The organism is Massilia sp. FBCC-B171 (assembly GCF_059134155.1).
Window position 1 is genome coordinate 1,877,091 of record NZ_CP101443.1, and the last position, 57,291, is coordinate 1,934,381.

Below are 57,291 nucleotides of genomic sequence, written 5' to 3' on the forward strand. Positions count from 1 at the left end.
CCGCCCATCCTAGGTCCCTCCGCTCAGCAGTACCTCGCAGCATCCTGCAGCGTCTCCACCAGGGCGTTTGTCAGGCTCACAAGCCTCTTGTGCCGTGCTTTCCTCGGCTCGGCGCAAGAAAGTTTGAGAAATTCCCTGTTTTTCCTTGCGATGCATCAATTTGAGCATTGAAAAAAGGTGCTAAAGCAGGGTAGAATACTGGTCTCCAGCCGACGTGGTGAAATTGGTAGACACGCTATCTTGAGGGGGTAGTGGCGCAAGCTGTGCGAGTTCGAGTCTCGCCGTCGGCACCAAGATATAAAGAAAAAGCCAGCAAGGGCAAACGAGCGATTGCTCTCATGCCCAAGCTGGCTTTTTTACGAGGATCAGTCGTACGGTCCTGGTGGTAGGTACGAAGCCAGGATTGCGCGATACGGCGCTGCAGGCATGCAGTGGTTTCATTAACGCGATCGTTCAATATAGGCTCCATCGTGAACCTCGAAAATTACTTCCCCGTTCTTCTCTTTATCCTGATTGGCGTCGGTGTCGGCGTAGCACCCCAGGTGCTCGGGTATCTGCTCGGACCGCAACGTCCCGATGCAGCAAAACTCTCCCCTTACGAATGCGGCTTCGAAGCTTTTGAAGACGCGCGCATGAAATTCGACGTCCGGTACTATCTGGTCGCGATTCTCTTTATTTTGTTTGATCTGGAAACGGCATTCTTCTTCCCATGGGGCGTCTCCATGCGTGAACTGGGCTGGGCCGGCTTCGTCACGATGATGGTGTTTATCGCCGAGTTCGTCGTTGGGTTCTGGTACATCTGGAAGAAAGGTGCCCTTGATTGGGAATAAGCCATGGCTATTCATGAAGGCGTCTTAAACGAAGGTTTCATTACCACCACAGCCGATAAGCTGATCAACTGGGCACGCACCGGGTCGATGTTCCCGATGACGTTCGGCCTTGCCTGTTGCGCGGTCGAGATGATGCATGTGGGCGCAGCCCGCTATGACCTCGACCGCTTCGGCATTGTGTTCCGTCCATCGCCACGCCAGTCCGACGTGATGATCGTCGCCGGCACGCTGTGCAACAAGATGGCGCCGGCACTGCGCAAGGTCTATGACCAGATGGCAGAGCCGCGCTGGGTCATCTCGATGGGCTCCTGCGCCAACGGCGGCGGCTACTACCACTACTCGTACTCGGTGGTGCGCGGCTGCGACCGTATCGTGCCGGTCGACGTGTACGTGCCGGGCTGCCCGCCGACGGCGGAAGCCCTGCTGTACGGCATCATGCAGCTGCAGAACAAGATCAAGCGCACCAACACCATCGCGCGTTAATACTGCCGGAAACACCATGACGACAAAACTCGAAGTCCTCCAACTCGCCCTGGAAAAAGCCCTGGGCGAGGGCGCTGTCATTTCGGCCGCGCTCGGCGAAGTGACCGTGGTGGTCAAGTCCGCCGATTACATCCAGGCGATGCAGACCCTGCGCGACGATCCTGCGCTCGCATTCGAAGAAATGATCGACCTGTGCGGCGTCGACTACTCGCAGTACGGCGAAGGCACCTGGGATGGCGCGCGTTACGCGGTCGTCGTCCACCTGCTGTCGCTGGCGAACAACTGGCGCGTGCGCGTGCGCACCTTCGCACCCGACGACGAGATGCCGATCGTGGAATCGATTACCCCGATCTGGCGCGCCGCCAACTGGTACGAGCGCGAAGCGTTCGACCTGTACGGCATCCTGTTCGACGGTCACGGCGACCTGCGCCGCATCCTGACCGACTACGGCTTCATCGGCCACCCGTTCCGCAAGGACTTCCCGATTTCGGGCTATGTCGAAATGCGCTACGACCCCGAGCAGAAGCGCGTGATCTACCAACCCGTGACGATCGAGCCGCGTGAAAACATTCCGCGCGTGATCCGCGAAGAAACCTACGGGATGAAATAATGGCTGAGCTTAAGAATTACACCCTGAACTTTGGTCCGCAGCACCCGGCAGCGCACGGCGTGCTGCGTTTGGTCCTTGAACTGGACGGTGAAGTGATCCAGCGCGCCGACCCGCATATCGGCCTGCTGCACCGCGGCACCGAGAAGCTGTGCGAAACGCGCACCTATCTGCAGTCGGTGCCTTACATGGACCGCCTCGACTACGTGTCGATGATGTGCAACGAGCACGGTTACGTGCTGGCCGTGGAAAAGCTGCTCGGCGTCGAAGCGCCGATCCGCGCGCAGTACATCCGCGTCATGTTCGACGAGATCACCCGTTTACTGAACCACCTGATGTGGCTGGGCGCGCACGCGCTCGACATCGGTGCGATGGGTCCTTTCCTGTATGCCTTCCGCGACCGCGAAGACCTGTTCGACGTCTATGAAGCCGTGTCGGGCGCGCGCATGCACGCAGCCTACTACCGCCCGGGCGGGGTCTACCGCGACCTGCCTGACCGCATGCCGCAGCACAAGGAATCGATCATCCGCTCGAAAAAAGCGATCGACGCCCTGAACGAAGACCGCCAGGGTTCGGTGCTGGACTTCATCGAGGCGTTTACCAAGCGTTTCGACGGCTATGTCGACGAATACGAAACCCTGCTGACCGATAACCGTATCTGGAAGCAGCGTACGGTCGGCATCGGCGTGGTGTCGCCAGAAGACGCAAAAGCCATGGGCTTCACCGGCGCCATGCTGCGCGGTTCGGGCGTGGCCTGGGATCTGCGCAAGACGCAGCCGTATGCCGTGTACGACAAGCTCGACTTCGACATCCCGGTCGGCAAGACTGGCGACTCCTACGACCGCTACCTGGTCCGCATGGAAGAAATGCGCCAGTCGAACCGCATCATCAAGCAGTGCATCACCTGGCTGCGCGTGAACCAGGGTCCGGTGATGATCGATAACCACAAGATCGTCCCGCCTGCGCGCGAAGAGATGAAGTCGAACATGGAATCGCTGATTCACCACTTCAAGCTGTTCACCGAAGGCTTCCACGTCCCGCCGGGCGAGGCGTATGCCGCGGTCGAACACCCGAAGGGCGAGTTCGGCATTTATATCGTTTCCGACGGCGCCAACAAGCCGTACCGCCTGAAAATCCGCACGCCCGACTATGCACACCTGCAGAGCCTGGACGAGATGGCACGTGGACACATGATCGCCGACGCCGTCACGATCATCGGTACGCAAGACATCGTTTTCGGCAGTATTGATCGATAAGTTCAAAGGCAGAAAGATTATGTTGTTATCCGAGCAGTGCTACAAAAAAATCGACCGCGAGTTGGCCAAGTATCCGGCCGACCAGCGTCAGTCGGCCGTGATGGCCGCGCTGGCCCACGCCCAGGTCGAACTGGGCTGGCTGTCGCCCGACACCATGCAGGACATCGCCGACTACATCGGCATGCCGGCGATCGCCGTGCAGGAAGTCGCGACCTTCTACAACATGTACAACACCCGCCCGGTCGGCACGCACAAGATCACCGTGTGCACCAACCTGCCGTGCGCGCTGTCGGGCGGCGAGCGCGCTGCGCACCATCTCAAGCAAAAGCTGGGCGTAGAATTCCGCGGCACCACCGAGGACGGCCAGTTCACCGTCATGGAAGGCGAGTGCATGGGCGCCTGCGGCGACGCGCCGGTCATGCTGGTGAATAACCACCGCATGTGCTCGTTCATGAGCAACGAGAAGATCGACGCCCTGGTGAGCGAATTGAAGGAAGCCAAGCAATGACCAGCCTGCACGACCGTCACATCAATCCGCTGATCCTGAAGGACTTGGACGGCGAAAACTGGCACCTCGAAGACTACGTGAAGCGCGGCGGCTATTCCGCACTGCGCCGTATTCTCGAAGGCGGCGTCACCCAGGAACAGGTCATTGCCGATCTGAAGGCCTCGGGCCTGCGCGGCCGCGGCGGCGCCGGTTTTCCGACCGGCCTGAAGTGGAGCTTCATGCCGCGCCAGTTCCCTGGCCAGAAATACCTCGTCTGCAACACCGACGAAGGCGAGCCGGGTACGTTCAAAGACCGCGACATCATTCGCTACAACCCGCATGCGCTGATCGAAGGCATGGCCATCGGCGCGTATGCGATGGGCATCACCGTGGGCTACAACTACATCCACGGCGAGATCTTCCAGGAATACCTGCGCTTTGAAGAAGCGCTGGAAGAGGCGCGTGCCGCCGGCTTCCTGGGCGATGGCATCATGGGTTCGACGTTCAACTTCCAGTTGCACGCGGCCCACGGCTACGGCGCCTATATCTGCGGCGAAGAAACCGCATTGCTGGAATCGCTCGAGGGTAAAAAGGGACAGCCGCGCTTCAAGCCGCCGTTCCCGGCCTCGTTCGGCCTGTACGGCAAGCCAACCACGATCAACAACACTGAGACCTTCGCAGCTGTCCCGTTCATCATGAACGTCGGCCCAGAGAACTACATGGGCATGGGCAAGCCAAACAACGGCGGCACCAAGATCTTCTCGATCTCGGGCGACGTCGAGCGTCCAGGCAACTACGAGATCCCGCTGGGCACGCCGTTCGCCAAGCTGCTCGAGCTGGCCGGCGGTATGCGCGGCGGCAAGAAGATCAAGGCCGTGATTCCTGGCGGCTCGTCGGCGCCGGTGATCCCGGGCGACATCATGATGCAGACCGACATGGACTACGACTCGATCGCGAAAGCGGGCTCGATGCTCGGTTCCGGCGCCGTCATCGTCATGGACGAGACGCGCTGCATGGTCAAGTCGCTGCTGCGCCTGTCCTACTTCTATTACGAAGAATCCTGCGGCCAGTGCACGCCTTGCCGTGAAGGCACCGGCTGGCTGTACCGCATGGTGCACCGTATCGAAAACGGCCAGGGCCGCCCGGAAGATATCGAACTGCTGAACAACGTGGCGTTCAATATCAAGGGCCGCACCATCTGCGCACTCGGCGAAGCCGCCGCGATGCCGGTGGAAGCCATGATCAAACATTTCCGTGATGAATTCATTCATCACATCGAGCACAAGCAGTGTGTTGTGCCCGCATACCTTTAAGCCAGGTCAGGTAACGATCAAATGGTTGAAATTGAATTAGACGGCAAAAAAGTCGAAGTCGCACCAGGTTCCATGGTGATGGACGCCGCAAACAAACTCGGAACTTACATTCCGCACTTCTGCTATCACAAGAAATTGTCGATCGCCGCGAACTGCCGCATGTGCCTGGTCGAAGTGGAGAAGGCGCCGAAGCCGATGCCTGCCTGCGCTACGCCAGTCTCGCCCGGCATGATCGTGCGCACCCACAGCGACAAGGCTGTGCAGGCGCAGAAGTCGGTGATGGAATTCCTCTTGATTAACCACCCGCTGGATTGCCCGATCTGCGACCAGGGCGGCGAATGCCAGCTGCAGGATCTGGCCGTCGGTTACGGCAAGAGCAATTCGCGCTACAACGAAGAAAAGCGTGTGGTCGCGCCGAAAGAAGCCGGCCCGCTGATCTCGATGGAAGAGATGAGCCGCTGCATCCAGTGCACCCGTTGCGTGCGTTTCGGCCAGGAAGTGGCCGGCGTCATGGAATTCGGCATGCTGGGCCGCGGCGAACACTCGGAAATCACGACTTTCGTCGGCAAGACGGTCGATTCGGAAGTCTCGGGCAACATGATCGACCTGTGCCCGGTTGGCGCCTTGACGAGCAAGCCTTTCCGCTACTCGGCACGTCCGTGGGAACTGTCGCGCCGCAAGTCGGTGTCGCCGCACGATTCGCTGGGCACCAACCTGATCGTCCAGGTCAAGGGCGGCAAGGTCATGCGCGTGCTGCCGCTGGAAAACGAAGCGATCAACGAATGCTGGCTCTCGGACAAGGACCGCTTCTCGTACGAAGCGCTGGACAATGCCGACCGCCTGATCAATCCAATGATCAAGCAGGGCGGTCAGTGGCAGGAAACCGACTGGCAGACGGCGCTGGAATACGTGGCCCATGGCCTGCGTAACATCCGCCACGAGCACGGCGCGGACAGCATTGCTGCCGTCGGCACCGCGCACTCGACGGTCGAAGAGCTGTTCCTGCTGAACAAGGCCATGCGTGGCTTCGGCGTGAACAGCATCGACTTCCGCCTCCGTCAGGGCGACTTTGCGCTCGATGGCGCCGTCACCCCATGGCTGGGCATGCCGATCGCCGAACTGTCGAACCTGAAGCGTGCCTTCGTCATCGGCTCCTTCCTGCGCAAGGATCATCCGCTGGTCGCAACGCGCCTGCGTACGGCAGTCAAGGGCGGCGCCAAGCTGTCGATCCTGCACGGCACGGACGAAGACAACCTGATTCCGACCGCGAATAAATTTATCGCTGCCCCAACCGACTGGCTCGCCGCCTTGTCGGAAATCGTTTCCGCAGTTGCCGGCGCCAAGAACGTCGCGGCACCAAGCGGCTTCGAGAACGTGCAGGCCGGCGACGTCGCCAAAGGCATCGCCGCATCGCTCATCGCCATCGACGGCGACCTGCCGGGCGCGGTGCTGCTGGGTAACTCGGTTGCGCACCATCCGCAAGCCTCGCAAATCCACGCTGCTGCGCAGTGGATCGCCGACGCGACCGGCGCCAAGTTCGGCTATTTCGTCGAAGCGGCGAACACGGTCGGCGGCCACATCGTCGGCGCGACCACGAACACCGATTTGTTCAGCGTACCGAAGAAGGCTTATGTCTTGCTTAACGCCGAGCCGGAACTGGACGCTGCGAATCCGCAGCAAGCCATGGCCGCACTGCAGGGCGCCGAAATGGTCGTCGCCATGTCGCCGTTCAAGCATGGCTTCGACTACGCCGACGTGCTGCTGCCGATCGCGCCGTTCACCGAAACGGCCGGTACCTTCGTTAACTGCGAAGGCCGTGCACAGAGCTTCAACGGCACCGTGAAACCGCTGGGCGAAACCCGTCCGGCCTGGAAAGTGCTGCGCGTGCTGGGCAACCTGCTCGGTTTGACCGGTTTCGACTACGACACCGCCGAATCGATCCGCGACGAAGCGCTGGGCAAGGGCGTGACCGATCTCTCCAGCAAGCTGAACAACATCAGCAAGCTGGCGCCGCAAGCAGCAAGCCGCTCGGAAGAGTCCGGCTCCCTGCAGCGTATCGCCGACGTGCCGATCTATTTCGCCGACGCGATCGCGCGCCGTTCGGAGCCACTGCTGCGTACGGCCGAAGGCCAGCAGCCGGCCGCGCGCCTGTCGAAGGCACTGGCCGAGCAGCTGGGCGTCAAGTCCGGCGACCTGGTCCGCGTCACGCAAGGCAATGGCAGCGCGATCCTGGCAGCCGAGGTCGACGTCCGCCTGCCGGCGAACGTTGTCCGCGTCGCCGCATCGCATCCGGCAACCGCAACTCTCGGCGCGATGTTTGGTGCCATCACCGTTGAAAAAGCAGGGGAGGGCAAGTAATGGCAACGCCCGGTTTTATCGATAATTTTTACGAGCTTGGCGCCACCAGCCCGATCGCTCCGGTCTGGCCGGTGATCTGGACCGTGATCAAGATCCTGTGCGTGCTGCTGCCGCTGATGGGCCTGGTCGCCTACGCTACCCTGTGGGAGCGCAAGCTGATCGGCTGGATCCAGATCCGCGTGGGTCCAAACCGCGTCGGTCCGATGGGCCTGCTGCAGCCGATCGCGGACGCGATCAAGCTGCTGCTCAAGGAAATCGTGATCCCGGCGAAAGCCACCACCAAGCTCTTCGTGCTCGGCCCGATCATGACGATCATGCCGGCGCTGGCCGCCTGGTCGGTCGTGCCTTTCGGTCCAGGCGCGGCGCTGGCCAACGTCAACGCCGGTTTGCTGCTGCTGCTGGCGATTACCTCGATCGAAGTCTACGGCATCATCATCGCCGGCTGGTCCTCGAACTCGAAGTACTCGTTCATGGGCGCCATGCGCGCCTCGGCCCAGATGATTTCCTACGAAATCCCGATGGGCTTCGTGATGGTCGTGGTGCTGATGGTGTCGGGCAGCCTGAACTTCTCGGACATCGTCGCCGGCCAGAACATCGGCATGGCAGCCTCGAATGGCCTGAACCTGTTCTCGTGGAACTGGCTGCCGCTGCTGCCGCTGTTCGTCATCTATTTCGTCTCCGGCCTGGCTGAATGCAACCGCCACCCGTTCGACGTGGTGGAAGGCGAGTCGGAGATCGTCGCCGGCCACATGGTCGAGTACTCGGGCATGTCCTATGCGATGTTCATGCTGGCCGAATACGCCAACATGATCCTGATCGCCACCCTGGCATCGATCATGTTCCTGGGCGGCTGGCACGCACCGTTCGCCTTCCTCGAATTCGGCGGCGCATTCGGCGGCTTCTTCTGGCTGTTCGCGAAGATGTTCCTGCTGGTCTCGCTGATGATCTGGGTCCGCGGCACCTTCCCGCGTTACCGCTATGACCAGATCATGCGCCTGGGCTGGAAAGTCTTCATTCCGATCACGCTGGTGTGGCTGGTGCTGGTCGCCGCCGTCATGCAGACGTCCTGGAATATCTGGAAGTAAGAAAGCATATTCACATGAACCGAATTAAAGAAATCCTCGGCAGCCTGATGCTGACCGAACTGTTCAAGGGTCTGGCCCTGACGGGCCGCTACGCCCTGTCGCGCAAGATCACCGTGCAGTATCCGGAAGAGAAGACGCCGATGTCGAACCGCTTCCGCGGCCTGCACGCGCTGCGCCGCTACCCGAACGGGGAAGAGCGCTGCATCGCCTGCAAACTGTGCGAAGCGGTGTGTCCGGCGATGGCCATCACGATCGAGTCGGCGCAGCGCGAGGACGGCACCCGCCGCACCACGCGTTACGACATCGACCTGACCAAGTGCATCTTCTGCGGCTTCTGCGAAGAGTCCTGCCCGGTCGACTCGATCGTCGAGACCCACGTGCTGGAATACCACGGCGAAAAGCGCGGCGATCTCTATTACACCAAAGAGATGCTGCTGGCCGTGGGCGACCGTTACGAAGCCGACATCGCTGCCGCCCGCTCGGCTGACGCGAAGTATCGTTAATAGAAAAGGTCCCGTCAGTCATGCAATTCACAACTGGTTTGTTCTACGTCTTCGCGGCCATCATGGTGCTGTCCGCGCTGCGCGTCATCACTGCGAAGAACCCGGTGCACGCCGCGCTCTTCCTCGTGCTCGCGTTCTTCAACGCGGCCGGCATCTGGCTGCTGCTGAAGGCCGAGTTCCTCGCCATCGTGCTGGTGCTGGTGTATGTCGGCGCCGTCATGGTGCTGTTCCTGTTCGTCGTGATGATGCTCGACATCAACGTCGACCGCATGCGCGAAGGCTTCTGGGGCTATCTCCCGATGGCCTCGATCATTGGTGCCGTGATCGTCATCGAAATGGGCCTGGTGCTGTGGAATGGCTATGGCAACTTCGTCCAGTCGCCCGAAGCTGCTGCGCTGAACATCGGCGGCACCAAGGAACTGGGCCTGCTGATCTACACCCAATATATTTACGGCTTCGAAATTGCCGCCGTGATCTTGCTGGTGGCAATCATCGCCGCCGTTGCCCTGACCCTGCGCAAGCGCAAGGACAGCAAGGCCATCGACCCTGGCGCCGCCGTGCGCGTCCAGCGTAACGACCGCCTGCGCATCGTCAAGATGGAATCGGTGAACCAGCGCGCCATCGACGAGGCCAACGTGGCCGCCGCGGCAGCTGCTACCGCAGCCGCGCAGAACAAGGAGCAGAACTCGTGACTTTATCGCTCGCACACTACCTGGTCCTGGGCGCGATCCTGTTCGCGATCTCGATCGTCGGCATTTTCCTGAACCGGAAGAACATCATCATTTTGCTGATGGCCATCGAATTGATGTTGCTCGCAGTGAACCTGAACTTCATCGCCTTCTCGCATTACCTCGGTGACGCGGCAGGGCAGATCTTCGTGTTCTTCATCCTGACCGTGGCCGCCGCCGAATCGGCGATTGGCCTGGCCATCCTGGTGGTCCTGTTCCGCAATCTGGACACGATCAACGTGGAAGACCTCGACAGCCTCAAAGGCTGACCCGGTCCCGGCTCGATAAACAATAACGATTAAGGTTCAACATGGCGGGGCAACTCTCTTCCTCACTCTTACTTGCGGTGCCGCTGGCGCCGCTGGCAGGATCGGCAATCGCCGGCCTGCTGGGTACCAAGTTCCTGGGTAACGTGGTCGGCCGCAAGGTCTCCCACACGGCAACCATCCTCGGTGTCCTGATCGCCCTGATTATCTCGGTGCAAACCCTGATGGCGGTGCTCGATGGCGCCTCCTTCAACCAGGACATCTACACCTGGATGCAGGTCGGTACCATCAAACTGGCGGTCGGCTTCCAGATCGACGCGCTGTCGGCAATGATGATGTGCGTCGTCACGTCCGTCTCGCTGATGGTCCACATCTACACGATCGGCTACATGGCCGAGGACGAAGGCTACAACCGCTTCTTCTCGTACATCTCGCTGTTCACGTTCGCGATGCTGATGCTGGTCATGTCGAACAACTTCCTGCAGCTGTTCTTCGGCTGGGAAGCGGTGGGCCTGGTGTCGTATCTCCTGATCGGCTTCTGGTACACCCGTCCGACCGCGATCTTCGCCAACATGAAGGCCTTCCTGGTCAACCGCGTCGGCGACTTCGGCTTCATCCTCGGTATCGGCCTGCTGCTGGCCGCCTCGGGCACGATGCACTACGGCGAAACCTTCGCGCAGGCCGACAAACTGGCCGGCATGACCGTGGCCGGCATCGGCTGGCCTCTGCTGACCGCCGCCTGTATCTGCCTCTTCATCGGCGCGATGGGCAAGTCGGCGCAGTTCCCGTTGCACGTCTGGCTGCCTGACTCGATGGAAGGCCCGACCCCGATCTCGGCACTGATCCACGCCGCAACGATGGTCACCGCCGGCATCTTCATGGTGGCGCGCATGTCGCCGCTGTTCGAGCTGTCGGATGGCGCGCTGTCCTTCGTCATCGTCATCGGTTCGATCACGGCGCTGTTCATGGGCTTCCTGGGCATCATCCAGAACGACATCAAGCGCGTCGTCGCTTACTCGACGCTGTCGCAGCTGGGCTACATGACGGTTGCACTGGGCGCGTCGGCCTATTCGGTCGCCGTGTTCCACCTGATGACCCACGCGTTCTTCAAGGCACTGCTGTTCCTGGGCGCCGGTTCCGTCATCATCGGCATGCACCACGACCAGGACATGCGCAACATGGGCGGCCTGCGCAAGTACATGCCGATCACCTGGATCACCTCGCTGCTCGGCTCGCTGGCCCTGATCGGTACGCCTTTGTTCTCGGGCTTCTACTCGAAGGACTCGATCATCGAAGCGGTGCACGCATCGAACATCCCGGGCGCCGGTTTCGCGAACTTCGCGGTGCTGGCCGGCGTGTTCGTCACCGCCTTCTACTCGTTCCGCATGTACTTCATGGTCTTCCATGGCGAGTCGCGCTGGAACCATCCTGTGAAGCACAGCGAAGGGCATGATTCGGACGCGCACCATGAGGAAGACGCGCACGACGACCATGGTCACGACGACCATGCTCACCATGGCCTGCAGCCTGGCGACAAGCCGCACGAGTCGCCATGGGTCGTGACCCTGCCGCTGATCCTGCTGGCGATCCCGTCGGTCATCATCGGCTACCTGACCATCGGCCCGATGCTGCACGGCGACTTCTTCAAGGACGTGATCTTCGTCGGTGAAAACCACACGGCGATGGAAACCCTGCGCGAAGAATTCCATGGCGCGTTCGCGATGGCGACCCACGGCCTGATGACGGCGCCGTTCTGGCTGGCATTGTCCGGTGTGGCACTGGCTTACTACTGCTACATGGTCAACCCCCGCGTTCCCGCCTGGTTCTATGCCAAGTTCAAGTTCCTGCACACGCTGCTGGACAACAAGTACTACATGGACAAGTTCAACCAGGCCGTGTTCGCCGGCGGCGCACGAGGCCTGGGCAACGGCTTGTGGAAGGCGGGCGACCGCGCGCTGATCGACGGCGTGCTGGTCAATGGCTCGGCCAAGATGATCGGCTGGTTCTCGACCATCACCCGCACCTTCCAGACCGGTTACATCTATCACTACGCGTTCGTGATGATCGTGGGCGTCATGGCGACCCTGCTGTACTTCTTCCCGTTCTGGCGCTAATCACAGGCAAAGAAAAAGACAAATGATGCAGTCTACGATCTCTACATTTCCTCCTTACCTGAGCCTGGCTATCTGGCTCCCGATCCTGTTCGGCGTGCTCGTGCTCGCCGTGGGACGCGACAAGAACCCAGGTTTCAGCCGCTGGCTGTCGCTGGCCGGCGCAGTCGTCAGCTTCCTCGTGACGATTCCGCTGATTACGAACTTCGACAATGCCGCCCACGGCATGCAGTTCTATGAAGTCACGCCGTGGATCGGCGCGTTCAACATCTTCTACCGTCTCGGTGTCGATGGCCTGTCGCTGTGGTTCATTCCGCTGACGGCCTTCATCAACATCATCGTGATCGTGGCGGCCTGGGAAGTGATCGAGGAACGCGTGTCGCAATACATGGGTTCCTTCATGCTGCTGTCGGGCCTGATGATCGGCGTGTTCGCGTCCCTGGACGGCTTGCTGTTCTACTTCTTCTTCGAAGCGACCCTGATCCCGATGTTCATCATCATCGGCGTCTTCGGTGGCCCGAACCGCGTGTACGCGGCATTCAAGTTCTTCCTGTACACGTTCTTCGGCTCGCTGCTGACCCTGATCGCGATCATCTACCTGTACAACGTCTCGGGCACCTTCGACATCCAGCAGTGGCACGTGCAGCCGCTGGGCATGAAAGAGCAGATCCTGATCTTCATCGCCTTCTTCATGGCCTTCGCCGTCAAGGTGCCGATGTGGCCGGTGCACACCTGGCTGCCGGACGCCCACGTCGAAGCGCCAACGGGCGGCTCCGTCGTGCTGGCCGCGATCATGCTGAAGCTCGGCGCCTACGGCTTCCTGCGTTTCTCGTTGCCGATCACCCCGGACGCCTCGCACTACCTGGCCCCGGTCGTCATCGTGCTGTCCTTGATCGCCGTGATCTACATCGGCCTCGTCGCCCTGGTCCAGAAGGACATGAAGAAACTGGTTGCCTACTCGTCGATCGCGCACATGGGTTTTGTCACCCTGGGCTTCTTCATCTTCAACGACATGGGCGTGCAGGGCGGCATCATGCAATCGATCTCGCACGGCTTCGTGTCGGGCGCGATGTTCCTGTGCATCGGCGTGCTGTACGACCGCATGCACTCGCGTGAAATCGCCGACTACGGCGGCGTCGTCAACACGATGCCGAAGTTCGCCGCCTTTGCCGTGCTGTTCTCGATGGCCAATGCCGGCCTGCCTGCCACCTCGGGCTTCATCGGCGAATTCATGGTCATCCTGGGCGCCGTGCAGTTCAACTTCTGGACGGGCCTGCTGGCTGCGACCGCGCTGATCCTGGGCGCTGCTTACTCGCTGTGGATGGTCAAGCGCGTTGTGTTTGGTCCAATCGGCAACAAGCACGTCGCCGAACTGGTCGACCTGAACAAGCGCGAATTCGCGATCCTGGCCGTGCTGGCAATCGCCACGCTGTACATGGGCCTGTATCCAGCGCCGATCGCCGAGACGCTCCAGACCTCGGTGGCCGACCTGCTGCAGCACGTGTCCGTGAGCAAGCTCCCGCAGCTGCCTCAATAAATCGAAATAGACGCCATGAACAACACTTTGCTAGCGGCAGTCGACACCAACCTGGTGCCGGTCTACGCCGAAATCTTCCTGCTGATCGCGGCTTCCGCGATCCTGCTGATCGACATGTACCTCAAGGGGTCGCGTCGTGACATCACGTATTACCTGTCGCTGCTGACCCTGGTCGGCTGCGCGGTGTTCAGCTGGGCCGACTACAACGCCGGCACCACGGTCTACACCTTCAGCGGCATGTATGTGTCGGACCCGATGGCGAACCTGCTCAAGCTGTTCACCTACCTCGCGGTTGGTGTGACGCTCGTGTATTCGCGCCAGTACGCCACGGACCGCGGCATGCTCTCGGGTAACCTGGGCGGCGAGTTCTACGTGCTCGCGCTGTTCTCGATGCTGGGCCAGATGATCATGATCTCCGGTAACAGCATGCTGTCGATCTACCTGGGCCTGGAACTGATGTCGCTCGCGCTGTACGCCCTGGTGGCACTGCGCCGCGACCACGCGACCTCGACCGAAGCGTCGATGAAATACTTCATCCTCGGTTCGCTTGCCTCGGGCTTCATGCTCTACGGTATCTCGATGATCTACGGCGCCACCGGTTCGCTGAACCTGCCTGAGATTGCCGCCGCTGCAGCGAATGGCGCGAACCGTACGATGCTGGTCTTCGGCCTGGTGTTCCTGGTGGCCGGCATGGCCTTCAAGCTGGGCGCGGTTCCGTTCCACATGTGGGTGCCGGACGTCTACCAGGGTTCGCCGACCGCGGTGACCCTGCTGCTGGGCGGTGCGCCGAAGCTGGCTTCGTTCGCGATGGTCATCCGCATCCTGGTCGAAGGCCTGGGCGAACTGGCCTACGACTGGCAGCAGATGCTGCTGGTGCTGGCCGTGCTGTCGCTGGCCATCGGCAACCTGACCGCGATCGCCCAGACCAACATCAAGCGCATGCTGGCCTATTCGACGATCGCCCAGATGGGCTTCGTGCTGCTCGGCATGCTGGCCGGCGTGGTCGGCGACGACCGCATCAACATGCCTGCCGCCTACAGCGCCGCGATGTACTACTCGATCACCTATGTGCTCACGACCCTGGGCAGCTTCGGCCTGATCATGATGCTGGCGCGTTCGGGCTTCGAAGCCGAGCAGATCGCCGACTTCAAGGGCCTCGGCCGCCGCTCGCCATGGTTCGCGGTCGTCATGACGATCCTGATGTTCTCGCTGGCCGGCGTGCCGCCGATGATGGGCTTCATGGCCAAGTGGGCAGTGCTGCAGGCGATCGCCAACACCGGCGCCGTCTGGCTGGCCGTGGTCGCGGTGATGTTCTCGCTGATCGGCGCCTTCTACTACCTGCGCGTCGTCAAGACGATCTGGTTCGACGAAGCGGCCGACACCAGCCCGATCGCCACCCCGACCGACATGCGCGTTGCGCTGTCGCTGAACGGCGTGATGGTTGTGGTGCTGGGCCTGATCCCGGGCACGCTGCTGGCAGTCTGCCTGCAGGCGATGCAGCTGACGCTCAAGTCGTAATCTCAGTCGTGGATATCTCGTTCGCCACCTGGATCGTTGTGCTTGCCGCCCTGGCGGCGGCCAACCTTCCGTTTGCGAACGAGCGCGTGTTCGGATTCATTTCCTTGAAGTCCACGCAAACCGGCCAGGCGCGCTCGAAACCCTTCCTTGCGCGCCTGCTCGAGCTCCTTGTTCTATACTTCCTCGTCGGCGCCGTCGCCTATCTGCTGGAATCCCGCATCGGCAACGTGTTTGCCCAGGGCTGGGAATTCTATGCGGTCACCGGCTGTCTCTTCATCGTGCTGGCGTTTCCAGGGTTTGTCTTGAGATACCTGAAGCGCCGCTGATTTTTCCGATCAACGCTGCACTCAGGAGTCCAATGGATTCGCATCTCAAAGAGGTTCGCCTCGACGGCGAACTTGCCTACGACGGCAAATTCCTCAAGGTCTCTCGCGACCGCATTCAACTGCCTGACGGCAAAATCTCCCAGCGCGAGTACATCCGCCATCCGGGTGCGGTGGTGATCCTGCCGCTGCTCGACGATGGCCGCGTGCTGCTCGAGCGCCAGTTCCGCTATCCGAACGACCGCGTCTTCGTCGAATTCCCTGCCGGAAAAATCGACCCGGGCGAGGAGCACCTGGCCTGCGCCAAGCGCGAATTGGAAGAAGAAACCGGCTACACCGCCAGCGACTGGCGCTACGTCTGCACCATCCACAACGCCATCGCCTATTCGGACGAGCACCTGGAATTATTCCTGGCGCGCGGCTTGACGGCCGGCGAGGCCAAGCTCGACGACGGCGAATTCCTGGAACTCTTCACCGCCACCGTGCCCGAGCTGCTCGAGATGGTCAAGGCGGGGCAGGTGACCGACGTGAAAACCATCATCGGCGCGTTCTGGCTCGAGAAAATCGTGAGCGGCACCTGGACGCCGGCTTGATGCGATGAAGCTGCTGCTTGCGCTGGCCTGGCTCTCTGTTGTGATGCCGGCCAGTGCCCGCACGGCGTTTCAGGCGCGCTGCGAGGACACAATCGGACAAAGCGTCTCGGTTCTGACCGGGCAGCAGAACGGCTACCGGGTCGACAACAGCTATTCCTTCCACGGCCTGTCGAGCATGAAGGGCGACCGGGCGCCGGGCAGCTATGTGCTGGGCCTGACGCGCACCGAGTCGCGCGTGGGCATCCGTGTTGAAGGGACCATGCTGAGCGACCCTTCCAGCGGCTACGAATGCGTGGCGCCGCGCATCGAGGTCACGCTGACCTATTTGCCGATCGTGGTGTATGTGGGGCGCGAATTCGCACCCGGCACCTGTGCCTACCGCGAAATCCTGACCCACGAACTTCGCCACCGCGACATTTACCTGGCCCACCTGCCGCGCGCCGAGAAAATCGTGCGCGAAGCACTGGCGCGCCGTTTCCAGGGCAAACCGCTGTATGCGCCGGCCGGCCAGGCACGCAGTTTGTTGCAGCGCGAAATCGACAGCGCCTGGCTGCCCTTCATCAAGCGCGAGATGGGAAAAGTCGAGCAACTGCAAGCGGCGATCGACACCCCGCAGGAGTATGCGCGTCTCGGCAAAGTTTGCGCAGGTGAGGTACAGTCTCTTATCAGACCGGCAAAAAGACAACAAAGAACATGAATTCCCAGGCACCACGCTATTTTGCGCTGATCCCCGCCGCCGGCGTCGGGGCGCGCATGGCCGCAAGCGGACCCAAGCAATATCTGAAGATCGGCGGCAAGCCCATGCTGCGCCATGCCATCGACGCTTTTCTTTTCAGCGAACTGATCGCGCACACCTATGTCGTCGTCAGCGCGGACGACCCCATCATCGACAGCGTCGTGCCCAGCCACGGCGTGACCGTGCTGCGCTGCGGCGGCGGCACCCGCATGGAGTCGGTGCGCAATGGCCTGGCGGCGCTGGCTCCCACGCTGCGCGAGGACGACTGGGTGCTGGTGCACGACGCCGCCCGTCCGGGCCTGGACGACGAGTTGATCGAAAAATTGATTACCGCAACCGGCGAGCACCCGGTCGGCGGCTTGCTGGCCTTGCCGGTGGTCGACACCGTCAAGCGCAGCAGCGGCGGCGAACCCGGCACGCTCAGTACTGTGTCGCGCGAAGGCCTGTGGCTGGCCCAGACACCGCAGATGTTCCGGTATAAACTGCTGCGCGAGGCGCTTGCCGCAGTGCGCGATCCGCAGCAGATAACCGACGACGCCTCGGCCGTGGAAGCGCTGGGCCTGTCGCCGGCACTGGTCGAGGGCCATCCGCGCAACCTGAAGGTGACGCTGCCCTCGGACGTGCGCATCGCCGAAATGTACCTGGCCACGGCCCAACCCGAATTACTGTGAACACCATGGCACTTGCATCCTACAACCCGACTCCACCGTTTCGCATCGGCACCGGCTACGACTGCCACCGCCTGGTCGAAGGGCGTAAGCTGATCGTCGGCGGCGTGACCATTCCGCACCGCCTGGGCCTGTTCGGCCACTCGGACGCCGACGTCCTGCTGCACGCAATCATCGACGCGCTGCTGGGCGCGGCGGCGCTGGGCGACATCGGCAAGCATTTCCCCGACACCGACCCCATGTTCGCCGGCGCCGATTCGCGCACACTGCTGCGCGAAGCGGCCACGCGCGTGGTCGCCACCGGCTACACCATCGGCAACATCGACGCGACCATCATCGCCCAGCAGCCGAAGATGGCCCCGCATATCCCGCAAATGGTCTCGCGCATCGCCGAAGACCTGGGGGTGTCGCCGCAGCAGGTGAACGTCAAGGCCAAGACCAACGAAAAGCTTGGCTACCTGGGGCGGGAAGAGGGGATGGCTGCCGAAGCCGTCGCGATGCTGATTCGGGCGAGCGCCTGAGGATCGGCTCAAGCTCGGCTCAAGCTCGGCTGAGGATCGGCCGACGGTCCGGTGCCGCTGAAGCTGGCGGCAGGGCAAGCGCCTGCCGCGGCAGGCTGCCCCACGACGCAGCTTAATTCACCAGTTTCGCCGCTGCGAAGGCGACGCCGGCAACCGTGACCGCGGTGCCGAGAAACCATTTAATCATCGTCGATTCGAGCTGGGCAACGTCGGCCTTGGTTGCGGCGTTTTTGGCGAGCCCATCGGCGACTGTTTCGATCTTTGCCAAGCGTACATCGACCGACCGCATGTCTTTCAGGCACTCGTCGCCAAAATTCTCGAGCCTTGCGATTCTCAGTTCCATGGTGTGCTCCTTTGCATGCCTGGTCGCCGTGTCGACTGGATTGCGTGGCGGTGGATGGTGTGGCCCAAGGGAGGCGCCACGTGTGTGCGGCTTTCTGGCCGCGCCTGTTTTTGCGGTCTGCTCATGCATTCTGATGGCACTCTTTCGTGGCTGATCGTGGTTATGTCAATCGTGCGGGGGGGGGCGCCGCCATCGGGCAAGCAGCGCCGCACCGTATCGTTGGACCGGGAGAATCCGGATCAGATCCCGCGTCTCGTTTGCTCGATGTCATCAGTTCGGCATCCAGGGTGGCCATGGCGGCATTTCGCTGCCCCGCCAGCAAGGCTTGCGCTTCATTGCTAAACTCTCACATTCCACTTCCGCGTTGCGTGTGCCCGCGGCAAAAAAAACAAGGGGATGACGATGAGTACCCAACCCGAGATGTCCCCACGCGCGGCCTGGCTCCTGATTCTTGCTGCCAGCGCGATCCTGATGATCACGATGGGCGCACGCCTGACCACGGGCCTCTTCCTTTCTCCCCTGAACACGGCGACGGGCCTGGGCGTTGCGACGATCAGCTTCGCGCTGGCCATCGGCCAGTTCATGTGGGGCGCTTCCCAGCCGGTCTTCGGCGCCATTGCCGACAAGTACGGACCAGCGCGCGTGATCGTGCTCGGCGCGCTGCTGCTGGCCGGCGGCCTGGCTGCCACGCCCTTCGTCAGCTCGGAATGGGGCCTCCTGATGACCATGGGCGTGCTCTCGGCCGCAGGCGCCGGCGCCGGAAGTTTCTCGATCCTGATCGGCGCCACGGCCCAGCGCCTGCCGCCAGCGCGGCGGCCGTTCGCGTCGGGCTTCATCAACGCCGGCGGCTCCTTCGGCCAGTTCGTGTTCTCGCCGCTGATGCAATTCCTGATTGCCGGTCCCGGCTGGATCATCGCCATGTTCACCATGGCGGCCACGACCCTGCTGACCATTCCGCTGGCCTGGCTCATGCGCGGCAGGAAAGCGGCGGCGCAGCCGACCGTGGCCGCGGCGGGCGCCGCGCCCGTGCTCGGCATCGGCCTGACCCAGCAATTGAAAGAAGCGCTGCGTGACCGCAGCTACCTGTGCCTGCATGCGGGCTTTTTCACCTGCGGCTTTCACATCGCCTTTCTCGTCACCCACCTGCCGGGGGAAGTGGCGCTGTGCGGCTTGCCAATCGGCGTGGCCGGTACCGCGCTCGGGCTGATCGGCCTGTTCAATATCGCCGGCAGCTTGACGGCCGGCGCACTGTCGACACGCTATCGCATGAAAAACCTGCTGGCCCTGATGTACTTCAGCCGTGCGGTGATCATCGCCCTGTACCTGGTCGCGCCAAAAACGGCGATGACCTTCTACATCCTGGCCGCCGCCCTCGGCTTCACCTGGCTGGCCACGGTGCCGCCCACCGCCGGCCTGGTCGGCAAGCTGTTCGGCACGCGCTACCTGGCCACGCTGTTCGGCCTGACGCTGCTCTCGCACCAGATCGGCGGCTTCTTCGGAGCCTGGCTGGGCGGCCTGTCGTTCGTGCACTTCGGCGACTTCAGCTGGATGTGGTATGCCGACATCGCGCTGGCGCTGGCGGCGGCCCTGGTCAACCTGCCGATCCGCGAAGCGCCCGTGGTGCGCGCCGCGGCGCCCCTGGCCAAGGCTTGAGCGTGGCGCGCGACAGCTGGGCTTACCGCGAAGTGGCCGTGCATTCGGTGCCGGATGCGCGCACCGGGCGCCTGCGCATCGCGCCGATGCCGGGGCAAGCCTTCGCGCCCTCGATGCGGGTGCAGTGCGCGCGCGCCCTGAGCGACCCGGCGCAGTATCCGCCCGGCACCCGGTTCCTGCTCAATGCCAAGCTGACCGACAGGCTCGGCGGCGAGCCCTTCCTGTTCGCCTGGCACGGCGACCCGGTGCAGGTGCTGAGCGCGGCTGCGGCGCGCAAATTCCTCAAGGCATTCCGGCGCGGCCGAATCTGAACGGCGGGCCGAGCCGCGCGCGCGGCCGCGGACGAAATTGGTTACCATCAGGATTTTGCAAACGAAGAAAGAGGGGATCGCATGGCATCGAAAAAAATCGCAATCGTGGTCGGCAGTCTGCGCAAGGATTCGTACAGCGGCAAGCTGGCGAATGCGATGCGCCAGCTGGCCGAAGGCAAGCTCGACATGGAAATCGTCGAGATCCGCGATCTGCCCATGTATGACCAGGACATCGACACGGCAACGCCGCCGCCGGCCTATACCGCCTTTCGCGAGCGTATCGCCGCCGCCGACGGCATCCTCTTCGTCACCCCGGAATACAACCGCTCGGTACCGGGCGCACTGAAGAACGCGATCGACGTCGGCTCGCGCCCTTACGGCAAGGCCGCCTGGAGCGGCAAGCCCTGCGCCATCGTCAGCCAGTCGCCGGGCGCGCTCGGCGGTTTCGGCGCCAACCACCACCTGCGCCAGATGCTGCCCTTCCTGAACATGCCGGCCATGCCGGCGCCGGAAGCCTATCTCGGCGGCATTGCCGACAAGTTCGACGGTGAGCGGCTGAGCGATGAATCGCTGCGTTCCTTCCTGCAAACTTTCGTCGACGCGTTCGCCGCCTGGGTCGAGCTTCACGGCTGAGCCTGCCCCTGCTGCACACGTTTGAACGGCCCCGTTACCGGCAGGTAGCGGGGCCTTTTTATTTCCCTGAGGCTTGTTTTCCCGTTCGCGCTTCCGCTTGCCTTAGCCGTGCACTTTTGATTTAGCGCAAACAGGGGATGTCGTGCTGCCTTAGCCTTGTGGCTTCGCGTCGGAGACGCCCGACCCTTTCGGGTCAGACATCTCCGGGCGACCTGTCGACGCGGACCTGCGGGCCGTGTGCCGGACAACTCCTATAACCACTACCCATGAATGAGGCAACGCATGTATCCATTCTCCCAATCGGTAACTCCTGCAGTGCGTACCCACCTGGACGCACAGACTGCCTTCCTGAACGATATGTCGAAGTCGCTGTTCCAATCCTTCCAGCAAATGTGCAACCTGAACATCCAGCTGGTGCAAACGATGCTCGAAGAAACGGCGCTGGCCGGCCAGCAAATCATGACGGCCGACCGCCAGAGCGAAGTACTGAGCGCCGCCGCGTCGCGTGCCCAGCCTGCCACTGAAAAACTGCGCGCCTACCAGCAGCACATCTCGAAAGTCGCGGCCGACGCCCAGGTCGAACTGGCCCGCGTCACCGAACAACACGTGCAGAAAACCACCCAGACCGCACGCCAGCTGGCCGACGAAGTGGCCCGCAACGCTACCGAAGAAACCCAGCGCGGCCTGCGCCAGGGCCAGGACAACCTGCAGCGCTTCGTCGATCCGTTCAAGACCGGCAATGGCCAGGATCGTCAGAGCACTGCCCCCGGCAGCGCCAGCATGCAGCAAGCCAGCCCGTCCACTTCCCAGACTGGCAAGGGCGCCCAGCAGCACGGCGCATAAGCGCAGACGCAAGTCCGGTCATTGATGCACGCGCCGCGCGCCGGCGCGCCGGCGCGAGGGGAGGGCGGAACCAGTCCGGCCGGATGTTTCCTCCTTCCTTGCCACTAAGCTAGTTGCCGCCTTCGTCCTGCCGTTCGCGGTCGAGCTCCGCCTTCATGGCGGCCACGTCGGCCAGGAACGCGTCCACGCTGTCGTCCCCGGTCGCGCGCATTTCCGGCGGCAGCAGCACCGACATATACAGTTCGTCAGCCAGGCGGCCGTTGCGCTGCTCGTTGCTGATCAAGACCAGTCCCGAGCCCAGCACCGCCAGCGCCGCGCAGACGATGGCATAGCGTTTGCGTGGCTCGGGCTTTACCGTCGTCAGGTGGAAGTACACCATGCCCGCCACCAGCAGGATCGCCACGTGCGAGCCATAGCGGGTGAAGACTTCGATCGAATATGCATAGCCGACGGCGGAAGACGCCAGCCGGAACAGCATCAGGGCGGCGATCCCGCAGCCAAACACGAACAGGTGGCGCCCAAGCCGCGCGTGGCGCCCGAACAGGCGGTTGCCGAAGGCCCACAGGGCGCTCCAGAGCAGCCCGGCGCCCAGGCCGTACGCCAGCGCCAGCAGGTAGCGAAAGGGCCGGAAAGCCTGGGTGTCGGCCAGCCACATCGTGAACAAGGCGACGGCCGCCACCAGCAGGGCGCCGGCCAGCCCCGGCGCGCCGCCCTCCCAGCCGTGCATGGTGCGGTCGACCAGTTCCCCCGGCACCGGGAAATCCGCAGCGCGGATGCGCAGGGTGGTGTGGCCGAGCCGCACGACGGTGTTCCCGGTCAGCACCAGCCTGCCGGTCCGTTTGCCCGCGTGGTTGATGCCGTTGCGGGTGCCGAGATCGGTCAGCAGCAGCGCGCCATCGTCGCCCGCCGCGACCAGCGCATGGCGTGGCGCGGCATAGGCGTCGTCGAGGATGTAATCGTTGTCGTAGCCGCGCCCGATGCGGATCGGTAGCTGGTCGACCCGGTGCCGGTGCAGCACGTCGCCATTGCGGGCGAGGGTTTCGATGAACCACGGACCCTTCATGCGCACACGCTCATAACTTGCCGCTGCGCCCGAGCGCGTTCAGGAAGGCGCGCGCAACGCGCATGCCGTTCTCGTAGGAGACCCCGGCGACGTCGAGCCGGCTTTGCAGGCTGGCCTGCGCATTGTCGGTGCTGGCAGTCAGCAGCGTGAAGTTGTACAGGCCCGGAAATTTGCGGTAGGCGCGCACGCAGGTCACGGCGCGCAGCGGCAGCGTATTCGAATGCACGAAGCGCTCGCTGCACAGCGGTCCGGTCAGGCGTGCGTCGCGCGTATTGCCCAGGCGGTCGAGGCCGAACTGGCTGCTGGCCAGGGCCGCGAAGCGCAGCGGGTGCAGGGTCGCCGAGCGCAGGTAGAGGTGGGTCATCGAGACCTGGCCGGTCTGCTGGGTGTCCGAGACATAGATCGCCGACTCCATCGCGCAGCTGAGCGTGTCCGAGCTGAACGAGGCTTCCGGCATCGCGTTCGAGCGGCCCCAGCAGCGAACCTGGCCGGATTCGCGCACCGGCACCAGATAAGGGCCCATGTTCTTGATCGCGAACGGGCTGTCGAGCAGGCGCCCGACCATGGCGCGCTGGTGCGCCAGCAATTGCTCGGCGATCAGGGGGTTAAAATCCTTGGGCGTTGTGCGCTGCGCGGCGACCCGGCGCAGCAATTCCTGCGCGTATTTCACCGGCACCAGAAAGCTGACCGCCTCGCCGTCGCGCCGCTTCGAGACATTGATCCCGGCAACCGTGCCGGTCGAGGTCACGCTCGGCCCGCCGCTCATGCCCGAATTGATCGGGCCGCTGAAGATGAGCTGGTCGTAGAAGCTGCGGCTGACCACGCCGTTGTACGCCCCTTCGGAGATGGCGAAGCCCAGGTCGAGCGGATTACCGAGCGAATACAGGTCCTGGCCCTGGATCAGTTTCACCGGCTTTTCGGGCACGATGAAAAAACCGCTGCCCTGGCGGTTCACGCGCAGCACGGCCAGGTCGTGCAGCACGTCGACGGCCAGCAGTTCGACCGGCCCGCGCTTGCCGTCGGTGTCGACGAACTCGCCGGCATACACCTTCGGGTCCAGCGCCATCTGCGACACCACGTGGTAATTGGTCAGCACCAGGTTGCTCGTGCCGACCAAAAAGCCCGAGCCGACGGTGGACTGGGTGCGCCCGTTACGCAGCAACATGCGAATTTGCAGCAGGTCGGCCTGGGCCGACGAATACAGCTGCTGGGCGGCCGACGAGGGCGGCGGCAGGGGCGTCGTGGTGTCGAGCTCGCCTGGGCCGGGCGCGGGCGGTGTGGTGGCGGGAGGTGTGGCCGGCGGGACCGCTTGTGGCGGAACAGGAGCTTGGGGCTTGGCCGCATCCGGCAGCGTGCCGGCAGGGGCGGCGACAGCGGCCCCCAGCCAGCAGGACAGCAGCAGGCCGGCAGAAACGGTCATGGCGGTGGCAAGGGTGCAGGCACCGCCGCCCCGCCGCCCTGAATCGATCGCAGTCATGGACTGCTATCTTGCCACCATACTAATTAGTCTGCAGAACGTTACAGTTCGCCATCTTCCGCCACGATTGCGGCCGGCAGGTTCATCATGTGGCCGAGCTTGGCCTGTTTGGTGTTCAGGTAGCTGTTGTTGAAGGCGTTGCGGTTGACCAGCAGCGGCACGCGTTCCGTCACCTCGATGCCCAGGCGCGTGAGGGCGTCGATCTTGCGCGGGTTGTTGGTCATCAGCTTGACCTGCTTGATGCCGAACTGTTCCAGCATCGGCAGGCACAGTTCGTAGTTGCGGGCGTCGGCATGAAAGCCCAGCTGCAGGTTCGCTTCGACCGTGTCGGCGCCGGCTTCCTGCAGGCGGTAGGCGCGGATCTTGTTGACCAGGCCAATCCCGCGCCCTTCCTGGCGCAAATAGAGCAGCACGCCGCGGCCCTCGGCGGCGATGCGTTTCAGCGCGCCCTCGAGCTGGGCGCCGCAGTCGCAGCGCTGCGAAAACAGCACGTCGCCGGTCAGGCATTCCGAGTGCACACGCGCCAGCACCGGCTCGCCGCTGCCGATGTCGCCCAGCGCCATCACCAGGTGCTCCTTGCCCGTCGAATGTTCGACGAAGGCGTGCAGCGTGAACTGGGCCCAGGGCGTGGGCAGCGCGCAGGACGTGACGTAGTCGAGCAGGGGATCGGCGGGCGTGGCAATGTTGGACATGCTGTGGTCTGTTGCGGTGGATGTAACCGTCAAGTATAAGAGAAATCGGCCGCGGCCGTGCGCCTGGCGCCGGGGCCCCTCGCGGCCGCTCGTGGCGCACCATGGGTGCATGGTACTCTTGCGGGACAGGAAATCACCCGATACCCATGGACCGTTCCCCGAATTCCCTTCCCGATCAAATGCCGGCCCCCCTGGAAAACGCGCCGCGGCGCCCCGCACGGCGGGGCCTGGGCACCTGGCTGGCGCTGGCCTTCTCGCTGTTGTCGATTTTCCTGACCGTGCTGATGGTCGAAGTGGTCGACGTGGCCGCCACCAGGCAGGTCGAAACCAGCATCGGCCAGGGCCTGCGCGAACTGGCCCTGCAAACGGCGGACAAGCTCGATCGCGGCATGTACGTGCGCTACCGCGAGGTGAAGCTGCTGGCGCAGCGGCGCGACCTGCTGCCCTCCAGCGGCAGCCTCGAGCAGCGCCGCGCGGCCCTCGACACCATCCAGCAATCCTACGATTACTACGACTGGATCGGCATGGCCGGCCTCGACGGTCGCGTGCAGGTGGCCGGGCGCGGCCTGCTGGAAGGGGCCGATGTCTCGCAGCGGCCGTGGTTCCGCAACGCGCTCAAGGGCATCAACGTGGGCGACGTGCACGAAGCGGTGCTGCTGGCCAAACTGCTGCCAAGCCAGCAAGGCGAGCCGCGCCGCTTCGTCGACATCGCCTTTCCCTACAAGGATGCCGAGGGCAAGACGCTCGGCGTGCTGGGCGCGCACCTGTCCTGGCAATGGGCGCGCTCGGTCGAACGCTCGGTGATCGCGCCGCTCGCCGCGCGCGGCAAGGTCGATGCCCTGATCGTCGGCAGCGACGGCACCGTGCTGCTGGGGCCATCAACGCTGCAGGGCCGCAAGCTCGACCTGCCCAGCCTGCGCGCGGCCCAGGGCCAGGACGCCGGCTACCTGGTCGAACGCTGGCCGGACGGCGCCTCCTACCTGGTCGGGTTCAGCCGCAGCCGGGGTTTCGACGCCTATCCGGGACTGGGCTGGACGGTGCTGGTGCGCCAGGCCGAACTCGAAGCCTTTGCCCCGGCACGGGCGCTGCGCGAGCGCGCGCTGTGGAGCGGCGTCGGCCTGGCCCTGGTGTTTTCCCTGGTCGGCGTGATCGTCGCGCATTACATCACGCGCCCGCTCGGCCGCCTGGTGCAGGAGGCCGAGCGCATCCGCGGCGGCGAGAATTTGCAGCTGGCCTCGGGCGCGGGCAGCTATATCGAGGTCGAGACTTTATCGGCGACCCTGAACGCCCTGATCACCGACCTGCGCCAGCGCCGCCACGAACTGCGCGGCGCGAACGCCACGCTCGAAGCGCGGGTCGAGGCGCGCACCCAGGAACTCGAACGCGCGCTGGTGGCGGTGCAGGCCAGCGAACAGCGCATCGGCGCCATCGTCGAAGCGGCCCAGGATGCCTTCGTCGGCGTCGACATGCGCGGCCTCGTCACCGACTGGAACAGCGCCGCCGAGCGCATGTTCGGCTGGAAGCGCTCCGAGGTGCTGGGCTGGCCGATGCCGGAACTGATCGTGCCCGAACGCTTCCGCCCGAGCACCTATAAAGCCATCGACATGGTGCGCAGCACCGGCTACAGCCCGCTGCTCGAGCGCCGCGTCGAGCGCACCGTGATCAGCCGCCAGGGCGTCGAATTCCCGATCGAGATGACCGCGGGCCTGGCCAGCGGCGGGCAGGGCAGCTTCTTCGCCGTCTTCCTGCACGATATCTCCGAGCGCAGGAAAATCGACCAGCTCAAAAGCGAATTTGTCGCCACCGTCTCGCACGAACTGCGCACGCCCCTGACCTCGATCCGCGCCTCGCTCTCGATGCTGGCCGACGGCATCGCCGGCGACTTGCCGCCCGACGTCGCCGGCCTGGTCGAGATCGCGCACCAGAGCTGCGAGCGCCTGGTGCGCCTGGTGAACGACGTGCTCGACATCCAGCGCATCGAAGCGGGCAGCATGCAGTTCGAGCGCCACGCCCAGCTGCTCTTGCCGGTCGCCGAGCACGCGTTGGCGGGCATGCAGGCCTATGCCGGGCAGATGGGCGTGCGCCTGGTGCTGGAATGCGAAGAGGGCGCACGCGCCTTGTCCGCCGCGATCGACCACGACCGCCTGGTGCAGGTGCTGACCAATTTGCTGTCGAACGCAATCAAGTTCTCGCCGCGCGGCACCACGGTCACGCTGGCACTGTGCGAACACGCCCGCGGCGCGCGCCTGTCGGTGCGCGACCAGGGCGCCGGCATTCCGGAAGCCTTCCAGGCACGCGTGTTCCAGCGCTTCGCCCAGGCCGACGGCGCCGATACGCGCCAGAAAGGCGGCACGGGGCTGGGCCTGTCGATCACCAAGAGCCTGGTCGAGGAGCATGGGGGGCAGATCAGCTTCGAGACGGCGCAGGGCGTCGGTACGACATTCAGGGTCGACTTGCCCCCCGCCGAGGGAGCGCAGCCGGCGTAGAACAGCTGGGGTCAGGTCTGACATTCGGACACGAGCTCGACAGTATTCCTGTAGCGGACCGCACTGCCATGGACGGCTCCGTGGAAGCGGTGCAGATCAAGCGCTGCGCTGCCAGTCACTTAGGCGCTGTCTGGCGAGACGCCGGGCGTCCTCATTGGCTTCGCCTGCGTCGTCGAACAGACTGACGCTGGAAACACGGTCCATGATTTTCCCGTCTTTTTTAATCACGCAAGTGGCAGAGTATTTGCCTGGATCACCGGGCGATGGCTGTGCCGTCGAGAGCAGCGTGTAGCCGCCGTGGATTTCAGTCATCCATTGCATTCGGATCGTCCATGAAAAGAGGGAGCGTGCGCCCCTAGCGCGGCCGGAACATCCGGAACAGCTGTTCCGGCCCGACCGAAAAGTAATCGGCTGGGCCACCGCCGCGCAGGATATGGCCGGCGCCGGCGGTATCGTAGACACCGTCCCTGAGCGAGGCTTGCGCGATGTGCACCCCCACGACTTCGCCCAACACCAGCCAGGTCGGGACGGCTTCCCCGCCGATGTTCTGCAGCTGGACGATTTGCGTCACCCGGCATTCGAAGGCGACGGGGCTTTCGGCCACGCGCGGCGGCCGGACCAGGCGCGAGGGCGCGGGCGTGAGGCCGGCCAGTGCGAATTCGTCGACCTCGGGGGCGACAGCCGCGCAGCTGATGTTCATCGCTTCGGCCAGGGGGGCGGTCGCGAGGTTCCAGACGAATTCCCCGGTTGCCTGGACGTTGCGCAAGGTGTCTTTTTCGCCGATGCTCGCAAACCCGACGATGGGCGGGACATAGTTGAAGGCATTGAAAAAGCTGTAGGGCGCCAGGTTCGGCACGCCCTCTTGGCTCAGGGACGAAATCCAGCCGATCGGACGCGGTCCGACAATCGCATTGAAGGGATCATGGGGGAGGCCGTGGCCGTGACGTGGCTCGTAGAAATGGATCGACATGGGAGGGATGTGCGGTGGCGAAGCCTGCAGGATAGCAGGCTGGCGTGCACATTGCCGGCCGGACCCGCGGCGGCCCGGCCGGCGCCCGGGACGCACTATGTGACGTTGATCGCGATCTTCCTGGGCTGCGCGTGCTGCGCTTTGGGAATCCGCAGTTTCAACACACCGTTCTTGAGTTCGGCCGTGGTCTGCTCGCCGTCGAGTTCCCTGGACAGGGCGAAGACCCTGCGATAGCGCTCCAGCCGGACCTCGGCGAAATGCGACTGCATCTGTTGCGGCAGGTCGAGTGCGACGCGGCCCTCGACGGTGAGCCGGTCGCGCTCGAGCTGCAGCGTCAGGCTGTCCCTGGACACGCCCGGCAAGTCCGCGTACAGGGTAATGCCGCCCGCGTCTTCGACGACGTCGACCGGCGGCAGCAGCGCCGGCTCGTCCTGGGCGGCGAGGTCCTGGCTGGAAGCCGTGGCCGGGACCTTGCCTCCGTTCGGGACCGCGCCTGCATTTGCTTGCGTGTCTTGACCAGCTTGCGTGGTCACATTGTTTTCGTCAGCCATGGTGCCCTCCCTTTGTCAGTGAACGTCGATGCGGCGTGGCTGCATTTCCTGCCGCCGTCTGACGCTGATATGCAGTACGCCATCCCGGCACTCGGCGCTGACGCCGTCCGGGTCGATGTCGTCGGGCAGGCTGACCACCTTGCGGAAGCGCCCGGCGAAACGTTCGTTGACGTGCAGGTTGACCTGCTCGTCCGCGCCGGCGAGTTCGGACTTGCGCTCGCCCGCCACGGTCAGCACGCCACGCTCGAGGTTGACGTCGATCGTGTCCGGATCGACGCCAGGGATGAAGGCATACACCTCGATGGACTGGGGCGTACTGCCGATATTCATTGTTGGAAATCCACCGCGCACGAGCCCCCGGATGTCGGGCTCCATGCCGAATACCTGCTGCATTTCCCGCTGCAGCCGGTCGAATTGCGAAAACAGGTCGCTGCGCATCATGGACGGAATCATGGTCTCCCTCTTTTGTGGATGAAGCACTGGATCGGACGCCTGGCGTAGGCGTGATGCCGCGCCAGGCACGCTCATCGACAGCGGGCCGCCAGGGGCAGCCACGCCGGACTCTGTTTAGACAGCGTCAGGAGGAAAAAGTCGCATGCTAGCGCCAGCCGTGCAGGGCGATCCCGCCAAAGCCCGGCCAGGCCGAGAAATCACGCTCAAGCAGGGGCAGCAGGGTGCGCAGCGCGTCTCGCTTGCCGTGAAAGCTGGTGGCGCCGCCATCCAGGGTCCGCTCGCCGGACAGGCGGTACAGCGTGCCGGCGGCTTGCTGCACTGGCCGGCGCAGCAGTACCAGCGTTTGTGCGTCGCCCGCCTGCGCCAGCAGCAGCGTGCCCGCTTCGCCGGGCTCGGCCTTGACGTAGCGCCGCTGCAGCTCGGGCGCCACACGGCCCGCCTCGAGCGCGATGCGCACCCGCTTGTTGTGCCGCGTGCCCCAGTCGAGGAAGGGGATGGCGAAGCGGACAATCTGGTCCACATCGGTACGGTAATCCATCACCGCCAGGCCGTCCGACACCTGCGCCAGCTGGTCGAGCAATTCCCGCTTGCCGTCCCACCAGAAGGGGACCACGAACTCGAGCGGCATGCCCTCGGCGGCGGCATGCAGGGCGCGCGCCATCGCCAGGTATTCGCGGTCGCGCTCTTGCGCGTCGAGCACGGCGTCGGCGAGCAGATAGGGTTCGACGTCGAACTGCAGCGCGCGCAGCTTTTCGCTCGGCTGGGCAGCGCGGTTGTAGGCGGCGTAGGCGCGCACGCGCGCGACGGTGGCGGCGCGCTGCGAGGGCAGCACCATGTGCGGGTCGCCTTCGACCGGCGTGACGGCGATCCCGGCGCGCCCGGCACGGTGCACGAAGGCGGCCAGCTTCGCCGGGTCGCGCACCTTCGCGCCTATGAGCGGCACGACAATGAACAGCTCCTTCAGCTTCTCCTGCTTTGCCCAGGCCAGCAGCGCCTCGCCTTCATCGCGCCAGGACGTGCGCTCCCAGATCCAGGCGGCGCGCGGCTGCGCCTTGCCTGGAACCGGTTCCAGCGCCAGATGCTCGAGCGTGAGCGTTGCGGCCTGCGCCGGGCACAGGATCACGAACTGGCGCCAGGTGGCGCGCTCCAGTCCCGCCGGCAGCGCCAGCGCGGCCCGGCTCTCGGCAGGGAGCAGGGTGCCAAGGTCATGCGCCGTCTCGCGCGCCGCAGAGGCGGCGTCGCCCGCTTGCAGCGCGAACGCTGCGCTGGCGCTGTAGCGCGCCGCCAGGCGCAGCTCGGCTAGCGGCAGCCGCCAGGGACCGTCGATCAGCACGCCGGCCGCACGACTTCCGGCGCTGCAGGCCAGCTGCAGCTTGCCGTCCGCTTGCGTAACACGCACCCGTTCCTCGACGCCGAAGGCGCGCACGCGGGCGCCAGGCAGCAGGTTCGATCGCAGCGGTGTCAAGCCGGGCGGCGGCGTGGCGCCGGGCTTGTCCGGTTGCGGCAGCTCGTGACTGGACGGTGTGAAGGGAGTCGTGCCGACCGGCCCGTACAACAGGATCGTGCGCGCGGGCTTGTCGCCCGGGCGCAGCAGGTACTGGCTTTCCACAAGAGCGGCATCGATCCCGAAGGGGCCGGCGTGTACGCAAGTCGACATCGCAAGCAGCAGGGTCGGGAGCAGGCGCTTCATGGCGACCGCGGCGGCACGCCTTCTTCGCCGATGCCCTTGCGTTTCATCGTTCCCCAGGTCGATTCCTTCTGGCGCAGCCAGCGCCACAGGCCCACCAGGCGCCAGTAGGTGTTCAACTGGCGGTAGCCGAAGTTCTCGAGGATCACGATCAGCCCCAGCATCAGGAGCTGCTTGCCGCGTGGGTAAAGGTGGAAGGACATCTCTTCCAGCAGCAGGCCCGAGGCCGACAGCAGGATGCCGAGGCCAAGTGCGACGAAGAGGAAGGCGCCGAAGGCCTCCCAGGAAATCGCGCCGGTCAGAAATGCAAACACCATGAAGATGTAACCGCCCAGCTCAATGACCGGTCCCAGCCACTCGAAGAAGAGCATGAAGGGGAAGGCGACCCAGCCGGCCACGCCGCCGTTACGCGAGAACATCAGGCCCCAGTTCGCGTTCAGGCTTTCGGCCAGGCCCCGCTGCCAGCGCACGCGCTGGTTTTTCAGGGTGGCGAGATCTTCCGGGGCTTCGGTCCAGCAGACCGGGTCGGGCACGAATTCGATGCGGTAGGGCTGGCCCTTCGCGCGCAGGGTGCGGTGCATGCGCACGACGAGCTCCATGTCTTCGCCGATGGTGTCGGGGCGGTAGCCGCCGGCCAGCACGACGGCGTCCTTGCGGAAGATGCCGAAGGCGCCGGAGATGATCAGCATGCCGTTCAGCGCCGACCAGCCGAGGCGCCCGAACAGGAAGGCGCGCAGGTATTCGACGACCTGGAACAGGGCCAGGGGACTTCTCGGCAGGCCGACCTTGGTGAGGAAGCCGCCCGAGATCTCGCAGCCGTTGGCCACGCGCACGGTGCCGCCGGTGGCGACCATGGTCGGGTCGCGCAAGAAGGGCTCGGTGACTTTCGCCAGGCTGTCGCGCTGCAGGATGGAGTCGGCGTCGACCCCGCAAAACAGCGGATAGCGCGAGGCGTTGATGCCGGCGTTGAGCGAATCGGCCTTGCCGCCGTTGACCTTGTCGATCACGCGCACGTTCGGGTAGCGCGTCGAGCGGTAGATCTGGCGCACCTCTTTCGTCGCAATCGTGCGGCGGTAGGCTTCGGGGAAGGGCAGCAGCGCGAATTCGCGTTTCAATACGTCCAGCGTCGCGTCCTTCGAGCCGTCGTTGATCACCACGATCTCGAATTCGGCATAGCTCAGCTGCAGCATCGAGCGGATCGAAGCGGCGATCGTCGCTTCTTCGTTATACGCCGGCACCAGGATGCTGACCGGCGGCTCGAGGCCCGAGTAGGCGCGCGGCAGGTCGCCCAGGAACTGCTCCTGCCCGCGCCGGTGCAGGGCGCGCAACGAAAACAGGTTCAGCAGCAGGTAGCCGCCATTGAGCGCCACGAAAAAGCAGAGCACGAACCAGGTGATGAAGGCGACGAGGAGATTATCGGTATGCATGCACGCCATTCATGGTTGGGCAAAGATCATGAGCGCTATTCATACTGCCGCGCTTTCGGCCATCGCCTGCGACAGCATGTCGGCGGCGAAGCGGTCGCTCAGGCCGGCGCGCAGGGCTTCCAGGTCGGCGCGCGACAGGGCCGGCAGTTCCAGCAGCGCCTCGGCGGCGCGGTAGCGCACCCACCACTCGCGGTCGCCAAGCAGGGTCACCAGGCGCTCGGCGTCGCCCCGTTCGCCAACGCGGCCGAGGGCGCGCGCCGCCTGCACCCGCACCTGCCAGTCCTCGTGCCCCAAGAGCATGCGCACCTCGGCCAGGGTCTCGGGCGTGCGCACGCCGCGCAGGCCGGCGATCACGACCGGCATCGAGGCGCTGGTCAAGGCCGCTTTCAATACGCCGGCCGGCAGCGTCACGTGCAGCGCCTCGGCAATGCGCAGCGCGCGCGGCAGCTTGTCCTCGCCCAGGCGCGGCAGTTCGCGCGCCAGCGCGGCGGCGGCCGGCTCGACGGCCTGCTGCAGGATGCCGGCGGCCAGCGACAGCGCCCATTCCTCGCGCGCGATAAACAGCGGCACCATGTAGTCGGCCGCGGCTTGCGGGTCGATCCGCACCAGCGCCCACAGGGCCGTCAGCGAGACCGTGTTGTCGGGCTGTTCGGCCATGCGCAGCAGGTCGTCCCAGGCATTGCGGTCGTGCAGGTGGCCCAGCACCAGGGCAGCGAGCAGGCGCGCCGGACGGCTGCCGCGTCCGAGCAGGCCGCGCGCATAGGCATCGAGCCCGAGGCGGCGCGCGACGTCGTTGAGCGCCTCGTTCGCTTCGCCGCGCAGGGAACCCTGCAGGTGCGCCCACAGGCGCAGGAAAGGCAGGCGCTCGGCGCGGCCGAGGGGCGGCAGGGTGGCCGGCATGTCGCCGACGACGGCGGCGTTGAGCAGCGGGCGCCAGCGTTCCAGGGCGCGCGCATCGCTGCGCTGGCGCCGCCGCAGCAGCATGCGCATGGCGATGATCTGCACGGCCAGAAGCAGGGTCAGCACGAGCGCACAGAAGCCGGTCCAGAGCGCAGCGGAGATGAAGGCGTCGGGGTTGGTGGCCGGGGTCAATGTAATCTGGCGCGCGGCGCCCCGGTCACACCGGGCGCAGGAAGCGGCGCACCCGTGCCAGCAGTTCCTGCGGCTGGAACGGTTTGATGACGAAGTCGCTGGCGCCGGCGTCGAGCGCGCGCACGGTGTCGCGTTCGGTGTTCTTGGCCGTCAGCATCAGCACCGGCACCTCGCGCCAGGCTGCCTGGGATCGGATCAGCTGGACGATCTCGAAGCCGTCGACATAGGGCAGCATCACGTCGAGCAGGACCAGCGCCGGCGGCGCCGAGGCCGTTATGTGCTGCGAGGCGGCGCGTCCGTCGGCCATGTGCACGACCTGGTAACCCTGCCGTTCCAGCATGAAGCGCAGGACTTGCGAAATGTGTTCGTCGTCCTCGACGACGAGGACGGTAGGGGCCGCGGCCGGATCTGCTTGCATGCGCTGTGGATGACGGTGGGAGTGTGAGGCGATTATAGCCAAAGGGCAGGCGCGGCGCTGCTGCTGCGTTGCCGCCCGGCAACGGTACGCGTCAGCGGCCGCGGCGCAGGGGATCGAGCAGGCCGCGCAGGTCGTTGTGATCGAGTTCGTACATCAGGGCCAGCAACTCGCCCAGTTCGCCGCGCGGAAAGCCTTCGCGCGCCATCCAGCCGAGATAATGGCCGGGCAGGTCGGCGATTTTGCGCCCTTCGTACTTCCCGTAGGGCATGTCGCGTGTCAGCAGCAGGAGCAGGTGTTCGGGTTTCATCGTGGCGCTACTTTAGCAAAGTCAGTGAAAGAGGTAGCATGAATAACCAATGGGAGAACAGCCATGAACGACGAATTCGACCTCGACCGCTTCGTCAACGCCCAGGACCCCGTGTATTCCGAGGTCCTCGCCGAGCTGCGTACGGGCAAAAAGCGCACGCACTGGATGTGGTTCGTCTTTCCGCAGATCGCAGGCCTGGGCACAAGCGAGATGGCGCGCCGCTATGCGATTCGTTCCAGCGACGAGGCAGCCGCCTATCTCGCCCATCCCGTGCTCGGGCCGCGCCTGCGCGAATGCGCGCGCCTGGTCGCCCTGCACCGGGACATGGAGGCAAGGGTAATCTTCGACAGCCCCGACGACCTCAAATTCCATTCCTCGATGACGCTGTTTAACGACATCGCGCCCGACGAGGCCGTATTCCAGACCTGCCTCGACCAGTTCTTCGACGGCCGTCCCGACCCGGAGACCCTGGCGCGTTTGTAAGCTTCTCATTCGGCCGCTTGCCGGACGCTGCGCCACGCGCGGGCAAAACCGATGTTGTGCGTATAATCCGCGGGGTGTCTGTCCTCTCTTATCAGAAAATAAAAATCTATGGCTTCATCCTCCGATAACATCAGCATGGCCGTGTTCTGCGACTTCGAAAACGTCGCACTGGGCGTACGCGACGCGAACTACGAAAAATTCGACATCAAGCCGGTGCTCGAACGCCTCCTGCTCAAGGGCAGCATCGTCGTCAAGAAGGCGTATTGCGACTGGGACCGCTACAAGGGCTTCAAGTCGACCATGCACGAAGCGAATTTCGAGCTGATCGAGATCCCGCACGTGCGCCAGTCGGGCAAGAATTCGGCCGACATCCGCCTCGTCGTCGATGCCCTCGACCTGTGCTACACCAAGTCGCACGTCAACACCTTCGTCATCATCAGCGGCGACTCCGACTTTTCCCCATTGGTCTCGAAGCTGCGCGAAAACGCCAAGCAGGTGATCGGCGTGGGCGTGAAGCAGTCGACCTCCGACCTCCTGGTGGCGAACTGCGACGAATTCATCTTCTACGACGACCTGGTACGCGAAGTTAGCCGCGCCGCCGCCAAACGCAAGGAAGTGCAAGAAGCACGCAAGGCCACCCCGCAGAACAACAAGCGCCCGAGCGACGACCGCCGCAAGGAAGAACTCGAAGCGCGCAAGACGCAGGCGCTCGAGATGGTCGCCGAGACCTTCGATGCGCTCGTGTCCGAACGCGGCGACACCGGCAAGATCTGGGCTTCGCTGCTGAAGGACACCCTGAAACGCCGCCGTCCTGAGTTCTCCGAGGTGTATTACGGCTTCCGTACCTTCGGCAACCTGCTCGAAGAAGCGCAGGCGCGCGGCATGTTCGAATTCGGCCGCGACGAAAAGTCGGGCACCTATGTCTTCCGCAGCAGTGGCGCCAACGCGGCCCAGCAGGGCGAGGGCGCGAACCTGGCCGAGCCGGCGCTCGAGGGCGTCCAGCTCGAGGACGCGGCGCTGCCGGTCGAAGCGAAGGAAGAGAGCAAGGGCAAGGGACGCACCCGCGGCGGGCGTGGCCGCAAGAACACCCGTGGCGAAACCCCGTTCGTGGCGGTGACGCCGGACGAGGTGGCCCAGGTGGACGAGCCGACGGTGGCCGAGGTCGCCGAAGCCTGGCCGGAACCGATTGCGGCGCAGGAAGCGGTGCCAGAGGCCGAACCGGTGGTCGAGGAAGAAGCCCCGGCCGCCAAGAAGGAACGCCGCCGCGCCCCGCGCAAGGCGGCTGCGAAGAAAGGCGTGCCGGTGGAAGCCGCAGCCGAGTTGCCGCAGGTTGATGCAACGCCGGCCCCGGTGCCGGTGGCCGAGATCGCAGCGCCCGTCGCCGCGGTCGCGTTCGACGACGAAGAGGACGAGGACGTCTTGCCTGGAGACGTGAACGGCAACGTCGCACCGGGCGCGGGCGGGGCTTCCCGCTCGGGATCCGGCCGTGGCGCCTCAAGCCGTCCGGCATCGAAATCGGCCGGCAAGGCGCCACGCAATGCCGCCAGCAAGCCAGCGGCGCCGCGCAGCCGCCGTCCAGCCAAGCCGAAGGCGACGCCGGACAATAGTTAAGCACGCAAGCGAGCGTTTGCCGCATGAAGCCGGCCTGGGACGCAACCCGCCCCAGGTCTGGTGGTCTAACCGATTGATCACATATTTGTGGTGAAAGGAACTCTCATGCGTGCGCTTGCCGGAATGCTGCTGTCCATTGCCCTCCTCACACCACTTGCCCAGGCGGCTCCCCCCTCGCCCAAGGCAGACCATCCCATCCTCGGCATCTGGCGCCTGGCGCTGCCCGAACTGCGCTGCGTCGAAACCTACCGCTTCCGCGGCGACGGCACCACCCTCGTCACCAGCAAGGAAGAAGTCTCCGAAAGCGAATTCCAGATTCCCGACGTGCCCAACGCAAAAGGGTTTTATAAACTCGAGGACCGCATCGTGAAGGACAACGGCAAGAAGGACTGCTCGGGCGAGATCATGAAGGTCGGCACCAAGGCCACCAATTTCCTGCGTTTCCACCCGTCGGGGGAGCTGTTCCTGATGTGCAGCGACGAGACGATGGAGGCGTGTATCGGGCCGTTCGAGCGGGTGGAGGGCGAGGAGGCGTGATGGTTTCGTAAGGGGCGTCCGCCAGCGACATTCGCAACCGACATGGCTGCGCTTCCCGTACGGGTGTATATTGCTGGCGAAACATCAACACCCCACGGAAATACATGTCCCCGGTTCTTCTTTTCTGCATCCTCATCGGCTATTTCGCGCTCCTGCTGGGCGTCGCCTGGGTCACCTCCCGCAACGCCAACAACGACAGCTTCTTCATCGGTAACAAGAGCAGCAACTGGATGCTGGTCGCCTTCGGCATGGTCGGCACGACCTTGTCCGGCGCAACCTTCATCAGCGTGCCCGGCGCCGTCGGCAAGGATGCCTTCGGCTATGGCCAGATCCTGATCGGCTATGTGTTCGGCTATATCGCGGTGGCCTACATCCTGCTGCCCCTGTACTACCGCCTGAAACTGACCTCGATCTACCATTACCTCGACGTGCGCCTGGGGCGCCGCGCCTACCAGAGCGGGGCCGGCTTCTTCATCGTTTCGCGCCTGCTCGGTTCGACCGCGCGACTTTACCTGGTGGTGAACATCCTGCAGGCCATCATTCTCGATAGCCTCGGCATCCCGTTCTGGGCCACGACCCTCGTGATCCTGGCCATGATCCTGATGTACACCTACCAGGGCGGCGTGAAAACCATCGTCTGGACCGATACCCTGCAGACGAGTTGCATGCTGTTCGGCCTGTTCGCCTGCGTCTGGTTCCTGCTCGATGCACTGGACATGTCGGTGTTCGAAAGCCTGAACCAGATGCAGTCGCAAGGCCTGGCACGGATCTTTACCTGGGATTTCGACAGCCCCAACTTCTTCTGGAAGCAGTTCATCGCCGGCATCTTCATCGTGCTGACCATGACCGGCATGGACCAGGAAATGATGCAGAAGACGATCTCGGTGAAAACCCTGGCCGACTCGCAAAAGAACCTGCTCAGCCTCACGGTCGTGCTGGTGGTCGTGCTCTCGTCCTTCCTGTTCCTGGGCGGGCTGCTCTACCTGTACGCGCCGCTGGCGGGGCTCACGGCCAGCGGCGACAAGATCTTCCCGGCAGTCGTCATGGGCCATTTGCCGGCGGCGGTGCAGATCATCTTCCTGATCGCGCTCGTCTCGGCCCTGTTCCCGAGCGCCGACGGGGCGATCACGGCGCTGACCTCCACCTTCTGCATCGACATCCTCGGCATCAAGCGCCGCCCCGATCTCGACCAGGCAGGGCAGGAGCGCCTGCGCCGCCACGTCCACTTGGGTTTTGCCGCGCTGTTCCTGGTGCTGGTGCTGGGCTTCAAATGGATCGACGAGCCGAGCATGATCGTGGTGATCCTAAAGCTGGCCGCGTATACCTACGGGCCGCTGCTGGGCCTGTTCGCCTTCGGCATGCTGACGCGGCGCACGCTGACCGACCATCTGGTGCCGTTCGTGACGATCGGCGCGCCGATTCTTTGTGCAATTCTTGAGTTCAATCAGCAATATTTGCTTGGGAGCTATCGCTTTGGTCTTGAACTGTTGATGGTCAATGGCATACTCGTATACACCGGCCTGTTTGCGATTTCGCACAAAGAGGCGGCAGACAAACACGCGCTGATTGCTGACCTACCTTCGGCCTGACCTTCTTTAATAAAGTGGAGTTCCGATGTCCTTCAAGCCCTTGACTTCCCTGCGCCGCGGATTCGGCATGTTCTGGCGTGGCCTGGATGCCACCCGCCGCTTCGTGCTCAACATGCTGTTCCTGGCCATCGTGATCGCCTTGCTGGTGGCGATGTTCAGCGGCGGCGTCAAGCCGCTCGGCAACAAAACCTCGCTCGTGCTGGAATTGCGCGGCGACCTGGTCGAAGAGCACAGCGGCGACCTGCGCGATGCCTTGCTCTCGAACGTAGGCGGCGAGACGCGCCGCATGATCGAGCTGCGCGACCTGCTGGTGGTGCTCGACGCCGCCGCCAAGGACAAGAACATCGGCAGCGTCTACCTGATGCTCGACGAGTTCGACGTCGGCGGCCTGGCCATGCTGCACGAGGTCGGCGCGGCGATCGACCGCGTCAAGGCGGCCGGCAAGCCCGTCATCGCCTGGGGCGGCAGCTTCGACCAGAAGCGCTACCTGCTCGCTTCGCACGCCAGCGAAGTCTATGTGCACCCGATGGGCATGGTCCTGATCGAAGGCTTCGGCCGGCACCGCAATTACTACCGCGACGCGCTCGACAAGCTGGGCGTGACGGTCAACCTGATGAAGGTCGGCACCTATAAAAGCTTCGCCGAGCCTTACATCAGCAACGGCCCCTCGCAGGCGGCGACCGAAGCCGATACCTTCCTCTACGGCGCGCTGTGGGAAGGCTATACGGCGCAAGTCGAGAAGAACCGCAAGCTGTCCAAGGGCGCCATCGCACGCGGCGTCGAGCAACTGCCGCAGCTGATGGAAGCGGCGGGAGGCAATGCGGCCCAGGTGGCGCTGCGCGAAAAGCTGGTCGACGGCATCAAGACGCGCGATGAAGTGCGCGCCATGATGATCAAGCGCGGCGAGTACGAAGAATCGATCAAGAGCTTCCGCCAGGTCTCCTTCGGCGACTACCTCGCGCGCCACCCGCAGAAGAACTTCGGCGACGCGGTCGGCGTGATCGTCGCCTCTGGCGAAATCACCGAAGGGCAGGGCGGCCCGGGCGTCGTCGGCGGCGTTTCGACCGCCAACATGATCCGCCGCGCGCGCGAAGACGACGACGTCAAGGCAGTCGTGCTGCGCGTCGATTCGCCCGGCGGCAGCGCCTACGGCTCGGAGCTGATCCGGCGCGAACTGGAACTGACGCGCGCGGCCGGCAAGCCGGTCGTGGTCTCGATGGGCAATGTCGCCGCCTCCGGCGGCTACTGGATCGCCATGGCGGCCGACGAAGTCATCGCCGACCCGGCCACCGTCACCGGGTCGATCGGCGTGTTCGCGATCCTGCCGACGGCTGACAAGGTGGCCGACAAGCTGGGCGTGCGCACCGCCGGCGTCACCACCACCTGGCTGGCCGACGCCTACAACCCGCTGCGCCCGCTCGATCCGCGCTTCGGCCAGCTGATCCAGGCCAGCATCAACAACGTCTACCGGGAGTTCACCACCCGCGCCGCCGCCGCGCGCAAGACGACCCCGGCGAAGATCGACGAAGTCGGCCAGGGCCGGGTCTGGACCGGCGTGCAGGCCAAGGAACGCGGCCTGGTCGACACGCTCGGCAGCTATGGCGACGCGCTGCGCTCGGCCGCCAAGCGCGCCAAGCTGGGTGACGACTTCCGCGTGGCCTATGTCGAGCGTCCGGGCTCGAGCCTGGAGCGCTTCCTGTCGATGCTGGGCGTGTCTGCCAGCCAGGCCGTGAATATCCAGGTCAAGCTCGGCGTGCTGCCGGACGCCTTGCCGGCCGGTGCCGTGGCCGGCGTGGTGAAAGACCTGGGTTTCCTGTCGGAGCTGGCCGACGGCAAGAAGCCGTTTGCGGCCGTGACGCATTGCCTGTGCGAATTGCCTTGAGCATCGCGCGTAAAGGCGTGTAGCGGGTTTGTATCGGTTGTTACAAATCCCGCAGGACCCCGAACGGGCGCCGGATCACTCCGGCGCCCGTTTTTTCATGCATCCGCGCGCTACGTCTACCTATGGTGTAAAGGGGTGTAAAGACCAGGCTTCATCTTGCTTCCTGCGCTGAAATTCACCTCAGCGCTATGTACGTTACGAAACATATCCTTGCGGCGTGCCGTGCTACATTCCGAGCAAATTACTTGTGAATTTGTCAGCAAGCACGAAGAACATCAAGGACGAGCATGGACTCCACCGTTTCCCCGAACAAAACCCCGACCCCGACCCGCAACAAGAAGCGCGGCAAGCTGATCGGCTCCATCGTCGCCGTACTGGCCATGGTGGCGCTGGCCGCCCTGGCCTGGCACCTGACCCACCGCACGCCGCAAGGCGCCGGAGCGGCCGGGCCCGGCGCTGCCGGCGCGGGGGCGCGTGGCGGCGCGGGTGCCGGTGGCGGGCCTGGCGGCGGGGGCGGCGGCGGGGGCGGCGGGCGGCGCGGCGCGCCGGCCACCACGGTCGGGGTCGCGACGGCCGAACAGGTCGACATCCCGGTCACGCTCGAAGCGCTGGGCACGGTGACCCCGGCGGCCATCGCCACCGTGCGGCCGCAAGTGTCGGGCGTCCTCCAGAAGATCAACTTCACCGAAGGCCAGCTGGTACGCGCCGGCCAGGTGCTGGCCACGATCGACCCGCGCTCGTCCGAGATCGCGCTGCTGCAGGCCACCGGCCAGCGCCAGCGCGACGAAGCCCAGCTGGAAAGCGCGCGCCTGACGCTGTCGCGCTACCGCACCCTGCTCGAACAGGACTCGATCGCGCGCCAGGAAGTCGACACCCAGGCCGCCCTGGTCAAGCAGCTCGAGGCGACCGTCAAGACCGACACCGCGGCCGAGAACCTCGCGCGCCTGAACCTCAGCTACACCCAGGTGAAAGCCCCGATCGCGGGCCGCGTCGGCTTGCGCACGGTCGACATCGGCAACCTGGTCGGCAGCAGCGATGCCGCCGGCATTGCCGTGATCACCCAGTTCTCGCCGATCGACGTCGAATTCGCGGTGCCGCAAGACCAGGTGCCGGAACTGCAGGGCCGCATCGCCCAGAACGCGACGCTGGCCGCGACCGCGCTCGACCGCACCCGCAGCACCGCGCTCGCCACCGGCCGCTTCAAGGCGCTCGACAACCAGGTCGACGTGCAGACCGGCACCGTGCGCGCCAAGGCGCGTTTCGAGAATACGGACAACAAACTGTTCCCGAGCCAGTTTGTGAACCTGCGCCTGCAGGTGCGCACGATCGAGGATGCCGTCGTGGTGCCGGTGAACGCGCTGCGCCATGGCGCGAACGGCGACTTCGTGTACGTGCTCAATCCAAAGGAAAAGACGGTTGCGCTGCGCACGGTGACGCGCGGGCAGGCCACCGGCGACAAGGTGCAGGTGGCCACCGGCCTGAAGGCGGGCGAGCAGGTGATTACGGAAGGCGCCGACCGCCTGAAGGATGGCGCCAAGGTGACCTTGCCGGGCGATCGTCCGGCCGCAGGCGGCGCCGGCGGCCGCCAGGGTGCGCAAGGTGCGCAGGGCGAACGTCCACGCCGCCAGCAGCGCGAGGGAGCGGCGCAATGATGGCCCTTGTCGGGCACGAGGTGCATCGATGAGCCCCTCCGGCCCCTTCATCCGCCGTCCGGTCGCCACGGCCCTGCTGATGCTGGCCATCGTGCTGTCCGGCCTGGTCGGCTACAAATTCCTGCCCCTGTCGGCGCTGCCCCAGGTCGACTTCCCGACCATCCAGGTGCAGACCCTGTATCCCGGCGCCAGTCCCGAGGTCATGGCGCGCACGGTCACGGCGCCGCTCGAGCGCCAGTTCGGGCAGATGTCGGGCCTGTCGCGCATGAGTTCCACCAGCGCCGCCGGTGTTTCGGTCGTCACCCTGCAGTTCGGCCTGGGCCAGACGCTGGATGTGGCCGAGCAGGAAGTGCAGGCCGCCATCAACGCGGGCGGCTCGCTCCTGCCGGCCGACCTGCCGGCGCCGCCCGTCTACGCCAAGGTCAATCCGGCCGACGCGCCGGTGCTGACGCTCGCGATCACCTCGGACACCGTGCCCCTGACCGAAGTGCAGAACCTGGTCAACACGCGCCTGGCCCTGAAAATCAGCCAGGTCTCGGGCGTGGGTCTGGTCTCGCTCTCGGGCGGGCAGCGTCCGGCGGTGCGGATCCAGGCCGATACCGAGGCCCTGGCGACGTACGGCATGGGCCTCGATTCGCTGCGCACGGCGATTACGGCGGCCAACGCCAACAGCGCCAAGGGCAGCTTCGACGGCCCCACCCGCGCCTACGCGATCAACGCCAACGACCAGCTGGTGACGGTCGACGACTACAAGAACCTGATCGTCGCCTACCGCAACGGCGCACCGGTACGCCTGGGGAATGTGGCGCGCGTCGTCAACAGCGCCGAGAACGTGCGCCTGGGCGCCTGGGCCAACCTGAAACCGGCCATCATCCTGAACGTGCAGCGCCAGCCGGGCGCCAACGTCATCGCCACGGTCGACGCGATCAAGGAACGCCTGCCGGAACTGCAAGCGGGCTTGCCGGCCTCGCTGCGCCTGGACGTGCTGTCCGACCGCACCACCGGCATTCGCGCCTCGGTCGAACACGTGCAGATCGAACTGCTGCTGGCCGTGGCGCTGGTGGTGCTGGTGATCTTCGCTTTCCTGCACAGCATCCGCGCGACCGTCATTGCCAGCCTGGCGGTGCCGATCTCGCTGATCGGCAGCTTCGGGGTCATGTATTTGCTCGGCTACAGCCTGAACAACCTGTCGCTGATGGCGCTGACGATTGCCACGGGCTTTGTCGTCGACGACGCCATCGTCATGATCGAGAACATCGCGCGCTATATCGAGGAGGGCGAAAAGCCGATGGCGGCGGCCATCAAGGGCGCGGCGCAAATCGGCTTTACGATTATCTCGCTGACGGTGTCGCTCATCGCGGTGCTGATTCCGCTGCTGTTCATGGGCGACGTGGTCGGGCGCTTGTTCCGCGAATTCGCTGTCACGCTGGCCATCACGATCCTCATTTCGGGCCTGGTCTCGCTGACCCTGGTGCCGATGATGTCGGCGCGCTGGCTGCGCAGCCATGAAGAAGAAAAACCCGGCAAGTGGGCCGTCAAGACCCAGGCTTTTTTTGACCGCGTGATCCGCCAGTACGACCGCGGCCTGGACTGGGTGCTGCTGCGGCAGGGCTTGACCTTGATTGTCGCCGTCGCCACGATGGCGCTGACGGCGCTGATGTGGGCCTTCATCCCGAAAGGCCTGTTCCCGACCCAGGACACGGGCCAGCTGCAGGCACGCGTCGAGGCGCGGCAGGCGATCTCGTACGAGCGCATGGCCGAAATGCAGCAGGCCGCCGCGAAAGCGATTCTGGAAGATCCGGAAGTGGAGTCTTTAGCCTCCAATGTCGGAGTGGATGCCGCGAACAACACGATGCTCCACACCGGCACCATGCTGATCAACCTGAAACGCGACCGCGATGGCGACCCGATTGATATCATGACGCGCCTGAAGCGCCGCGTGGCGAACGTCGCCGGATTGACGCTCTACCTGCAGCCGACCCAGGACCTGACCATCGACGCCGAGAGCGGCCCGACCCAGTACCGTGTGTCGCTCGAGGGCGCCGACAATGCCACCGTGATCCAGTGGGCGAACAAGCTCGTGGCGCAAATGGCGCGCCAGAAGCAGCTGCGCAACGTCACCACCGACGCCGGCGCCATGGGTGCGGCCGCGGTGGTGCACATCGACCGCGATACCGCCTCGCGCCTGGGGATCACGGCCTCCACCATCGACGACGCGCTCTACAGCGCTTTTGGGCAGCGCATCGTCTCGACCATTTTCACGGAAACCAACCAGTACCGCGTGATCCTCGAAGCGCAGCAGGACGAAGCGATGTCGCTGCAGGCGCTGAGCCGCCTGCAGCTGCGCACCAGTTCCGGCGAACCGACGCCCTTGTCGGCGGTGGCGACGATCCGCGAAGAGCAGGCGCCGCTGCAGGTGACCCACGTGGCGCAGTACCCGGCCACGACCATCGGTTTCGACACCAGCAGCGGCACCTCGCTCGGCCAGGCGGTCGATGCGATCCGCGCCGCGGCAGTCGACATCAAGATGCCCGCTTCCGTCACCCTGAGCTTCCTCGGCGCCTCGGGCGCCTACGAAAACTCGCTGTCGAACCAGCTGTGGCTGATCCTGGCCGCCGTGGTCTGCGTCTACATCGTGCTGGGCGTGCTGTACGAGAGCTACATCCACCCGCTGACGATCCTCTCCACCTTGCCCTCGGCCGGCGTCGGCGCGCTGTTGGCGCTCTGGGTCACGGGGCAGGGCCTGGGCGTGATCGGCATCATCGGCATCATCCTCCTGATCGGCATCGTCAAGAAGAACGCGATCATGATGATCGACTTCGCGATCGAGGCCGAGCGCGACCAGGGCAAGACGCCGCTGGAAGCCATCCGCCAGGCCGCACTGCTGCGCTTCCGGCCGATTTTGATGACGACGCTCGCCGCCCTGTTCGCGGCGGTGCCGCTGATGCTGGGCTGGGGCGAGGGCGCCGAGCTGCGCCGGCCACTGGGCCTGGCCATCTTCGGCGGCCTGATCGTGAGCCAGATGCTGACACTCTTCACCACGCCGGTGATCTATCTCGCCTTTGACCGTGTGTCGCGCCGCTGGAGCGGCAAGGCGCCGGCCAAGCCGAGTACCAAACGCGAGGTTGGCGCATGAATTTGTCGAAGCCCTTTGTCCAGCGCCCGATCGCGACCGTCCTGCTGACGCTCGGACTGGCGCTGGCCGGCATCGGCGCCTTCTTCGTGTTGCCGGTCTCGCCGCTGCCGCAGGTCGACTACCCGACCATCTCGGTCTCGGCCTCGCTGCCTGGCGCCAGCCCCGAGACCATGGCCAGCAGCGTGGCCACGCCCCTGGAACGACGACTCGGCACCATCGCCGGCGTCAACGAAATGACCTCGAACTCGGGCAGCGGCTCGACCCGCGTCAGCCTGCAGTTCGACCTGAACCGCAAGATCGACTCGGCCGCACGCGAAGTGCAGGCCGCGATCAATGCCGCGCGCGCCGACCTGCCGTCGACCCTGCGCAGCAATCCGACCTACCGCAAGGCCAATCCCTCGGACCAGCCGGTGATCATCCTGGCGCTCACTTCCAAGTCGCGCACGCCCGGCCAGATCTACGATTCCGTCTCGAACATCGTCCAGCAGCGCCTGGCCCAGGTGCCGGGCGTGGGCGAGGTCGAGATCGGCGGCGGCTCGCTGCCGGCGGTGCGGGTCGAACTCAATCCCTATCAATTGAACCGCTACGGCGTCTCGGCCGAGGACGTGCGCGCCGCCATCCAGTCGAGCAATCCGAACCGCCCCAAGGGTGCGCTGGAAGGCAACGGCAACCGCCTGCAGATCTATTCGCAGACCGACACCGCCACCGGCGGGCGCACGGCGGCCGACTACCGCGGCCTGGTCGTGGCCTGGCGCGAGAACGCCGCCATTCGCCTGCAGGACGTGGCAGACGTCATCGACGGCCCGGAAAACATCAATACCCTGGGCCTGTTCAATGGCGAACCGGCGGTGATCGTGCTGATCACGCGCCAGCCGGCGGCCAACGTGATCGAGACGGTCGACGGCGTGCGCGCGCTGCTGCCGTCCCTGCAGGCGCAACTGCCCGGCGACGTGACGCTGCAGGTGGCGTCGGACCGCACCAACTCGATCCGCTCCTCGCTGCACGAAATCGAATTCACGCTGCTGCTCTCGATCCTGCTGGTGGTGCTGGTGGTGAGCGTGTTCCTGCGCAGCGTACGCGCGACCATCATTCCGGCGGTGGCGACGATCGTGTCGCTGCTTGGCACCTTCTGCGTCATGTATTTGCTCGGCTTTAGCCTGAACAACCTGTCGCTGATGGCGCTCACGGTGGCCACCGGCTTCGTGGTCGACGACGCCATCGTGGTGCTGGAAAACACCGCGCGCCATATCGAGGCCGGCATGGACCGCATGCAGGCGGCCCTGGTCGGCGCGCGCGAAGTGGGCTTCACGGTGCTCTCGATCAGCCTGTCGCTGGTGGCGGTCTTCATTCCGCTGCTGTTCATGGGCGGGCAGGTGGGGCGCCTGTTCCGCGAGTTCGCGGTCACCTTGTCGGCGGCGGTGATGATTTCGCTCGTCATTTCGCTGACCACCACGCCCATGATGTGCGCCTGGCTGCTGAAGAAAGGCCACACCATCGAGCGTCCGCCGGGGCGCCTGGCGCGCTGGGCGGAGCGCGGCTTCGACTGGATTCACCGCGTCTACGAGCGCGCGCTCGACTGGGCCCTGGGCAGCATGGGGCTGGTGATGGTCATCCTCGTGTTCACGATCGGCTTGAACTACTTCCTGTTCACCAGCATCCCGAAAGGCTTCTTCCCCCAGCAGGACACCGGCCAGATCAGCGGCGGCATCCGCGCCGACCAGAGCATCTCTTTCCAGGCGATGCAGGGCAAGATGACCCAGCTGGTCAACATCATCAAGCGCGACCCTGCGGTCGACACCGTGGTCGGTTTCACGGGCGGCGGCCGTGCAGGGGGCGGCTTCATGTTCATCAACCTGAAACCCGCGTCCGAACGCACCGACAAGGGGCAAGCCGTGATTGCGCGCCTGCGGCCCAAGCTCGCGCGCGTGACGGGCGTCTCGCTGTTCCTGAACCCGGTGCAGGACTTGCGCATGGGCGGGCGCTCGAGCAATTCCACTTACCAGTACACGCTCAAAAGCGACAACGCCGGCGACCTGAAGGAGTGGGCGGCAAAACTGGCAGACGCCATGAAGCGCCAAGCCCCACTGGTCGACGTCGATACCGACCAGGCCGAGAACGGCGTCGAGATGTACGTCACCATCGACAAGGACAGCGCCGCGCGCCTGGGCATCAACACGCGCGACGTCGACAATGCGCTGTACAACAACTTCGGCCAGCGCCAGGTATCGAAGATCTACGGTGAACTCAACCAGTACAGCGTGATCATGGGCGTGGCGCAGAAGTATGCGCAGTCGCCGCAAGCGCTGAACGACGTCTACGTGCCGGCCAGGCCCACGGCCAGCACCACTGCGACGACGGCAAGCAGCGGCACGCCGGCGCCGGCCTCGAACCTGACCGCCACGCGCGACGCCTCGAGCGGCTCGGCCCTTTCAAACAGCGTCACGACCATGGTGCCCTTGTCGGCGATTGCCAGCTTCGCCGAGAGCGCGACCCCAACCTCGGTGAACCACCAGGACGGCGAACTGGCAACCACCGTGTCCTTCAACCTGGCCGACGGCGCCAACCTGGAAGACGGCAAGGCGGCGGTGAAGCAGGCCGAAGCCGACATCGCCATGCCGTCCAACGTGCGCGGCAGCTTCGAAGGCACGGCGCGCGCCGCCGAGGAGTCGAGCAAGGAGCAGCCCTTGCTGATCCTGGCGGCGATCGTCGTCATCTATCTCGTGCTCGGCATCCTGTACGAAAGCCTGATCCACCCGATCACGGTGCTCTCGACCTTGCCCTCGGCCGGCGTGGGCGCGGTGCTGGCGCTCCTGATGTTCAACATGGAGTTCTCGATCATCGCGCTCATTGGCGTGTTCCTCCTGATCGGCATCGTCAAGAAGAACGCAATCCTGATCATCGACTTCGCGCTCGACCTCGAACGCGCGAAAGGCGTCTCGGCCCTGGAGGCCGTGCGCGAGGCCTGCCTGCTGCGTTTCCGCCCGATCCTGATGACGACCCTGGCGGCCGCCCTGGGTGCACTGCCGCTGGCGGTCGGCTTTGGCGAAGGCTCGGAATTGCGCCAGCCGCTCGGCATCGCCATCATCGGCGGCCTGATTGCCAGCCAGCTGCTCACCCTGCTCACCACGCCGGTCGTCTACGTCCTGCTCGACAAACTGCGCCGCCGCAAGCCCGACGAACACGAGCTGGCGCGCCATCCACGCGAGGACGAGGCAGTACCCTCCATTTCGAAATGAGAATCCGCATGCGACAACACACGACGATCCGACTGACCCTGCTGATGCTGGCCTTGAGCCTGGCCGGCTGCGCCGTCGGCCCCGCCTATCAGCGCCCGAGCGCGCCAGAATCCGCCTCCTTCAAGGAGCTGGAAGGCTGGGTGCCGGCCGTGCCCGCCGATGCGCTCGAACGCGGGCCCTGGTGGCAGCTGTTCGGCGACCCGGTACTCGACCGGCTCGTCTCGAGCGTCGAGGTCTCGAACCAGAACGTGGCCCTGGCTGTCGCCAACTATGCGCAGGCGCGCGCCGCCGTCGCCCAGCAGCGCGCCGCGCTGTTCCCGACCGTCTCGCTTGGCCTGTCGGGCGAACGCGCCGGGGTGCGCAACCAGGGCGCGGACACCAGCTATCGCCTGAACCTGGGCGGCAGCTGGGAGCCCGATGTCTGGGGCCGCCTGCGCGCCGGCGTCACCAGCGCCCAGGCTGGCCTCGAGGCCAGCGCCGCCGACCTGGCCAGCGCGCGCCTGTCGAGCCAGGGCGAGCTGGCATCGAATTACTTCAACATCCGCGCGCTGGACGCGCTGAGCGGCTTATTGGTGCGCACGATCACGGGTTACGAGCGCGAACTGCAGATCACGCAGAACCGCTTCAACGTCGGCATCGCCGCCCGCACCGACGTGCTGCAGGCGCAGACCCAGCTGGCCAATGCGCGCAACGACGCCCTTACGTTGACGCGCCAGCGCGCCCAGTTCGAGCATGCGATCGCGATCCTGGTCGGCAAGGCGCCGAGCCAATTCGCGCTGGCGCCAAGCCCGGACTGGCGCGTCGCCGTGCCCGAAGTGCCGGTCGGCGTGCCGGCCACGCTCTTGCAGCGCCGTCCCGACATCGCCGCCGCCGAACGCGACGTCGCTGCCGCCAACGCGGAAATCGGCATCGCGCGCGCGGCCTATTTCCCGAACATCGGCCTGTCCGGTGCGCTCGGGACCGGCGGCAGCCGCGTGGGCGACCTGTTCTCGGCCTCGAACGCGGCCTGGTCCTTCGGCCTGTCGGCGGCGCAGACGCTCTTCAATGCCGGCGCCACGCGCGCCAGCGTGCTTGGGGCCGAGGCGCGCCACCAGGCGGCGGTCGCGCGCTACCGCCAGACGGTATTGAATGCCTTCGCCGACGTCGAGGACCAGCTCACGGCCACCCGCATCCTGGCCCAGCAGCAGGACCTGCGGCGCGAGGCCTCGGCCGCGGCCGACCTGGTCGAGCAGCAGATCATGAACCGCTACCGTGCCGGGCAGGTGGGCTATACGGAAGTGGTGCAGGCCCAGTTCACGGCGCTCAATGCGCGCCGCTCGCTGGTGCAGGTGCAGGCCGACCGCCAGACGGTGGCGGTGGCGCTGATCCAGTCGCTGGGAGGCGGGTGGCAGGTGGGCGCCCAGCCTTGAACTGCCTGCGCCCGTCCCCATCTTGACTGCTTGACCACTCGAGCCGGGCCAGCCATGTTCTTCTTCCGTCACCCCAAGAGCGTCGTCGACCCGCGCGCGGTCGCCATGCTGGTGGTGCAGCAAAAGGCCACGCAGGCCGTTTCTCGTACCTTGATCGTGGTCGACAAGCCGTCCGGGCAGGCGACGCACCACGTACCGCCCACGGGCCCGGACAAAAGAAGGCCCTGAGCGCTCCTGCACAGCCTCACTCGAAAACACCTGCACGCATGCATTCGGGATAGCGCTGACCGGTCATCTTGATCTGACGTAAGAGTTGGCGGTACTAGTCCTTGTATCGTGACAAACTTCCCTCCCTTTCCGTAGACAAACTTTTGTCTTTCGGCAGCGTACAGCGTCGTACGGCGGGAGCGCCTTCTTCGGGAGCTTGTCATGGGCATGGCAATGTCGGCACAAATCACTGCTGCCTTGGCAGAATTTTCAAGCAAAACCCGGCTCTACGAGCTTAACCTCGACAGCGACGCCGGACGGAACGGGACGAGCGAATGGCTTGTGGAAGCCTTTGCCGCCGATGATGCACTTCAGGTTATCGCCGCACGTGATGTGATCGCCCTGTCCACGAGCGCCCACGTCGCGCTGAAATTCTTGCTGGGACAAGCTGCCTCACTGGCAATCAGCCTGGCCGATGGAACCCGCACCGCTTTCGCCGGCGTGATCAGCGAGGCGGCAATGCTCGGCAGCGACGGTGGACTCACACGTTACCGGATACGCATTTCGCCGTGGATGTGGCAACTGGCCCAAGTACGCAACAGCCGGGTGTGGCAAGAGAAGACCGTGACTGAAATCGTCGACTCGGTATTCGCCGCCTACCAGCCACTGGCGAAATGGCGCTGGAGCGACGAAACCGGTCCCTTCCTGGCGGACGCGATGCGGCGCAGTTACTGCTGCCAGTACCGCGAATCGGACCTCGACTTCGTGCGCAGGATCTTGACGGAGGAGGGATTGTGCTGGCGTTTCGAGCAGGCCGAAAGCGGCCCAGGCGTGGTCCTGTTTGCGGACAGCAGCAATCCGGACGCCATACCAGAGGATATCAGTAGTGCGGCCGGGGGCAGCGTGCGTTACCACGGTGCGCGCTCCAGTGAGCAGTCCGACACCGTGCAGGCGCTGATCGCCCAGCGCCGCCTGCACGCGTCGCTCGTGACCGTGCTCGCCAGCGACTACAAGAGCAAGCGGGCGGTCGCCGCCGGTTCGCCGTCGCACGTCCGTCATGGCAAGCATCTCCCGCTGCTCGAATCGTTCGACGTCCCAGGCCAGTATGCGTACGCGAATCGGCAACAGGCGCAACACTATGCAGATTTGCGGATGGAAGCACTGGAAGCGCGCGGACAGGTCTGGCGCGGACGTTCTACCGTCCGCACCCTGCGCGCCGGGACCAGGATGACCGTCAGCGGCATGCCCATCGGGCGGGGCGATCGTCGAGCAGCGTTCACACTGGTGCGGGTGACCAGCTTTGTTGTGAACAATCTTCCGCCGCTTGCGCAGCAGGCACTGGCCGAGCTGTTCGGCCCGATTTCCGAGCTGCTGGAAGAGATTGTGCGGGGGGACGAGCGTGATGAGCTTGCACTGGCGATCGCGCAGGCGCGCGAGTCCGGCTACGCGAATTGTTTCGAAGCGGTCCCTGTCGATTTGCTTTGGCGGCCAGGACTGCCGGGCGGAGACGATAGCCAGTGCAAGCCAAGCGCGCACGGCTCGCAAACCGCGATCGTTATTGGCGCCGACGGCGCCGATGTCCCCAACGGCGCCCACGAACTTTATTGCGACCGTCTGGGCCGTGTGCGAATACGCTTTCATTGGCAGGACAGTGGCGCTGCCTCGTGCTGGGTGCGCGTCGCCCAGCGTTCGGCCGGCGGCGGAATGGGCAGCCAGTTCCTGCCCCGCATCGGCCAGGAGGTGCTCGTGCAATTCCTGGAAAATGATATCGACCGGCCGATCATCGTCGGCACCCTCTACAACGGCCGAGGGGACGGTGGCGTGGCCCCGACCCCAGGCGGACAAGTGTCTTCCTCGAGCGACCTGTCGTGCTTTCAGCGGGCTCACGACCATGCGCCGTCGGGGCAGGGCAATCTCGCGGGTGGCAACAGTCCGGTGTGGCATGGTGCATCGGGAGACAGCGCAGGCCATCGTAACGCCGCAGCCCAATGGGGAGTGCGCAGCAAGGAGTTCGGCGGCCTCGGTTACAACCAGCTGCTGTTCGACGACACCGATGGACAGGGCCGGATTCAGATCAAGAGCAGCTGCGCGGCAACGGAGCTCAATCTTGGCCACCTGATTCATGCGGCCGATAACTACCGGGGCAGCTTCAGGGGGCTGGGCGCCGAGTTGCGGACCGATGCCTTTGGCGCCCTGCGGGCGGGAGCCGGACTGCTGGTGACGAGCTATCGGAGCCAGCACAGCGCATCCTCGCGCGACCCGGCAGGTGAGAACACGGGGGGCATCGGTCTGCTGAAGCAGGCCTGCGTGATGGCCGAGACCTTCCATTCGGCGGCGCAGACGCACCAGGCCGTCGGGCTGGCTACCCACCTCGGCGCTGCCAGGGCAAAGACGAGTGCGCTGGACGACAAGGCCGCGCCGCTCCCGGCCCTGCTTGCCGCACTCTCAGGCATGGTGGACAGCGGGACGCTCGATGCAGCCAGGGCCGACGCGAGTGCAAAAAGCACCAGCGCCGCCGGCGGCAAGCTCCCCCATTCAACCGACCCGGTCATCGCCATTGCCGCGCAAGGGGGCTTCGGCGCATGCGCCAGCCAAAGCCTACAACTGGCAAACGGCGAAATAGTGACCCTCATGAGCGGACAGGACACGCAGTTCGTAAGCGGCGGACAGATGCGTGTGCACAGCGGACAGGCCATCGGCTTGCTCGCGGGCGCGGTGAAGGCCGGCGAGGGTGGAATTGGACTGCAACTGATCGCCGCAAAAGAAGCGATCGAAATGCAGGCCCAGGCCGACGAACTGAAGGTACAGGCGCGCGACGAGATCGATGTCATCAGCGCGAATGCGCATATCGACTGGGCCGCGGCGAAGCGCATCAGCCTGTCCACGGCAGGGGGCGCGAATATCACGATCGAAGGCGGGAATATCACTGTGCAATGCCCCGGCAAGATCAAGGTGCATGCCGGGAAAAAGAGCTTTAACGGACCCGCGAAGCTCAGCTATCCGATGCCTGCGCTGCCAAGCAGTATTTGTGTCGAGTGCCTGAAGAAGGCACTTGCGGCTGGTTCAGCCTTCTCCCTGGTGGAATAGCATGTTCATCGACGCCTACAACGACGGATGGTTCAACGACCTGCGCGCCCGGCGCGTCGAGCTCCCCGCTCGGCACCGCTTGTATCTCCTGATCGACGGCGCGTTTGTCCCTGGGCTGTACAAGCAGGTCAGGTTAGGGGACATCGCGCTCCTGTTCGATGCCTTGCCCGCGTGTACAACACAGGCGAAAGACGTTTCGCCGTTTCTGATTCCCTTCCTGGTGGATGACAAACACGTCCGGGCACTGCTCGCGCAGTGCGAGGGGTGGCCGATGGTGAGCCTGATCGAAACGACGGAACCGATCGAAGCGCTGGCGCAGCGGCTTTCGGCATGGTGCATCGTCGAGGCCGATGGGCAGCGCTTCAACTTCCGTTTTGCCGATACCAGGCGCCTGCCTGCCATTCACCGCACGCTCGATGAACGGCAACGCGCACAACTGGCAGGGCCGGCGCGGCGCTGGTCGTATGTGACGCGGGAAGGCGGCTGGGCCGATCTCGCGCTCAGTGCCGGAGATCAGGTCGACGTTGCGGCGGCCGCGGTCCTGGACGAACGACAGTTTGCGGCGCTGGTCGACGATAGCCGGCTCGATGAACTGCTCAGCCTGCTGCACGATCGGGGCCATGAGGTCGATCGACATCCTTCGCGCAGCCACGCGCTGCTGGCGCAAGCATTTCATGCCGCTGCTGCTGCCAACTTGGGTGATTCGGAGTTGCTCGGCTGGTGCGAATGGTTCTGGCGGCATGACCAGCTGTCGGGCAACGAAACGGTCATCGCCGCGCTGTCGGACTGGCGCAAAGTCCATGTTGAAGGAGTACCAAATGCATAGTTCATTCTGGTGGCGTCAACGATCGCGGTGCTGGTGGCTCATAGCGGTCCTGCTGGCCGGCTGCGAAAAGCCGGACGTCGATGTCAATATTCACGGAGTGAACTACAAGGGCGACGCCTTCAGTTACTACGTTGCCGATCCAGCGCGGCCTGACAGCGGTGCTGGTGGCGAACTGATCGATGCATTTGCTGCTGGGGGAACGACGTGCTGCTTCACGCTACCGAAGGTATGGCGGCCCGGGATCAAGGTTCAGATTTCGACGGCGCACTGGTTGCCTAAGCTGCCGGATAACAGTCTGCCCGAGGTGAAGGAAACCCATATCGCCGAAGTGCCTCGGTATGCGGACGGGAAGCCAGGCGAGCTGTGGGTGCTGCGCGCCGCTGACGGCAGCATCAGCCTGGTCTCCAGTGATTTTCAGCCTGACCATGACGAATGGCCAGGCAAGGTGAAGGGTTGGCCGGTGCCTTCGTTGGAATATCAGCGTGAAAGATGGGAAATTCTAAGAAAACATAAAGAGATTTTTGTTCAAACCTACAAGGAACTATTGGATGAACTCGAAATGTCACCTCACATCAGGACTCGAGAGTCTTGGGAATACGCAAAAGAAAATGAACCGCAATCGTTAAAGGGATTCACGGGCCCAGACGATCCAAATTACGCTTTTATGCTCAAAAAGGATTATACGGATGGCCTGGAGCGGACAAGCAAAGACTTGGCTTTATATAAGGAGACGAGACCATGACTGCAAGCCTGTCTTATCTGGTTCCTGATAACTTCGTTGCGGCTCATCGTGTCAACGATTTTTACGACATAGACGAAAAGAGAAAACTTGCGATTTTTTCGGAGCGTGAGCAACCGCAACTTGGTAATCCAAAGGAGTCGTGCAAAACCAATCTATTCTTCGGTTTCTTCTTCGACGGCACAAAAAATAACTACGTCAAAGCAGAAGCCGGAAAAAACCATTCGAACGTCGCTCGTCTCTACGATTGTTACCCCGGACTAAGCGTCCCTGGCGTCCTCCCAAAATCCACCGACTGGCAGCACAATCCATCGAGATACACGCACTTTTTCAAAGTGTACGTCCCCGGTGTTTCCTCGCCTTTCGCCCAAGTGCACGATACCGGCGAAGGCAAAGGCGAGGCATTGGGAGGCGCAGCCGGCGCACTGGGTGAACGCCGCATCGTCTGGGCTCTGGTTCAGGCAATCAATAACGTGCACCGATTTTTACTGAAGGCGCCATTGGTAACGCAATCGGAAATGGACGAGCTGATCTGTATTGTTCGGCTGGATAAATTCTCGCGCAGGCGGATGGCGAATGCTTCTGGCGGCATGACCAGCTGTCGGACAACGAAACGGTGATCGCCGCGCTGGCGGCCTGGCGCAATGTCCATGTTGAAGGAGTACCAAATGCTTAGTTCATTCTTGTGGCGTCAACGATCGCGGTGCTGGTTGGTCATTGCGGTCCTGCTGGCTGGCTGCGAAAAGCCGGACATCGATGTCAATATTCACGGGGTGAACTACAAGGGCGATGCCTTCAGTTACTACGTTGCCGACCCAGCGCGGCCTGACAGCGGTGCTGGCGGCGAACTAATCGACGCATTCGCCGCCGGCGGAACGACCTGTTGCATCACGCTACCTAAGGTATGGCGACCTGGGATCAAGGTCCAGATATCGACGACGCACTGGTTGCCGAAACTGCCGGATAACAGCCTGCCTGAGGTCAAAGAAACCTATGTTCTGGAAGTGCCGCGATATGTGGAAAAAAAGCCGGGAGAACTATGGGTGCTGCGGGAGGCGGATGGCAAGGTAAGCGTGGTCTTAAGCGACTTTCAACCGGATCACTCGAACTGGCCAGGGAAAGTAAAGGGATGGCCAGTGCCTTCGCTCGAATATCGCCGTGATCGCTGGGCGCTCCTTCGGCACCATGAAGAAGGCGGCATTCGGCTATACACGTCGCTGCTGGCAGCACTTGAAGCGTCGCCCACCACAGAGGCGGCGCAGGCTTGGCAGCGAAAGAAAGAATATGACCCAGACTTTCTCAGCGGTTTCTCAGGCCCAGGCGATCCCGCCTACATTGCAGCGTTAAGACAACATTACAAGGACGGCTTACAGGAAGGTCATCGTAGACTGCAAAGTGTGATGGAGGCTCGACCATGACTACTAATCTTGCCTCTGCGCTGACGAATGAATTTGCTCAGGCGGCCGATTTCGAAACGTTTTTCGGAAAAAACGCGGATGAAATTCGTGAACGTTGGGAAAAGCGCGAGCATCTTGGTTCTTCGTCGCCACAGGACTCGTGCAGAAATAACTTATTTTTCGGTTTCTTCTTCGACGGCACAAAAAACAATTACGTCAAAGCCGAAGCCGGAAAAAACCACTCAAACGTCGCCCGTCTCTACGATTGTTACCCCGGCCTGAGCGTCCCTGGCGTCCTCCCAAAATCCACCGACTGGCAGCACAATCCATCGCGGTACACGCACTTTTTCAAAGTGTACGTCCCCGGCGTTTCCTCGCCTTTCCCACAAGTGCACGATAGCGGCGAAGGCAAAGACGAGGCATTGGGAGGCGCAGCCGGCGCACTGGGTGAACGCCGCATCGTCTGGGCTCTGGTTCAGGCAATCAATAACGTGCACCGATTTTTACTGAAGGCGCCATTGGTAACGCAATCGGAAATGGACGAGCTGATCCGTATTGTTCGGCTGGATAAATTTTCGCTACGGCGCATGGCAGATAGCCTCGGAGAAAGCCGCGTTCTTCCAGGCTCAGATCGGACCTGGCACGTTAGGCGAAAATTTGAAGCGGTCCTCAAGCGCCTGCATGCCGCAGTAGCGCAGCACTGGCCAAACGAAAAGACAGGCAAACCCGCCAAGATCGATCCCGGCATCGTGAAGACGATCCATATCTCGGTGTTCGGCTTTTCGCGCGGCGCGACCCAGGCACGCGCTTTCCTCAACTGGCTCCAGTCGCTGTGCAAGCTCGACGCGCAGCTTCGCGGGAAATCCGGTATGTCGCTTGGTGGCTTCCCGGTCCAGTTCGATTTCCTCGGCATCTACGATACGGTGGCATCCGTTGGCCTGGCAAATACGGTGGGCTTTTTCAACGGGCATGCCGCCTGGGCAGATATTGAAGAAAGCCTGCGTGTTCCGGACGACGTAAAATGCCTGCACCTGGTCGCTGCCCACGAGCTGCGCCGCAGCTTTCCAGTCGATTCGATTTCGGTGGGAGGCCAGCTACCGGCAGGGAGCCGGGAAGTCGTCGTTCCCGGTATGCACTCGGACATCGGCTCCGGATACTGCCCGTGCGAGCA

53 protein-coding genes and 1 tRNA gene (1 of these 54 cut by a window edge) are annotated in these 57,291 nt (G+C 64.2%); 41 read left to right on the forward strand and 13 right to left on the reverse strand.

Translation table 11 applies throughout. The features are described from left to right. Positions 1–208 precede the first annotated feature (208 nt). The 20 genes from NMB41_RS08525 (at position 209) to ispF (ending at position 17,923) form a co-directional block, all read left to right on the forward strand. Positions 209–293: transfer RNA gene (locus NMB41_RS08525), tRNA-Leu, on the forward strand. A 177-nt stretch (positions 294–470) separates the two neighbouring features. Continuing rightward, complete coding sequence (locus NMB41_RS08530) at positions 471–830, forward strand: NADH-quinone oxidoreductase subunit A (protein ID WP_379725033.1); 360 nt, start codon at positions 471–473, stop codon at positions 828–830. Between the two features lie 3 nt (positions 831–833). Beyond that, positions 834–1,313 carry a NuoB/complex I 20 kDa subunit family protein gene (locus NMB41_RS08535; RefSeq protein ID WP_056333529.1) on the forward strand — a complete coding sequence of 160 codons (480 nt, stop codon included), beginning with the start codon at positions 834–836 and terminating at the stop codon, positions 1,311–1,313. A 16-nt stretch (positions 1,314–1,329) separates the two neighbouring features. Continuing rightward, complete coding sequence (locus tag NMB41_RS08540) at positions 1,330–1,923, forward strand: NADH-quinone oxidoreductase subunit C (RefSeq protein WP_494382035.1); 594 nt, start codon at positions 1,330–1,332, stop codon at positions 1,921–1,923. Then, the gene (locus NMB41_RS08545; RefSeq protein WP_494382036.1) at positions 1,923–3,176 is read left to right on the forward strand and encodes an NADH-quinone oxidoreductase subunit D; all 1,254 of its coding nucleotides are present in this window, start codon (positions 1,923–1,925) and stop codon (positions 3,174–3,176) included. Before NMB41_RS08540 ends, NMB41_RS08545 begins: the two co-directional genes overlap by 1 nt. Positions 3,177–3,195: 19 nt before the next feature. Further along, positions 3,196–3,684: an NADH-quinone oxidoreductase subunit NuoE gene (gene nuoE / locus NMB41_RS08550; RefSeq protein WP_494382037.1), complete on the forward strand. Its 489-nt coding sequence runs from the start codon at positions 3,196–3,198 to the stop codon at positions 3,682–3,684. After that, positions 3,681–4,976 carry an NADH-quinone oxidoreductase subunit NuoF gene (nuoF, locus tag NMB41_RS08555; protein ID WP_494382038.1) on the forward strand — a complete coding sequence of 432 codons (1,296 nt, stop codon included), beginning with the start codon at positions 3,681–3,683 and terminating at the stop codon, positions 4,974–4,976. The genes nuoE and nuoF overlap by 4 nt, the downstream gene beginning before the upstream one ends. 21 nt (positions 4,977–4,997) lie before the next feature. Then, complete coding sequence (gene nuoG, locus NMB41_RS08560) at positions 4,998–7,334, forward strand: NADH-quinone oxidoreductase subunit NuoG (RefSeq protein WP_494382039.1); 2,337 nt, start codon at positions 4,998–5,000, stop codon at positions 7,332–7,334. Further along, entirely contained in the window at positions 7,334–8,419 is a 1,086-nt protein-coding gene (gene nuoH, locus NMB41_RS08565) for an NADH-quinone oxidoreductase subunit NuoH (protein WP_494382040.1), read from the forward strand. Before nuoG ends, nuoH begins: the two co-directional genes overlap by 1 nt. Before the next feature lie 14 nt (positions 8,420–8,433). Further along, positions 8,434–8,922 (forward strand): NADH-quinone oxidoreductase subunit NuoI, encoded by a 489-nt coding sequence (gene nuoI / locus NMB41_RS08570; RefSeq protein WP_494382041.1) that lies wholly within the window; start codon positions 8,434–8,436, stop codon positions 8,920–8,922. 20 nt (positions 8,923–8,942) lie between these two features. Beyond that, positions 8,943–9,614 carry an NADH-quinone oxidoreductase subunit J gene (locus NMB41_RS08575; protein WP_494382042.1) on the forward strand — a complete coding sequence of 224 codons (672 nt, stop codon included), beginning with the start codon at positions 8,943–8,945 and terminating at the stop codon, positions 9,612–9,614. Then, complete coding sequence (gene nuoK, locus NMB41_RS08580; RefSeq protein WP_056333562.1) at positions 9,611–9,919, forward strand: NADH-quinone oxidoreductase subunit NuoK; 309 nt, start codon at positions 9,611–9,613, stop codon at positions 9,917–9,919. Before NMB41_RS08575 ends, nuoK begins: the two co-directional genes overlap by 4 nt. A 41-nt stretch (positions 9,920–9,960) precedes the next feature. Next, entirely contained in the window at positions 9,961–12,030 is a 2,070-nt protein-coding gene (gene nuoL / locus NMB41_RS08585) for an NADH-quinone oxidoreductase subunit L (protein WP_494382043.1), read from the forward strand. Between the two features lie 22 nt (positions 12,031–12,052). After that, positions 12,053–13,564, forward strand: a complete 1,512-nt coding sequence (locus tag NMB41_RS08590) for an NADH-quinone oxidoreductase subunit M (protein ID WP_494382044.1) — start codon at positions 12,053–12,055, stop codon at positions 13,562–13,564. Between the two features lie 15 nt (positions 13,565–13,579). Then, positions 13,580–15,082: an NADH-quinone oxidoreductase subunit NuoN gene (gene nuoN / locus NMB41_RS08595; protein ID WP_494382045.1), complete on the forward strand. Its 1,503-nt coding sequence runs from the start codon at positions 13,580–13,582 to the stop codon at positions 15,080–15,082. 8 nt (positions 15,083–15,090) lie between these two features. Further along, the gene (locus tag NMB41_RS08600) at positions 15,091–15,408 is read left to right on the forward strand and encodes a DUF2818 family protein (protein WP_494382046.1); all 318 of its coding nucleotides are present in this window, start codon (positions 15,091–15,093) and stop codon (positions 15,406–15,408) included. A gap of 32 nt (positions 15,409–15,440) precedes the next feature. Continuing rightward, the gene (locus NMB41_RS08605) at positions 15,441–15,998 is read left to right on the forward strand and encodes an NUDIX domain-containing protein (protein WP_494382047.1); all 558 of its coding nucleotides are present in this window, start codon (positions 15,441–15,443) and stop codon (positions 15,996–15,998) included. A 4-nt stretch (positions 15,999–16,002) separates the two neighbouring features. After that, positions 16,003–16,695 carry a hypothetical protein gene (locus tag NMB41_RS08610; RefSeq protein ID WP_494382048.1) on the forward strand — a complete coding sequence of 231 codons (693 nt, stop codon included), beginning with the start codon at positions 16,003–16,005 and terminating at the stop codon, positions 16,693–16,695. After that, positions 16,692–17,405: a 2-C-methyl-D-erythritol 4-phosphate cytidylyltransferase gene (gene ispD / locus NMB41_RS08615; RefSeq protein WP_494382049.1), complete on the forward strand. Its 714-nt coding sequence runs from the start codon at positions 16,692–16,694 to the stop codon at positions 17,403–17,405. The genes NMB41_RS08610 and ispD overlap by 4 nt, the downstream gene beginning before the upstream one ends. A gap of 5 nt (positions 17,406–17,410) precedes the next feature. After that, a complete protein-coding gene (gene ispF, locus NMB41_RS08620) occupies positions 17,411–17,923 on the forward strand; it encodes a 2-C-methyl-D-erythritol 2,4-cyclodiphosphate synthase (RefSeq protein WP_494382050.1) in 513 nt (170 codons plus the stop codon). Positions 17,924–18,035: 112 nt separating this feature from the next. Here the strand turns inward: ispF and NMB41_RS08625 are convergent, their stop codons facing one another. Beyond that, positions 18,036–18,266 (reverse strand): hypothetical protein, encoded by a 231-nt coding sequence (locus NMB41_RS08625; protein WP_494382051.1) that lies wholly within the window; start codon positions 18,264–18,266, stop codon positions 18,036–18,038. Between the two features lie 402 nt (positions 18,267–18,668). On the opposite strand from NMB41_RS08625, the gene NMB41_RS08630 reads away from it, so the two are divergent. The 4 genes from NMB41_RS08630 to NMB41_RS08645 all read left to right on the forward strand — a co-directional run bounded on the left by NMB41_RS08630 (position 18,669) and on the right by NMB41_RS08645 (position 21,706). Further along, positions 18,669–19,919: an MFS transporter gene (locus tag NMB41_RS08630; RefSeq protein ID WP_494382052.1), complete on the forward strand. Its 1,251-nt coding sequence runs from the start codon at positions 18,669–18,671 to the stop codon at positions 19,917–19,919. A 2-nt stretch (positions 19,920–19,921) separates the two neighbouring features. Next, entirely contained in the window at positions 19,922–20,230 is a 309-nt protein-coding gene (locus NMB41_RS08635) for a hypothetical protein (RefSeq protein ID WP_494382053.1), read from the forward strand. Positions 20,231–20,311: 81 nt separating this feature from the next. Further along, positions 20,312–20,863 carry an NADPH-dependent FMN reductase gene (locus NMB41_RS08640; RefSeq protein ID WP_494382054.1) on the forward strand — a complete coding sequence of 184 codons (552 nt, stop codon included), beginning with the start codon at positions 20,312–20,314 and terminating at the stop codon, positions 20,861–20,863. Between the two features lie 282 nt (positions 20,864–21,145). Then, on the forward strand, positions 21,146–21,706 hold the full coding sequence (locus tag NMB41_RS08645) for a phasin family protein (protein WP_494382055.1): 561 nt from the start codon (positions 21,146–21,148) through the stop codon (positions 21,704–21,706). Between the two features lie 109 nt (positions 21,707–21,815). Here the strand turns inward: NMB41_RS08645 and NMB41_RS08650 are convergent, their stop codons facing one another. The 3 genes from NMB41_RS08650 to ribA are packed head-to-tail and all read right to left on the reverse strand — an operon-like array spanning position 21,816 to position 24,938. Further along, positions 21,816–22,769 (reverse strand): FHA domain-containing protein, encoded by a 954-nt coding sequence (locus NMB41_RS08650; RefSeq protein ID WP_494382056.1) that lies wholly within the window; start codon positions 22,767–22,769, stop codon positions 21,816–21,818. A 10-nt stretch (positions 22,770–22,779) separates the two neighbouring features. Beyond that, positions 22,780–24,246, reverse strand: a complete 1,467-nt coding sequence (locus NMB41_RS08655; RefSeq protein ID WP_494382057.1) for a S1 family peptidase — start codon at positions 24,244–24,246, stop codon at positions 22,780–22,782. Between the two features lie 41 nt (positions 24,247–24,287). Then, the gene (gene ribA, locus NMB41_RS08660) at positions 24,288–24,938 is read right to left on the reverse strand and encodes a GTP cyclohydrolase II (RefSeq protein ID WP_494382058.1); all 651 of its coding nucleotides are present in this window, start codon (positions 24,936–24,938) and stop codon (positions 24,288–24,290) included. A gap of 146 nt (positions 24,939–25,084) precedes the next feature. Between ribA and NMB41_RS08665 the strand changes: the two genes are divergently transcribed. After that, complete coding sequence (locus tag NMB41_RS08665) at positions 25,085–27,424, forward strand: sensor histidine kinase (protein WP_494382059.1); 2,340 nt, start codon at positions 25,085–25,087, stop codon at positions 27,422–27,424. A gap of 96 nt (positions 27,425–27,520) precedes the next feature. On the opposite strand, the gene NMB41_RS08670 is transcribed toward NMB41_RS08665, so the two are convergent. The 9 genes from NMB41_RS08670 to NMB41_RS08710 form a co-directional block, all read right to left on the reverse strand. Beyond that, a complete protein-coding gene (locus NMB41_RS08670; protein WP_494382060.1) occupies positions 27,521–27,745 on the reverse strand; it encodes a hypothetical protein in 225 nt (74 codons plus the stop codon). Between the two features lie 34 nt (positions 27,746–27,779). Next, on the reverse strand, positions 27,780–28,394 hold the full coding sequence (locus tag NMB41_RS08675; RefSeq protein ID WP_494382061.1) for a flavin reductase family protein: 615 nt from the start codon (positions 28,392–28,394) through the stop codon (positions 27,780–27,782). A 95-nt stretch (positions 28,395–28,489) separates the two neighbouring features. Then, positions 28,490–28,945: an Hsp20/alpha crystallin family protein gene (locus tag NMB41_RS08680; RefSeq protein WP_494382062.1), complete on the reverse strand. Its 456-nt coding sequence runs from the start codon at positions 28,943–28,945 to the stop codon at positions 28,490–28,492. A 15-nt stretch (positions 28,946–28,960) separates the two neighbouring features. Continuing rightward, on the reverse strand, positions 28,961–29,398 hold the full coding sequence (locus tag NMB41_RS08685) for an Hsp20/alpha crystallin family protein (RefSeq protein ID WP_494382063.1): 438 nt from the start codon (positions 29,396–29,398) through the stop codon (positions 28,961–28,963). Between the two features lie 145 nt (positions 29,399–29,543). After that, on the reverse strand, positions 29,544–31,088 hold the full coding sequence (locus NMB41_RS08690; RefSeq protein WP_494382064.1) for a hypothetical protein: 1,545 nt from the start codon (positions 31,086–31,088) through the stop codon (positions 29,544–29,546). Continuing rightward, positions 31,085–32,512: a glycosyltransferase family 2 protein gene (locus NMB41_RS08695; protein ID WP_494382065.1), complete on the reverse strand. Its 1,428-nt coding sequence runs from the start codon at positions 32,510–32,512 to the stop codon at positions 31,085–31,087. The genes NMB41_RS08690 and NMB41_RS08695 overlap by 4 nt, the downstream gene beginning before the upstream one ends. Positions 32,513–32,551: 39 nt before the next feature. Next, complete coding sequence (locus tag NMB41_RS08700; protein WP_494382066.1) at positions 32,552–33,604, reverse strand: HEAT repeat domain-containing protein; 1,053 nt, start codon at positions 33,602–33,604, stop codon at positions 32,552–32,554. A gap of 25 nt (positions 33,605–33,629) precedes the next feature. Further along, on the reverse strand, positions 33,630–34,022 hold the full coding sequence (locus NMB41_RS08705) for a response regulator transcription factor (protein WP_494382067.1): 393 nt from the start codon (positions 34,020–34,022) through the stop codon (positions 33,630–33,632). 91 nt (positions 34,023–34,113) lie between these two features. Further along, the gene (locus tag NMB41_RS08710; protein WP_494382068.1) at positions 34,114–34,329 is read right to left on the reverse strand and encodes a DUF3820 family protein; all 216 of its coding nucleotides are present in this window, start codon (positions 34,327–34,329) and stop codon (positions 34,114–34,116) included. Positions 34,330–34,392: 63 nt separating this feature from the next. On the opposite strand from NMB41_RS08710, the gene NMB41_RS08715 reads away from it, so the two are divergent. The 16 genes from NMB41_RS08715 to NMB41_RS08790 all read left to right on the forward strand — a co-directional run. Further along, the gene (locus tag NMB41_RS08715) at positions 34,393–34,812 is read left to right on the forward strand and encodes a DUF1810 domain-containing protein (protein ID WP_494382069.1); all 420 of its coding nucleotides are present in this window, start codon (positions 34,393–34,395) and stop codon (positions 34,810–34,812) included. 108 nt (positions 34,813–34,920) lie between these two features. Then, entirely contained in the window at positions 34,921–36,423 is a 1,503-nt protein-coding gene (locus tag NMB41_RS08720) for an NYN domain-containing protein (protein WP_494382070.1), read from the forward strand. A 105-nt stretch (positions 36,424–36,528) separates the two neighbouring features. After that, positions 36,529–36,960, forward strand: a complete 432-nt coding sequence (locus NMB41_RS08725; RefSeq protein ID WP_494382071.1) for a hypothetical protein — start codon at positions 36,529–36,531, stop codon at positions 36,958–36,960. Positions 36,961–37,064: 104 nt separating this feature from the next. Beyond that, positions 37,065–38,549, forward strand: coding sequence for a sodium:solute symporter (locus tag NMB41_RS08730; protein ID WP_494382072.1), 1,485 nt, complete (start codon positions 37,065–37,067; stop codon positions 38,547–38,549). A 25-nt stretch (positions 38,550–38,574) separates the two neighbouring features. Further along, positions 38,575–40,431 (forward strand): signal peptide peptidase SppA, encoded by a 1,857-nt coding sequence (gene sppA, locus NMB41_RS08735; protein WP_494382073.1) that lies wholly within the window; start codon positions 38,575–38,577, stop codon positions 40,429–40,431. A gap of 287 nt (positions 40,432–40,718) precedes the next feature. Next, entirely contained in the window at positions 40,719–42,083 is a 1,365-nt protein-coding gene (locus tag NMB41_RS08740) for an efflux RND transporter periplasmic adaptor subunit (RefSeq protein WP_494382074.1), read from the forward strand. Positions 42,084–42,111: 28 nt separating this feature from the next. Beyond that, positions 42,112–45,219: an efflux RND transporter permease subunit gene (locus NMB41_RS08745; protein WP_494382075.1), complete on the forward strand. Its 3,108-nt coding sequence runs from the start codon at positions 42,112–42,114 to the stop codon at positions 45,217–45,219. After that, a complete protein-coding gene (locus NMB41_RS08750; protein ID WP_494382076.1) occupies positions 45,216–48,455 on the forward strand; it encodes an efflux RND transporter permease subunit in 3,240 nt (1,079 codons plus the stop codon). Before NMB41_RS08745 ends, NMB41_RS08750 begins: the two co-directional genes overlap by 4 nt. 8 nt (positions 48,456–48,463) lie before the next feature. Continuing rightward, positions 48,464–49,864 (forward strand): efflux transporter outer membrane subunit, encoded by a 1,401-nt coding sequence (locus NMB41_RS08755; RefSeq protein ID WP_494382077.1) that lies wholly within the window; start codon positions 48,464–48,466, stop codon positions 49,862–49,864. A gap of 54 nt (positions 49,865–49,918) precedes the next feature. Then, complete coding sequence (locus NMB41_RS08760; RefSeq protein WP_494382078.1) at positions 49,919–50,092, forward strand: hypothetical protein; 174 nt, start codon at positions 49,919–49,921, stop codon at positions 50,090–50,092. A gap of 201 nt (positions 50,093–50,293) precedes the next feature. Further along, positions 50,294–53,158, forward strand: coding sequence for a type VI secretion system Vgr family protein (locus NMB41_RS08765; protein ID WP_494382079.1), 2,865 nt, complete (start codon positions 50,294–50,296; stop codon positions 53,156–53,158). 1 nt (position 53,159) lies between these two features. Then, on the forward strand, positions 53,160–53,984 hold the full coding sequence (locus tag NMB41_RS08770) for a DUF4123 domain-containing protein (protein WP_494382080.1): 825 nt from the start codon (positions 53,160–53,162) through the stop codon (positions 53,982–53,984). Next, positions 53,977–54,726: a DUF3304 domain-containing protein gene (locus tag NMB41_RS08775; RefSeq protein ID WP_494382081.1), complete on the forward strand. Its 750-nt coding sequence runs from the start codon at positions 53,977–53,979 to the stop codon at positions 54,724–54,726. The genes NMB41_RS08770 and NMB41_RS08775 overlap by 8 nt, the downstream gene beginning before the upstream one ends. Then, positions 54,723–55,343 (forward strand): hypothetical protein, encoded by a 621-nt coding sequence (locus NMB41_RS08780; protein ID WP_494382082.1) that lies wholly within the window; start codon positions 54,723–54,725, stop codon positions 55,341–55,343. Before NMB41_RS08775 ends, NMB41_RS08780 begins: the two co-directional genes overlap by 4 nt. A 48-nt stretch (positions 55,344–55,391) precedes the next feature. Then, positions 55,392–56,141, forward strand: coding sequence for a DUF3304 domain-containing protein (locus NMB41_RS08785; RefSeq protein WP_494382083.1), 750 nt, complete (start codon positions 55,392–55,394; stop codon positions 56,139–56,141). Further along, positions 56,138–57,291, forward strand: the 5' portion of a protein-coding gene (locus NMB41_RS08790; protein WP_494382084.1) for a phospholipase effector Tle1 domain-containing protein. 919 nt of this gene lie beyond the right edge of the window; 1,154 of the gene's 2,073 nt are visible here — the first part of the coding sequence; its start codon is at positions 56,138–56,140; the stop codon falls past the right edge of the window. Before NMB41_RS08785 ends, NMB41_RS08790 begins: the two co-directional genes overlap by 4 nt.

Excerpts from the sequence above, each read along its gene's own strand:
- NMB41_RS08535 (WP_056333529.1), top strand. The coding sequence starts at position 834 with ATGGCTATTCATGAAGGCGTCTTAAACGAAGGTTTCATTACCACCACA.
- NMB41_RS08540 (WP_494382035.1), top strand. The coding sequence starts at position 1,330 with ATGACGACAAAACTCGAAGTCCTCCAACTCGCCCTGGAAAAAGCCCTG.
- NMB41_RS08545 (WP_494382036.1), top strand. The coding sequence starts at position 1,923 with ATGGCTGAGCTTAAGAATTACACCCTGAACTTTGGTCCGCAGCACCCG.
- nuoE (WP_494382037.1), top strand. The coding sequence starts at position 3,196 with ATGTTGTTATCCGAGCAGTGCTACAAAAAAATCGACCGCGAGTTGGCC.
- nuoF (WP_494382038.1), top strand. The coding sequence starts at position 3,681 with ATGACCAGCCTGCACGACCGTCACATCAATCCGCTGATCCTGAAGGAC.
- nuoG (WP_494382039.1), top strand. The coding sequence starts at position 4,998 with ATGGTTGAAATTGAATTAGACGGCAAAAAAGTCGAAGTCGCACCAGGT.
- nuoH (WP_494382040.1), top strand. The coding sequence starts at position 7,334 with ATGGCAACGCCCGGTTTTATCGATAATTTTTACGAGCTTGGCGCCACC.
- nuoI (WP_494382041.1), top strand. The coding sequence starts at position 8,434 with ATGAACCGAATTAAAGAAATCCTCGGCAGCCTGATGCTGACCGAACTG.
- NMB41_RS08575 (WP_494382042.1), top strand. The coding sequence starts at position 8,943 with ATGCAATTCACAACTGGTTTGTTCTACGTCTTCGCGGCCATCATGGTG.
- nuoL (WP_494382043.1), top strand. The coding sequence starts at position 9,961 with ATGGCGGGGCAACTCTCTTCCTCACTCTTACTTGCGGTGCCGCTGGCG.
- NMB41_RS08590 (WP_494382044.1), top strand. The coding sequence starts at position 12,053 with ATGATGCAGTCTACGATCTCTACATTTCCTCCTTACCTGAGCCTGGCT.
- nuoN (WP_494382045.1), top strand. The coding sequence starts at position 13,580 with ATGAACAACACTTTGCTAGCGGCAGTCGACACCAACCTGGTGCCGGTC.
- NMB41_RS08605 (WP_494382047.1), top strand. The coding sequence starts at position 15,441 with ATGGATTCGCATCTCAAAGAGGTTCGCCTCGACGGCGAACTTGCCTAC.
- NMB41_RS08610 (WP_494382048.1), top strand. The coding sequence starts at position 16,003 with ATGAAGCTGCTGCTTGCGCTGGCCTGGCTCTCTGTTGTGATGCCGGCC.
- ispD (WP_494382049.1), top strand. The coding sequence starts at position 16,692 with ATGAATTCCCAGGCACCACGCTATTTTGCGCTGATCCCCGCCGCCGGC.
- ispF (WP_494382050.1), top strand. The coding sequence starts at position 17,411 with ATGGCACTTGCATCCTACAACCCGACTCCACCGTTTCGCATCGGCACC.
- NMB41_RS08625 (WP_494382051.1), bottom strand. The coding sequence starts at position 18,266 with ATGGAACTGAGAATCGCAAGGCTCGAGAATTTTGGCGACGAGTGCCTG.
- NMB41_RS08630 (WP_494382052.1), top strand. The coding sequence starts at position 18,669 with ATGAGTACCCAACCCGAGATGTCCCCACGCGCGGCCTGGCTCCTGATT.
- NMB41_RS08640 (WP_494382054.1), top strand. The coding sequence starts at position 20,312 with ATGGCATCGAAAAAAATCGCAATCGTGGTCGGCAGTCTGCGCAAGGAT.
- NMB41_RS08645 (WP_494382055.1), top strand. The coding sequence starts at position 21,146 with ATGTATCCATTCTCCCAATCGGTAACTCCTGCAGTGCGTACCCACCTG.
- NMB41_RS08650 (WP_494382056.1), bottom strand. The coding sequence starts at position 22,769 with ATGAAGGGTCCGTGGTTCATCGAAACCCTCGCCCGCAATGGCGACGTG.
- NMB41_RS08655 (WP_494382057.1), bottom strand. The coding sequence starts at position 24,246 with ATGACTGCGATCGATTCAGGGCGGCGGGGCGGCGGTGCCTGCACCCTT.
- ribA (WP_494382058.1), bottom strand. The coding sequence starts at position 24,938 with ATGTCCAACATTGCCACGCCCGCCGATCCCCTGCTCGACTACGTCACG.
- NMB41_RS08665 (WP_494382059.1), top strand. The coding sequence starts at position 25,085 with ATGGACCGTTCCCCGAATTCCCTTCCCGATCAAATGCCGGCCCCCCTG.
- NMB41_RS08670 (WP_494382060.1), bottom strand. The coding sequence starts at position 27,745 with ATGCAATGGATGACTGAAATCCACGGCGGCTACACGCTGCTCTCGACG.
- NMB41_RS08675 (WP_494382061.1), bottom strand. The coding sequence starts at position 28,394 with ATGTCGATCCATTTCTACGAGCCACGTCACGGCCACGGCCTCCCCCAT.
- NMB41_RS08680 (WP_494382062.1), bottom strand. The coding sequence starts at position 28,945 with ATGGCTGACGAAAACAATGTGACCACGCAAGCTGGTCAAGACACGCAA.
- NMB41_RS08685 (WP_494382063.1), bottom strand. The coding sequence starts at position 29,398 with ATGATTCCGTCCATGATGCGCAGCGACCTGTTTTCGCAATTCGACCGG.
- NMB41_RS08690 (WP_494382064.1), bottom strand. The coding sequence starts at position 31,088 with ATGAAGCGCCTGCTCCCGACCCTGCTGCTTGCGATGTCGACTTGCGTA.
- NMB41_RS08695 (WP_494382065.1), bottom strand. The coding sequence starts at position 32,512 with ATGCATACCGATAATCTCCTCGTCGCCTTCATCACCTGGTTCGTGCTC.
- NMB41_RS08705 (WP_494382067.1), bottom strand. The coding sequence starts at position 34,022 with ATGCAAGCAGATCCGGCCGCGGCCCCTACCGTCCTCGTCGTCGAGGAC.
- NMB41_RS08710 (WP_494382068.1), bottom strand. The coding sequence starts at position 34,329 with ATGAAACCCGAACACCTGCTCCTGCTGCTGACACGCGACATGCCCTAC.
- NMB41_RS08715 (WP_494382069.1), top strand. The coding sequence starts at position 34,393 with ATGAACGACGAATTCGACCTCGACCGCTTCGTCAACGCCCAGGACCCC.
- NMB41_RS08720 (WP_494382070.1), top strand. The coding sequence starts at position 34,921 with ATGGCTTCATCCTCCGATAACATCAGCATGGCCGTGTTCTGCGACTTC.
- NMB41_RS08725 (WP_494382071.1), top strand. The coding sequence starts at position 36,529 with ATGCGTGCGCTTGCCGGAATGCTGCTGTCCATTGCCCTCCTCACACCA.
- NMB41_RS08730 (WP_494382072.1), top strand. The coding sequence starts at position 37,065 with ATGTCCCCGGTTCTTCTTTTCTGCATCCTCATCGGCTATTTCGCGCTC.
- sppA (WP_494382073.1), top strand. The coding sequence starts at position 38,575 with ATGTCCTTCAAGCCCTTGACTTCCCTGCGCCGCGGATTCGGCATGTTC.
- NMB41_RS08740 (WP_494382074.1), top strand. The coding sequence starts at position 40,719 with ATGGACTCCACCGTTTCCCCGAACAAAACCCCGACCCCGACCCGCAAC.
- NMB41_RS08745 (WP_494382075.1), top strand. The coding sequence starts at position 42,112 with ATGAGCCCCTCCGGCCCCTTCATCCGCCGTCCGGTCGCCACGGCCCTG.
- NMB41_RS08750 (WP_494382076.1), top strand. The coding sequence starts at position 45,216 with ATGAATTTGTCGAAGCCCTTTGTCCAGCGCCCGATCGCGACCGTCCTG.
- NMB41_RS08755 (WP_494382077.1), top strand. The coding sequence starts at position 48,464 with ATGCGACAACACACGACGATCCGACTGACCCTGCTGATGCTGGCCTTG.
- NMB41_RS08760 (WP_494382078.1), top strand. The coding sequence starts at position 49,919 with ATGTTCTTCTTCCGTCACCCCAAGAGCGTCGTCGACCCGCGCGCGGTC.
- NMB41_RS08765 (WP_494382079.1), top strand. The coding sequence starts at position 50,294 with ATGGGCATGGCAATGTCGGCACAAATCACTGCTGCCTTGGCAGAATTT.
- NMB41_RS08770 (WP_494382080.1), top strand. The coding sequence starts at position 53,160 with ATGTTCATCGACGCCTACAACGACGGATGGTTCAACGACCTGCGCGCC.
- NMB41_RS08775 (WP_494382081.1), top strand. The coding sequence starts at position 53,977 with ATGCATAGTTCATTCTGGTGGCGTCAACGATCGCGGTGCTGGTGGCTC.
- NMB41_RS08780 (WP_494382082.1), top strand. The coding sequence starts at position 54,723 with ATGACTGCAAGCCTGTCTTATCTGGTTCCTGATAACTTCGTTGCGGCT.
- NMB41_RS08785 (WP_494382083.1), top strand. The coding sequence starts at position 55,392 with ATGCTTAGTTCATTCTTGTGGCGTCAACGATCGCGGTGCTGGTTGGTC.